Raw genomic sequence first — 57,671 nt, forward strand, 5'->3', positions numbered from 1 at the left:
AACGACGGCCCGGTCTGCGGCAGCGCCGGCTCGCCTGGCGACTACCCGAACTCGTACGCGGTCGGGGCGTACGACGTCAACAACAACATCGCCAACTTCTCCGGTCGTGGCTCCGGCACCGATCCACTGAACCCGAACATCGCCGCGCCCGGCAGCGGCATCCGCTCCAGCGTCCGCAACGGCGGGTACGCCTCGATGAGCGGCACCTCGATGGCCGCCCCACACGTCGCCGGCACGGTGGCGCTGCTCTGGTCGGCGGCACCCGGACTGCGCGGCGACCTCGACGCCACGGAGGAGTTGCTGGACCGGACCGCCCGCGACGTCGACGCCACCACCTGCGGTGGCACCCCGGCCGACAACAACGTCTTCGGCGAGGGCCGCCTCGACGCGTACGCGGCGGTGCGGGAAGCGCCCCGCAACGGGGCCGGCCGGGTCACCGGCGTGGTCAGTGACGCGCGCACCGGCGACCCGGTGGCCGGCGCGACGGTGACCGCCGGCACCCGCAGCACCACCACCGGGCCCGACGGCAAGTACGCGTTGACCACGTCGACCGGCGAGACCACCCTGGCCGTACGCGCCTACGGCTACGCCGGTCAGTCGGCTACCGTCACCGTTCCCGAGGGCGATGCCGTCACCCGACACTTCGCCCTGGTCGCGGCAGCGACGGTGACGGTACGCGGCCGGGTCACCGACGGCTCCGGCCACGGCTGGCCGCTGTACGCGAAGATCGAAGTGGCCGGGCGGCCAGGAACGGTCTTCACCGACCCGGTCACCGGCCGCTACTCCTTCACCGTGCCGAGCGACTCGTCGTACCGGCTCACCGTCACCGCCCGGTACCCCGGCTACCGCACAGTCGTCCGCGAGGTGCCGGTGGGCGACGACAGCACCACGGTCGACGTGACCGTGCCGGTCGAGGCGGCCTGCACCGCCGCCGGTTACACCGGCAGCTTCGGCGAGCCGCTGCTGCGCGAGACGTTCGACGAGGCGAGCACCCCGGCGGGCTGGACGGTGACCAACCGCACCGCCTCCGGCGGGTGGGTCTTCAACGACCCGCGCTCCCGGGGCAACCTGACCGGCGGTTCCGGTCGCTTCGCCATCATCGACAGCGACGGCCTGGGCAGCGGCAACACCCAGGACACCGACCTGATCACCCCGCCGCTGGACCTGACCGGTGCCGCCGCGCCGGTACTGCGGTTCCGCAGCGACTGGCGGGCGGTCGGGATCAGCGACACCGCCGACATCGACGTCTCCACCGACGCCGGTGCCAGCTGGACCAACGTCTGGCACCAGACGGCCAGCCGGCGCGGCCCCCGGGTCGAGGAGGTGCCGCTGACCGAGGCGGCGAACGCCTCAGCCGCCCTGGTCCGCTTCCGGTTCAAGGGCACCTTCGCCTGGTGGTGGCAGGTTGACGACGTGGAGGTGGTCAACCGCGAGTGCACGCCGGTACCCGGCGGCCTGGTGGTCGGCACCACCACCGACCGCACCACGGGTGCCGCTTTCAACGGGGTGACCGTCATCAGCGACGACCGGCCGCAGGACCGGGCGGTGTCGGCGGCCACGCCAGACGACGCGGGCGAACCGGACGGCTTCTACTGGCTCTTCTCCGGCCTGACCGGCACCCGTCCGTTCACCGCCAGCCGGACGCCGTACCAGCCGACGACGAAGGACGTCGCGGTGACCGCCGACGGGGTGCGCCGGGCCGATTTCGCGCTCGCCGCCGGCCGGTTGACCGTCAGCCCGGCCAGCATCGAGTCGCATCAGCCGTACGGCAGCACCCGTACCACCCGGGTGACCGTGCGCAACACCGGAACCGCGCCGGCCGAGGTGGAGTTGCTGGACCGCTCCGGCCGGTTCGAACTGCTCAACCAGGGTGGCGCGCCGCTGCGCGAGCAGAAGCTGAAGGGCATCAGCAAGACCCGGACCGGCACCGCCTACGGCGGGGCGGCACCCGAGGCCGGTCCGGCCGCCGAGGACACCTGGGACGAGATCGCCCGGCTACCGGCAGCGGTCTACGACAACGCGGCGGCCTGGCTGGACGGGAAGGTCTACTCGATCGGCGGTGGCGGTAGCACCGGCACCGAGCGCAAGGCATGGGCGTACGACCCCGGGGCGAACGCCTGGAGCGCCCTGCCCGACCTGCCGACGGCGCGCTCGAAACCGGCGGTGGTGGCGATCGGCGGCAAGCTCTACGTGATCGGTGGTTGGGCGAGCAGCGGCGTCAACGCCACCGTCGACGTCTTCGACCCGGTCGCCGGCACCTGGCGCACCCTGCCGGGGGTGACCAACCCGGCACCGACGGCGGCGGCCGGCAAGGCCGTGGTCGGCGGGAAGGTGTACCTGGTGGGCGGTTGCGCCGACGCCGAGTGCACCGATTCCGACCAGCTGGTGGTCTTCGACCCGGCGACCGGCTCGTTCGCCACCCGCGCCGCGTACCCGCACCCGGTCTCCTGGCTCTCCTGCGGGGGGATCGGGGCTGCGGTCTACTGTGCTGGCGGCACCGGCAGCACCGAGTACACCGACGCCTACCGGTACGACCCGGCGGCCGACAGCTGGAGCCCGCTGCCACAGTTGCCGCTGGAGCTGTGGGGCTCGCAGTATGCGGCGGCCGGCGGCATGCTGGTGCTGGCCGGCGGCGTGACGGCGGCGTCGACCACGGTCACCAACCGCACCGTCGGCTTCGATCCGGCCACCAACGCCTGGCGTGACCTGCCGAACGCCCGGTTCGGCAGGTACCGGGGCGCCGCCGCCTGCGGCGCGTACAAGATCGGCGGTTCGCCCAGCTCCTTCGTGGGCAGCGCGGACAGCGAATGGCTCGGCGGTCTGGAACTCTGCGCGGCCGACGCCGACCTGCCCTGGCTCAGCGGCGCACCTACCACCTTCACCCTGGCCCCGGGCGCCTCCCGGACGGTCACCGTCACGCTCACCGCCACCGCCGAGGCCGGCGTCGCTCAACCGGGTCGGTACGCCGGTGAGCTGGCCGTCGTCTCGGACACCCCGTACCCGGTCACCCCGGTGTCGGTGGAGATGAACGTGTCACCGCCGGGCAGCTGGGGCAAGATCCAGGGCACCGTCACCGGCACCACCTGTGGTGGCGTGACCGTCGGCATCCCGGCGACCGTCCGAGTCAACCTGATCTCGGCCGGCACCGGCACCACGCTGACCGCGGGCGGCAACGGCCGGTACGCCTGGTGGCTGCCAAGGGGCCGGTACGAGGTGATCGTGGCCAAGGACGGCTGGGTGCCGCAGGTGCAGCGCCACCAGATCGAGGCGGGCATCGTCGGCACCCTCGACTTCGCCCTGGAACCGTCCGCCACCTGCACCAGAGCAACCGGCATCTGATCCCGTCAACACAACTGGTGGCCGTCGACCCGTCCCGGGCCGGCGGCCACCTTCGCCGTATCACCCACCTGAACGAATGTCGCCAAGGCGACAGGACCGCACCCGTACGGCCCACTCAATCGATCACTGTTAGTGGCAAGACTTATGCGGTCTGTCGAATTCGGCGCAGGAAGGCGATAAGGTGGCACTGACAGCGACTTCGCCGCCAGCGAGAGGAGCAACGATGGGCACGGCCATCGTGAAGACTCCCGAAGAGCTGCGAGCATGGCGCGACCGTCTCCTGGAGCGCGTTCATATGTCCAAGGAGACGCTGTACGACCTGGGTCGGAATTTCGAGCTGCGCCCCGACGAGCGCAGCGTTTACGAGATGGTCCGATCGATCGACTATCTGCTCGACGATGACGAGAGCTGACAACAGCGTCTCCACCGATCTGATCAGACTCGCGAGCGAGTTCGCGGACAACATCACCACGCGCGTTCACGGTGTGGTGAAGACCGAGAAGGCGCTCTCAGCACTACTGCTGCCCGACCGCAACGGCAGCACTCGGGTCATGGTCGGCATCGTCGAGGGAGACGACTTCGGAACCTTCCCGCTGTTCATCGGCGACAAGCATCGCCTGGACCTGCTACTCAAGTTCAACTGTTGTCTCGATTCGGTGGGTAGGCACCTGGCGACGGATGCCTCCTGGTTCCATGTCACCGCAAAGGGAGACAAGGCTCCGCTGTTTCGTTACGAGTACGTGCGGCCCTACCAGCAAGGCGTGCCGTCCGCGCACCTACACGTACACGGCCACCGGGATGAGTTCGCCTTTGCGATGCAGGTCGGCGACCGCGGACGCGCCAAAGCGCGCAAGCGACGACACGAGGTGCCACGCCTGGCGAAGTTCCACTTCCCGCTCGGCGGGCACCGCTTTCGACCGTGTGTCGAGGATGTGCTCCAGGCCGTTGCCGAGGAATTCGGTGTCGACACCACCGAGGGATGGCGGGAGAAGGTAGCCGAGGGCCGCGAACAATGGCGCCAGCTTCAGCTGCTCTCGGCGGTCCGTGACGCGCCGGCGGTCGCCGCCAAGGCACTCGAAGATCTTGAGTACAAGGTTGTTCCGCCGGCCTCCGCGCCGGCGTCGAACGTGAGCCGGATGCGAGCGTACTGAGCGCCGCCCACCTGCCGATCGGCTGCTGACGCGCGCCGTCCAGCCGGCAGGTCCCCCCTGCTCGGGCGCGTCCCGGCCCGTCCGGCCGCGTCCTCGCTCGGCCGCAGCGGTAGTCGAAGGTCGGCCGAACGGATCAAACGGAAGATCACTCTTGGCGTAGCGCCAAATATCACTTAGCGTTACGGGCACACCTCAACGTGAGCAGCATTCACGTGCCCTTCTGCCTGCGGATATGGCCCATGCCGGAAGTTCTACTCACTGCCACCATCACTGTCGGTGCGCTCGTGCTGCTCCTCGTTGTCGGCTCCTTCGCGTACGGCTTCGTCCGCCCCGAGGCGACCAACCGCCCCCGGCACGCCATCGGACCGCCCCGCTACGGCCAGGTACGGCCGGATCAGGTGGCGATCCTGATCGCCTGCCGCAACGGTGCCGCGACCATCACCGAGACGATCCGGGCCGCCTGCGCCACGGGCAGCGACGTGTACCTGGTCTCCGACGCCTCCACCGATGACACCGCCCGGCTCGCCGAATCCGCAGGCGCCCGGGTGCTGCCCCTGGCTCGCAACGTCGGCAAGCCGGCCGCCCTGCACGCCGCGTACGCCGGCTTCGATCTCGGCACGCGCTACCGTGCGGTGGCCATCCTCGACGACGACGTGGTGATCGCACCGGATTTCGTCACCGCCGCGCTTGTCGAGTTGACCGCGGAGGTCGGGATCGTGGTGGGCCGCAACGTCACCTGGTGGCCGCCGGAGCGACGGTGGAATCCGTGGCTGGCCAAGCGGGCGTACAGCTACTGGATGTACCAGGCGGTGATCCGCCGCATCCAGAGCCACTTCAACGTGATGAACTGCATCTCCGGCTCCAACTCGATCTACCGGACCGAGTTGCTGGACGTGCTCCTGCCCCAGCAGCCGCCCTACATCGTGGACGACACCTACTGGGTGCTGGAGACCCACCGGCGCAACCTCGGACGGGTCGTCTACGCGCCCCGCGCGGTCGCCCAGTTGCAGGACCCGACCACGTTGCCCGACTGGTACCGGCAGAACCTGCGCTGGATGTGGGGGACCTTCCAGGGGATCATCGGCCATCGGGTCGGCCGGCACACCAGCCGCTTCGATTTCGCGTACGTCCTGCTGATGCTGCACTGGGTGCTCTACGTGGCCGGCGGCCCGCTGACCCTCTGGCTGCTCGCCACCGCCGGACCCGGGTTGCTGTTCGGGCTGCTGTTCATGCTCGCCGGCCACGGGATGTGGGTGCTTCTCGCGGCCTGGCGACTGCGCCATCCGCAGCTACCGCTCTTCCTCCCCATGATCATCATCGCCGACCTGCTGTACCGGGTGATCCTCGTACACGCACTGGTGAAGGCGCTCCGCCAACCGACCGTCGACCGCTGCGTCTGGGACTCCCCGGCCCGCATCGCCGTCGGTTCGACCCGGTGAGGGAGGTGAGAACATGTCCGCGAACCAGGACCTCCCCCTGACCGGGGCCTCGACAGCCGCCGTCGGTCTGATCGGCAGCATCCTGCTGGGGCTCGGCGCCCTGCTGGTGACCGTCGCCAGGTGGGGCGCCAAGACCCGCCGCAAGATCGGCTGATCCCCCCTGATCCATCCCGGTCGATCATGAAGTTATTGCTGCCCATCGCGGCGTGTCGTGACAACAACTTCATGATCAACGGGTTGATGACGGAGCCGGGGGTGAGACGGGCGTGGCCCGCATCCCCGGGTGGGGGATGCGGGCCACGGGGCCGATCAGAGCGTGGGTGGGTCAGTCGGTGACCGTGACGGCCACCTCGTGGACGCCGCGGCCGGCGGCCACGGCGGCGTCGCCGTTGCCGTGGCGGGAGAGCGCCCGCAGGGTCCAGTTGCCGGGCGCGGCGAAGAACCTGAACTGACCGGCCGGCGAGGTGACCACCTCGGCGGTGAACTCACCGGTCGAGTCGAGCAGCCGGACGTACGCACCGGGCACCACGTCGCCCTGGGCGGAGCGGACGACACCGGTGATGACGGTCTCCTTCTCCAGGTCGATGCCGGCGGGCAGCGGGGCGGCCTGGTCCGGGGCCGCGCAGCCGGCGGCGGTGGCAGCGCTTGCTGCGGTTGGTGCAGTCATCTCAGGCCTCCCCCGGCTCGTCGCCGAGCGCCACCGGCACGCCGACCAGCGAGCCGTACTCGGTCCAGGATCCGTCGTAGTTCTTCACGTTGCGGTGGCCGAGCAGCTCCTGGAGCACGAACCAGGTGTGCGAGGAACGCTCACCGATCCGGCAGTAGGCGATGGTCTCCTTGCTGTCGTCCAGCCCGGCCTCGCCGTAGATCTTGCGCAGCTCGTCGTCGGACTTGAAGGTGCCGTCCTCGTTGGCCGCCTTCGACCACGGCACGCTGATCGCGGTCGGGATGTGGCCACCACGCTGGGCCTGCTCCTGCGGCAGGTGGGCGGGGGCGAGCAGCCGGCCGGCGAACTCGTCGGGGCTGCGCACGTCGACCAGGTTCTTGTTACCGATCGCGGCGACAACCTCGTCGCGGAAGGCCCGGATGGAGTTGTCCGGCTCCTGCGCGACGTACTGGGTGGCCGGGCGGGTCACCGGGGCGCTGACCAGCGGCCGGGCGTCCAGCTCCCACTTCTTGCGACCGCCGTCGAGCAGCTTGACGTCGCGGTGGCCGTAGAGCTTGAAGTACCAGTACGCGTACGCGGCGAACCAGTTGTTGTTGCCGCCGTAGAGGATGACGGTGTCGTCGTTGCTGATGCCCCGCTCGGAGAGGAGCGCCTCGAACTGGGTCTTGTTGACGAAGTCCCGGCGGACCGGGTCCTGGAGGTCGGTCTTCCAGTCGAGCTTGATGGCACCGGCGATGTGGCTGTTGTCGTAGGCCGAGGTGTCCTCGTCGACCTCGACGAAGACGACGCCCGGGGCGTCGAGGTTCTTCTCGGCCCACTCGGCCGAGACGAGTGCGGTGTCGCGACTCATCAGATCACTCCCTGGTGAGGATGGATGGTGAGCCAGCGCGCGGAGGTGGTCGGATGTGGTTGTGTCGCACCACGCGCGGGACCCATAGCTAGGAACGGATCACGGGTTTGTGCGACGGCGCCGCTGCCGGGCGTCCGGTGGGGTGCACCGGGATTTAGGTTCGCGTACCCCGAGTGCCGATGGCCGCTAGGCGGCCCGAGACAGCCCCGCCGTCAGATGACGGGGCGACACAGGCAGGTGGCCACGCGGCACAGGTCGACCGCGCGCCGTTTGGTGAGGAGCGTCCCCATGAGCAGGGAGCCTACCAGCGATCTCAGATATCTCCACCGGGCCGACCAGCATCCGAGACACCGGCGACGGGGTCAGCCGGCCGCGTTGATCGGTACGTCCCGTGCGTCGGCGGTCACCGTGAGCCCCTCGGGTCGCGGGACGACCTCGCGGACGGTGAGCCCGAACGGCAGGTCCGGCAGGGGCACGTCCACCGAGATGCTGCGGGCGAAGTTGTTCACCAGGGTGCGGGCCAGTGGCGCGTTCGGCAGCCCTTCGGCGTCCAGGTTGTCGAACTTCAGCGCGATCGCCCCCTGCTCGCCGACGACGATGTCGGCGGTACCGGCGACCGTCAACTGCTGGCCGAGGATGTCCACCGGCGCGGTGACGGCGAGCTTGCCATCCTGTTCGCCGAGGGTCAGGCCCTCCCGGTTCAGCAGGGCGGCCAGGCTCTGGTAGCTGATGGTGCCGGTGCCGTTCACGGTCTCGGCCACCACGTCGCCCTGGCCGGAGCGGAGCGTGTCCAGCGAGGCGCGGACGTTCCGGGCGTCCACGTTCAGGCTGGGCAGCGCGACCGCGTCGCCCTGCACCGAGCCCTGCACGTCACGCAGTCTGATCGAGATGCGTTCGTACCGGCCGTCGAGGACCTGGGTGAGGAAGGGGAAGCCGCCGACCTCCACCTCCGGTGGGGCGGACTGGGCACCCTGCTGGGTCACCTGCTGGCTGACCTCGTCGGCGATGGTGCGCTCGGCCACGTTCACCGCCACCCGGTCGGCGATGGCGACCAGGCCGACGAGGAGGAGCAGCAGGACGACGAATCCGATCAGTATCTTGCGCCCACGCCGCCGCGGTCGCCGTCCGTACGTCTGCTCGTGCTCCACGCCGCCTCCGTCGTGCCGTACGTCTCTTCGTCCTGCGTCGATGCCGCGATGCGCTCGCTACGCCTGGTCGCCAGCTCTGCGGCGCACCGGTGGTACCCGCCGCCCGGATCGCTCAATCGCCTAAGGGACGTCTCGTAACTGGGTGAAGGCGTTGCCCGGCACCGGACCGGTGGTCAGCCGGCGAGGATGATGTTGTGGAGGTTGGCGATGCCAGAAGCGGCATCGGTCAATGTGTGGGCGGCGCGGCGGTAGTCGCGCAGGATCTTGAAGCACTTCATCCTGGCCAGGGCATGTTCGACCCCGGCTCGAACGGTGCGGTGCTCGACGTTCAAGGCCTCCTTCCACTCCGGCAGCAAGCCGCCGTCGGTGGGCTTGCGGTACGGCATGATCACCTCCGGGTTGCCGCGGTAGCCGCCGTCGGCCATGACCGGCCTGCCTGCGAGTTTCTGGTCGATGCCCGAGGTACGGTAGACGATGGTGTCGTTGCGGTTGCCGGGTTGTGGGTCGCCGACGGCGATGACCAGTCGGGTGCTGGCGTCAATGGCGACCTGCAGGTTCGTGGAGTAGCGGTAGTTCTTGCTCCGGGCGGCCAGGCGGTGATCGCGGGTTGGGATGAGCGTCCCGTCGACGATCGCGATCTGCTCGACCGGCCGTTTGCGCACCGGCGCCAGGGCCAGCAGCGGCGCGAGGGTGTCGATGACCCGGTGCGCGGAGGAGTGCGACACCCCGAACAGCGGGCCGATCTGCCGCATCGTCAGATTCGTCCGCCAGTACGCCGCGACCAGCAGCACCCGGTCGGCGAGGCCCAGGGCCCACTGCCGGCCCGGCCGGCCGTCGGCGATGCCGTCACCGCCACGCTCGGCGACCAGTCGGACCAGCGTGCGGAACTGGGCGGGCTGCAACCCGGTGAACGGAAAGATCCACTCCGGGCGGGCTGCCGTGATCACCTGCACCTGGGCATCCTGCCCGATCATCCTTAAGGGACAGACGCCAGGGTTACGAGACGTCCCTTAGGGTCTGTATCGAAGTCCTCGGTCGAGCCGAGGCGGAGTCCAGGCGGCGGTCCGGCAAGGCGGGAATTGGTCCGGATACCGGTGTTGTATCCGGACCAATTCCCAACGCGGCCGGTCGTCGCTTGGGCCCGCCGCAGGCCGGCCAGGGACTTCGACACAGGCACTAGAGCAGCAACCGGCACATCAGGTACGCGACCGGAGCGGCCAACGCGACCGCGCCGAGCGGACCCTGTACGTGCCGGGTCGCCCAACCGCTCTGCGCCTCGCCCGCCATCCGCCGGCCCGCCTCGGCGTACCCGACGGCGAGATCGGTCAGGACGGCGACGACCGCCGCGACCAGGCCGATGATCGCGGCCCGGGGCGGCGTGAACGGGGTGACCAGATAGCTGCCGAAAACGGCGCTCACCAGTGTGCCGATCATGGCTCCGCCGACCACGCCCGCCGCGCCTCTGGGCACCTGGGGGGCGAGTCGTGGCCAGGCCGCGACGGCGTCGGCCGCCCGGGCGACGCCGAGCGCGACCGCGGCGGCGGCGAGACTCACGGTGATCGCCTGGGTGCCGGCGGGAATCCGGCTGAGCACGATGAGCGTGGCGAGGGCGACCACCCCGAACGAGATGGTGGCGGTGGTCCGGAACGACTCGGCCACCCGGGCCCGGTCCACCCGGCGGATCAGCTGACCGAGCAGTGCGGCGAGCAGCGCGGCGATCGCGATCAGCCAGAGCGGGCCCAGCCGGGGTTCGGTGCTGCGTACCGCCACGACGTCGGCCACCACCGCGGCCACCACGTTGACTCCGAGCACCACCGCCAGCGCCGGCGGTCGGGTCACCATCGTCCAGGCGAGCACGAACAGCAGCTGGACGGCGAGCACCACGACGGTGAAGGGCACCCGGTGCCCCGGACCGGAACTCTGCACCCCGAGGATCAGCCCGATGCCGAGCAGCAGGGCGAACCCGCCGATGGCGAGGGAGAGCTGCCGGCGTACCTCGACCGGTGGTTCTTCCTCGTCCTCGTCCTCACCGGCGTCGAGCGCGTCGTCGGGCCGGCGGGGCGAGCCGCCACGGCGCAGCCGTCGCGGACCCCGCGAGCGGCGCTTCTCGTCGGGCTCCGCGGCCGGGCCCGTCCGTGGCTCCGGGCCGCCCGCCGGCGGCGGGTCGTCGTCGGCCCACGGGTCGCGGCCGGTCTCGGGCGAGCTGGAGGGAAGCACCCACCGATCGTGCCAGACCCACCGCAATTCGCGAGTGCCCCGGTTTCCGCGACGTTAAAACCTGCGCCGCGATCAGGGGCAGAAAGGGCAAACAGGAAACCGCGACCGGGCTCGGCGTGGGCAATCGGTTACGCTCAAGGCGAAACCCGCCCGTCAGCGACGCCGGGACCCACGGAAGTTCCCAGCGCCACATCCGCAAGGAGTGCCGCTGGTCGCGCGGCCACACGGGCCGCCGGGACGGAGGTGATCGTGGAGATCCTGCTGCTGGTGACCGCACGGGCAGGCGAACCATCCGCAGTGCTACCGGCACTGGACCTGCTGCCGCACTCGGTCCGCACCGCACCTCGTGACGTACGCACGCTGGTCGCCGGTCCGAGCCCGGACGCCGTACTTGTCGACGCCCGCTCCGAGCTGAGCGAGGCCCGGGCCACCTGCCGGATGCTGCACGCCACCGGGCTCGGCGTACCGCTGGTAGCGGTGGTCACCGAGGCCGGGCTGATCGCCCTGAACGCGGACTGGGGCGTCGACGACGTCATCCTCGCCTCTGCCGGCCCGGCCGAGGTGGAGGCGCGACTGCGACTTGCGGTCGGCCGGCTGAGCAACGCGACGGCGGGGGCCGGCGGCTCCATCCGGGCCGGCGAGCTGATGATCGATCCGGACACCTACGCCGCGAAGCTCAAGGGCCGTCCGCTCGACCTGACCTACAAGGAGTTCGAGCTGCTGAAGTTCCTGGCCCAGCACCCGGGCCGGGTGTTCACCCGGGACCAGCTGCTCCGCGAGGTCTGGGGCTATGACTACTTCGGCGGCACCCGGACGGTCGACGTGCACGTGCGTCGACTGCGGGCCAAGCTCGGCTCGGAGTACGAGTCGATGATCGGCACCGTCCGCCAGGTGGGCTACAAGTTCGTCGTACCGTCCTCGCGCACGACGCTGCCCGAGGCCGCCGAGCACGCACCGCTCTCGGCTCGCCCCCTCACCGTCGAGGGCTAATAATCCGAGATGCCCCTTTTGGTCGACTTGAGCGTCTTATTGTGACTCTCAGGTTGTCCAACGGGAGGGGCGGCGGTGGGCGGTTACCACCGGGGCGCGGGACGCGCGATCGGGATCATCACGCTCGTGGTGTCGGCGGTACTCGGTTCGGTGTACCTGCTCGGCCGGAGCCTGACACCCGACCCCTCGCACACCGACTCCACGGTCACCTCGACAGGTGCCGACCATCCCGAGTACGCCGACCAGTCCGCGCCCTCGCCGACCGCCTCCGGCGCCGCGCCCACCCGGGCACCCGACGCCGGGCCGAACGCGCCTGACCGCTCCGCCGCACCGGAGCACGACGACGACCCGAACTTCGGCCCGATGGGCACCCGGGTGAGCACCGGCACCGACACCGTCGCCCTCACCTTCGACGACGGGCCACACCCCGACTACACCCCACAGGTCCTCTCGATTCTGCGGGAGCACCACGTCACGGCCACCTTCTGCGTGGTCGGCCAGAACGCCGAGGCGTACCCCTGGCTGATCCAGCAGATCGCCGCCGAGGGCCACACGCTCTGCAACCACAGCTGGAACCATGACGTGACCCTGGGCTCACGCTCGCCGGAGCGGATCCGCTCCGACCTGATCCGGACCAGTGCCGCGATCCGGGCCGCGGTCCCGGACGCGCCGATCGGCTGGTACCGGCAGCCCGGTGGCGCCTGGACCTACTCGGTCATCTCCGTCGCCCGCGACCTGGGCATGATGCCGCTGCACTGGACGGTGGACCCGGGCGACTGGCGGGCGCCCGGCGCCACCAAGATCGCCGCTTCGGTGGTCGCCGGGGTGGGACCCGGGTCGATCGTCCTGCTGCACGACGCGGGCGGCGACCGGCAGGGCACCGTGAACGCGCTCTACCGCATCCTGCCCACGTTGACCACCAGGTACGCCGTCCTGGCGCTGCCGAAGCGGGGTACCTGACGTCGCCGCCACCCGGCCGCCGCGCCGTCGATCCCCCGTGTCGCCACTCCGACCAACCGCCGCTGCGCCCGCTAGCGTGGCCGGCATGAGCGAGCAAATGATCAGGCTCAACAGCTCCGACCGGCTCAATCCGACCGAGATCGCCGAGGTGCTGGCGCTGGCCCGGGCGGCGGGCGACGCGGACGGCGCGGACCCGCTCGACGAACACGTCCTGCTCCGACTCCGCGACGACCGCGCCCCGGCGGTCCACCTGACCGCCCGCACCACCGACGGGACACTCACCGGGTACGCCCACCTCGACACCGGCGATCCGGCGGCCGGCGTCGAGGTCGGGCTGGTGGTGCATCCGGGGTACCGGCGGCGGGGCACCGGCCGGGCGCTGGCCCGGAAGGTGCTGGGCCAGGAAGTACCGGCCGGCGGCAGCGGAACGCTGCGGACCTGGGCGCACGGCGACCACCCGTCGGCCGCCGCGCTCGCCGTGGATCTCGGCTTCCGCCGTGCGCGCGTGCTCTGGCAACTGCGCCGGCCGCTCACCGCACCGCTTACCGAGCCGCGGCTGCCCGACGGGGTGACGCTGCGTGCCTTCCGTCCCGGCGCCGACGACGAGGCGTGGCTGACGCTGAACGCGCGGGCTTTCGCCGACCACCCGGAGCAGGGCCGGTGGGCCGCCGACGACCTGCGGGTACGCCTCGCCGAGCCGTGGTTCGATCCGGCCGGCTTCCTACTCGCGGAGGAGTCGGCGACCGGCCGACTGCTCGGCTTCCACTGGACCAAGGTGCACGAGCGGCCCGGTTCGGCCCGGATCGGCGAGGTGTACGTGCTCGGGGTCGAACCGACCGCGCACGGCGGCGGGCTCGGTCGGGCCCTGACCACGGCCGGGTTGGCGTACCTGCGCGAGCGACGCGGCCTGGACCGGGTCATGCTCTACGTGGACGAGTCGAACACCGGCGCGGTCGCCCTCTACGAGCGGCTCGGCTTCGCCCGCTGGTCGGCGCACGTCAACTACCAGCGCGACTGAGCCCCCACGACCCGGCGTGGACCGGCGATCCGCCGCATCCCGGCCGGGACCGGCGATCCGCGCGACCCGGTCGCGGGGCGGCAAGGTCCGCGGCGTCACGGCAGGTAGAACCGGGGCCCGTCCGGGCCGGTCAGGTCCAGCCGGGGCGTGATCGGGGTGGCCGCGTCCCGGTTCGCCGCCGCTTGAACCACCGCGGCGAGGTCGGCGCAGGCCGCGACCTCGCCGAGGGTGATCAGCGTCGGCGGCAGCATGGTCAGCTCGCCGGCCTCGGCCCGGTCACCGGCGTCGCCGGGACGGATCCAGAGGGTGTGGTCGGCCTCACCGGAAACGTCCCGGGTGCGCTGTCCCTCCGGCAGCAACGCCACGAAGAAGTACGTGTCGAACCGGCGCGGCTCGAACTCCGGAGTGACCCACCGGCTCCATGGCAGCAGCAGATCCGACCGGAGGGTGAGCCCGCGCCCCGCGAGCAACTCGGCGAAGCCGCTGCGCCGCTGCTCCAGCTCGACCCGGGCGGCCTCCCAGCCGTCGTCGCTGACATCCCCGACGATCCGCTCCGGATCGGGGCCGGCGAGTAGCACCCCCGCCTCCTCAAAGACCTCGCGGGCCGCCGCGCAGACGACCGCCTGCGCGGCCTGCGGCGCCAGCCCGAGCCGGGTACCCCAACCCGCCGGGTCCGGTCCGGCCCAGTCCAGGTGGGCGGTGGAGTCCGAGGGGTCGACCCCGCCGCCGGGGAAGGCGTACATGCCGCCGAAGGCCATCGCCGCGACCCGGCGGATCAGGTACACCTCGAACCCCTCGCCGGCCGGGCGCAGCAGCAGCACGGTGGCCGCCATCCGGGGCACTGCCGGCGCGGCACCCGAGGCGTGGAACCGGCGGGCGTGCTCGACCAGCGTGGGTGGCGCCGGATAGCCGCGGTCGGTGGTCATGTCGGGAGCCTAGTTCCCGCCCCGTGGATCGCAGGTACAGCCCTCAGGTGATCTTCGGTAGCGTCACCCGCATGACTCGTTGGGGCATCCTCGCCACCGGCCACATCGCCGCCCGTTTCGCCGAGGACCTCCGGCTGGTGCCGGGGGCCGAACTGGTCGCGGTCGGCTCGCGTACGGCCGAGACCGCGCAGCGCTTCGCCGAGCGGCACGGCGCACCCCGGGCGTACGCCTCCTGGTCGGAACTGGCCGCGGACGCCGACGTGGACGTCATCTACGTCGCCACCCCGCACGCCGCGCACTACGAGGCGGCCCGGACCTGCCTCGCCGCTGGCCGGCCGGTGCTGCTGGAGAAGCCGTTCACCCTGGATCTGACCACCAGCACGGAGCTGGTAGACACCGCACGCGCCGCCGGGGTGTTCCTCATGGAGGCGATGTGGATGCGCTGCAATCCGCTCGTCCTGCGGGTTCGCGAGCTGATCGCCGACGGCGCGATCGGCACCGTCACCAGCGTACGGGCCGACTTCGGCGTCGCCGGGCCGTTCCCGCCTGAGCACCGGATGCGGGCCCGTGCCCTCGGCGGCGGCGCGCTGCTCGACCTCGGCATCTACCCGGTGAGCCTGGCTCATCTGCTGCTCGGTGTGCCACAGCAGGTGCGCTCGTGGGCGAAGCTGGGGCCGGAGGGCACGGACGAGAACACCGGTCTGGTCTTCGGGTACGACTCCGGGGCGGTCGCCACGCTGAGCTGCGGCATGGTGGGTGCGACCGGGCTCACCGCCTCGATCACCGGTACGGCCGGCCGGATCGACCTGCCCGAGCCGTTCTTCCGGCCGGGCGGGTTCACCCTGCACCGGGCCGATGCCGAGCCGGAGACCGTCACGGCGGAGCTGGTCGGTTCGGGCTACCAGTACGAGGCCATCGAGGTGCAACGCTGCCTGGCCGAGGGGCTGACCGAGAGCCCGCTGGTGCCGCACTCCGCCACCCTGGAGATCATGGCGCTGCTCGACGACATCCGTGCCCAGATCGGCGTCTCGTACCTCTGAGCCTGTTAATAGGGGCCCCTTGTACTACGCCAGGCGTTAACAAGGGGCCCTTCCTTACATCTCAGCTGAAGAGCGGTCGGACGACGAAGTACATGATCGCGCCGATGGAGCCGGCGGCCGGGAAGGTCAGGATCCAGGCGCCGACGATGTTGCCGGCCACCCCCCAGCGCACGGCGGAGAGCCGCTTGGTGGCGCCCACACCCATGATCGCCGAAGTGATCGTGTGGGTGGTCGAGATCGGCGCACCGAGCACCAGCGCGTTGAAGTAGAGCACGCCACTGGCCACGGTCTCGGCCGCGAAGCCCTCCGGCGGGCGCAGGTCGATGATCTTCCGACCGAGGGTCCGGATGATCCGCCAGCCACCGGCGTAAGTACCCGCGGCCAGTACGGCGGCCGAGGTCCAGAAGGCCCACTCCGGGATGTAGGTGGCGTCCTCCTGGTAGCCGCCGACGAAGAGGGCGAGCACCACGATGCCGATGGTCTTGGCCGCGTCCTGCATGCCGTGACCGACCGACATGGCCGCCGCCGAGGCGGTCTGGGCCCAGCGGAAGCCGCGGTTCAGCTTGCCCGGGTGCCCGTTCCGGAAGATCCACTGCACCGCGATCATCACGATGTAGCCGAGGACGAAGCCGACCATCGGCGACAGGATCATCGGGATGATCACGCTCTCGCCGATGCCGGTCCAGAGCACGGTGCCGGAGGCGGCCACGGTCGAGCCGACCAGGCCACCGATCAGGGCGTGCGAGGAGGACGAGGGCAACCCGAAGTACCAGGTGATGATGTTCCAGGTGATCGCGCCGATCACCCCGGCGAAGACGATGCCGAGGCTGGAGACACCGGGCGGCAGCTCGACCAGGCCGCTACCGACGGTCTTGGCGACCTCGGCACCGAAGTGCGCGCCGATGAAGTTGCCGATCGCCGCCATGCCCAGGGCCACCCGGGGGGTGAGCGCCCGGGTGGAGATGCTTGTCGCGATCGCGTTGGCAGCGTCGTGGAAGCCGTTGGTGTAGTCGAACACCAGGGCCACCCCGATCACCGCCAACACCGCGATGAGCTCGGGACTCACAGGCTCAGGACTCCTTGACCGCGATGGTCTCGACGGTGTTGGCCACGTGCTCGAAGGCGTCGCAGGCGGCCTCCAGCTCGTCGGCGACCTCCTTCATCTTCAGCACGGTCAACGCGTCGTACTCGCCGGAGAAGAGGCGGACCAGCAGCATCCGGTACGCCTGGTCGCCGTCGTTCTCCAGGCGGTTGATCTCGATCCAGTAGTCCTCAAGGTCCTTCATCGACTTCAGCCGGGGCATCGCCTCGGCGGTCAGCTTCGCCTGCTGGTCGAGCACGTGCACCAGCTCGTGCATCTCCCGGGGCAGCGACGGCAGCTTGGTCAGCCCGTAGAGGTAGAGCAGGTTGCCTACCGCCTCCAGGTGGTCCATCACGTCGTCCAGCAGCGAGCCGAGACGGTAGATGTCCTCCCGGTCGAAGGGGGTGACGAAGGTGGAGTTGATCTTCTTGTACAGCTCGTGGGTGATCTGGTCGCTGTCGTGCTCGACCTCGGTGAGCCGCTCGCTGACCGACTGCACCTCGACGTCGGGCAGGGCGAGCTCGTTCAGCAGCTCGGTACCCCGGACCAGGTTCTGCGCGGCCCTGGTGAAGAGCTCGTAGAAGGCGCCCTCGTTGGGGCGGAATGAAAACCTCACAGCACGGACCTCGTCGTGTTGGTGGTAGGGGTGGCAGCCGCCGGCCGGCGCCCTGCTGAGGGAATGCTAGGGAACCCGCGGAGGGGCAATTCGGCGGCCCACCCCTGGCCAGGTGTCATTCACTGGTCGTTCACCTTCCGTTCACCTGCGCCGCCTCGTGATCCCCAGCAGCCGCTCGCGTTTCGCCTCGATCGGCGACCGAGCGAGCCAATACCCCGAGGGCGCGAGTGACGAACGCCGCAATCCGAAGGTGCCGCGCCGGGCCGGAGCGCGGGAGAACGGACCGGGCGGAGCGCGGGAGAACAGACCGGGCCGGAGTCCGGGAGGCCGGCCTCAGATGACCAGGGCGAGCCACTTCCGGTACGAGGTGGCGAAGGGTTCCGTGCCGTCACCGAGCGCACCGAACAGCCAGCCGGCCGCCGCCTCGGCCGCCACGACCAGTTCGTCCGGGTAGCCGAAGCGGGCCCGGTGCTCGGCGAACTCGTCCTCGTCGCGCAGCTCGACCAGGCGCGTTTCCCGTCGGCGGACCACGTCCAGATCGAGGTCGATCAGGTGCACGGTGTCGTCGCCCTCCCAGCGGGCCGGGGTGGTGATGTCGCAGTAGACCTCGCTGGTCCGGGGCGGCGGGTTGAACATGCCGGTCCACCAGGCGTGGTGCGGCACAAGCACGACGAACGGGATCTGCTCGACCGAGGGCCGGCCGTGGTAGACCGAGCTGGTCCCCGCCGGCACGCCGAGCCAGACGCCCAGGTCGTCCTCGGCCAGGCGACGGGCCGGGTAGTCGCGGTGGGCGCTGCCGTCGTACTTGCGGTAGATCACGCGGACCACGTCGCTCGGCATGAGTCGCACCCTAGCCGATTCCGCCCACGCCACGCCGTCGGGAAATTATCGGACAACGAGTAGGTATCCCGTCCCGTGACGCCGCAACACGGCCGATCGGTACGACACGCCGTCGGCCCCGGCCGGTACCGTGCCACCGTGACCCCGCCCCGCGCCACCACCGGCTTCGCCTCGACCAGCGCCAAGGCCCGTCGCCGGGGTGACCGGCCGGGCGGTGCCGACCTACTGGCCGCCGCCGTCGGCGCGGTGCCCGGTGGCGCGGCCCGCCCCGGCCAGCAGCAGATGGCGACGGCGATCGAGGAGTGCGTGGCCAGCGGTGAGCACCTGCTGGTGCAGGCCGGCACCGGCACCGGCAAGTCGCTGGCGTACCTCGCCCCGGCACTCACGGTCGACGGGCCGGTGGTGGTCTCCACCGCCACCCTCGCGTTGCAGTCCCAGCTCGTCGAGCACGACCTGCCCCGGCTGGCCGACGCGGTCGAGCCACTGCTCAAGCGGCGGCCCACCTTCGCGGTGCTCAAGGGCCGGCACCATTACCTCTGCCTGGCCCGGTTGGAGAACTCCTCGGAGGACGAGCCGGCGGACACCCTCTTCGACGCGCCGGCCGAGCGGCCGGCTGGCGGCACCCGCTGGCTCGGCGAGGCGGGTCGGCTCGGCAAGCAGATCCAGCGGCTGCGGGACTGGGCGCTGGAGACCGACACCGGCGATCGGGACGAGTTGGATCCCGGCGTCGACGACCAGGCGTGGCGGCTGGTCTCCATGCCGGCGCGGGAGTGCGTCGGTGCGTCCCGCTGCCCGTACGGCGCGGAGTGCTTCGCGGAGGCGTCCCGGGCCCGGGCGCGTGAGGCCGACATCGTGGTCACCAACCACAGCCTGCTCGCGGTCGACATGCTCGCCGGCCGGCACATCGTCCCACCGCACAAGCTGCTCGTCGTGGACGAGGCCCACGAACTGTCCGACCGGGTCTCCTCGGCGGCCCAGGCGGAGCTGACCCCGGAGCTGATCGACCGGTCCGCCCGCCGGGCCCGCCCGTTGCTGCGTCCGGAGACGGCCGAGGCGCTGACCGCGGCCGGCGACGCCCTCGCGGTCGGGCTGGCCGAGGCGCCGGTCGGGCGGATCACCAGCGGTCTGCCGGGCCCGCTGCGCGAGGCCTGCACCCTGCTGGACGCCGCGACCCGCGCCGCCCTGGACAGCATCGGCGACATCAAGGCCGACGATCCCGACCCGGTTCGCAAGCAGCAGGCCAAGGCCGTCCTCGACGAGCTGTCCGGCACCGCCCAGCGGCTGCTGGAGGAGGCGGAACACGACGTGGCCTGGGTGGAGCGCAACGACGCCACCGGCCGTCGGGCGCTGGTGGTGGCGCCCCTCTCGGTCGCCGGCACGCTCGCCACCCACCTCTACGACGAGCGGACCGTGGTGGCCACCTCGGCCACGCTGGCGCTCGGCGGCCGGTTCGACACGGTGGCCCGGGCCCTGGGCCTCGAAGCGCCCCCACCCGGCCCGCCGTCACCGGCCGCCGCCGCCCTCGCCGAGGCCACCCGGCGACCGGCCGGCGGTACGGCCACGGGCGACGACCGGACGGACCGCGCGGCTGGTACCGAGGCCGGAACGGTCGACGCCCGGGCGGGCGCGAGCGGCGGGGCCGCCGACTCCGGGCCGGGCTGGCGGTCGCTGGATGTCGGCTCGCCGTTCGACTACGCCCGGCAGGGGATCCTCTACGTGGCCGCGCACCTGCCCCGCCCCGGTGCCTCCGGGTTGCCCGACGCGGCCGGGGAGGAGTTGCTTTCGCTGGTCGGCGCGCTGGGTGGGCGTACGCTCGGGCTCTTCTCCTCCCGACGGGCCGCCCAGCAGGCGGCGGAGCTGTTGCGGGCGCGCACCGACCTGCCCGTGCTGTTGCAGGGCGAGGAGGCGTTGCCGCTGCTGGTCCGCCGGTTCCGGGAGGAGCGGTCGAGCTGCCTGTTCGGGGTGATGTCGCTCTGGCAGGGGGTGGATGTGCCGGGTGACTCGTGCCAGCTCGTCGTGATCGACCGGCTGCCCTTCCCCCGGCCCGACGAGCCGTTGGCCGCCGCCCGGGCGGCGGCGGTCGACGCCCAGGGCAATTCCGGCTTCGCCGCGGTCAGCGTCCCGATCGCGGCGGTCCGGCTGGCCCAGGGCGTGGGCCGGTTGATCCGGGCCACCGGCGACCGGGGCGTGGTGGCCGTGCTCGACTCCCGGCTGGAAACCGCCCGGGGCTACGGGGCGTTCCTGCGCCGCTCGCTGCCGCCGTTCTGGTACACCACCCGCCCCGAGGTGGTGCGGGGCGCGCTGACCCGGCTCGCCGACGACTGACGCCGGGTCGCGGCCCGACCGGACCGACGACAGGCCGGCTCAGGGTGCCCGGGAGGCGACGACGACCGCGTCGGGTGGGGTGTCGGGGACGGTACGCGCGGCGAGCCGGCGCACCGCCGTGTTGAGCACCGCGATCACCGGCACCGCGACCACCGCGCCGGTGATCCCGGCGAGCACCACACCGGCGGCCAGACCGATGATCACCGCGAGCGGATGGATGGCGACCGCCCGGCCCATGATCAGCGGCTGGAGGATGTGCCCCTCCACCTGCTGCACGCCGATCACCACGCCGAGGATGATCAGCGCGGTCACCGGCCCGCTGTCGACAAGCGCCACAAGCACCGCCACCCCGCCGGAGAGCGTCGCACCGACGATCGGGATGAACGCGCCGAGGAAGACCAGGGCGGCCAGCGGGAAGGCGAACGGGATGTCGAAGATGACCAGGAAGACGCCGATGCCGACGGCGTCGATGAAGGCGACAAGCACGGTTGCCCGGACGTAGGCGACCAGGGTGGCCCAGGAGGCCCGGCCGGCGTCGTCGACCTTCCACCGCGCCGCCACCGGAAGCAGCCGGACCAGGAAGCGCCAGATGATGTTGCCGTCGCGCAGGAAGAAGAAGGTGGCGAAGAGCACAAGCACCGTACCGGTCAGCACCTCGGCCAGCGTCGCGGCGGTGGAGAGGGCCCCGCTGGTGAAGCGTTCGGTGTTGTTGTTCACCCACTGCTGGAGTTCGGTGAGATAGCGGTCGAGGTCGTTGTCCGACAGGTGCAGCGGACCGGTCTTGAGCCAGTCCTGGATCTGCTGCAACCCCTGGGTCGACTTCGCGGCCAACTCCGGGACACCCTTGATGAACTCGTTCACCACCAGGGTCAGCGTGCCGATCACCGCAGCCAGCCCGGCGACCAGCACCACGGCGGTCGCCAACGACCTCGGCAGTCGCGCCCGCAACAGCCAGCCGACCGCGGGCGCGAGCAGGGCCGACAGCAGCATCGCCACCGCGAGCGGGATGATCACGATGCTGATCGTGCCGACCAGTTTCAGCAGCGCCCAGAAGACGACGCCGACGACGATCAGCCGCCACGACCAGGCGGCGGCGATCCGCAGCGCGTGCGGCACGTCCGCGTCGTCACGGCTGGAGGTGGAGTTGTGCAGGGCCGCCGGCGGAGTGTCGGTGCCGACCACGGTGGCGGCCGGTGGTGCCGCCGGGCCAGGGTGCGACGGCGAGGCCGTCCGGGCCGGTTCGGGTATGTCGGGTGGCCGGCTCCGCGCGGCCCGAACCGATTCCCGTCCCGACTCGTACGCGCGACGCAGCCGCCCCCGAATCCGCTCGAACCGGCTCAAGCGAACCTCCCCGAATGGTCGTGCCCTGCGCACAGCGTCAGGTCGGACAGGATACGCCCGAGCGCTTCACGGTAGGGCAATTCCGCCATACCTTGCCCCTACCGGTGCCCGTCCAACCCGGTGACCACCGGCGGCCGGCCGGGGACGACACGGTAGCGTCTGCGACGTGACAGCCGACCAGAACCTCGATTCCGGCCTGCCCATCCGGCTGCTGCACGACCGCGTGCTGGTGCGGGTGGAGGGGGGCGACGGCGAGCGGCGGTCCACCGCCGGCATCGTGATCCCGGCCACCGCCGCCGTGGGCAAGCGCCTGGCCTGGGCCACCGCCGTGGGAGTCGGGCCGCACGTCCGTTCCATCGTCTCCGGCGATCGGGTGCTCTTCGACCCCGACGACCGCTCCGAGGTCGAGCTGCACGGCCGTGGCTACGTGCTGCTCCGCGAGCGCGACGTGCACGCGGTGGCCGCCGAACGGGTCGAGGAGGACGCCACCGGGCTCTACCTGTGAGCCCGTCGGCGCCGTAGCGAGGTCACTCATGCCGTTGGTCGGCGTGCCAGCCGCCGGCCACGCCCAGTTGCGCGTCCCGAAGCCCGCGTCGTTTGCCGCGCTCCCCGGCGGGAAGCCAGCCGCACCACCGGCCCTGGGGAGGGACGATGCCGGTATTAGTGAAGAAGGTGCTGGCTTGGGGAAGTCTCGCGTTCCTGATCTACTTCATGGCGTTCCGGCCCGAAGGCGCCGCGGAGATGTTCCGGGCGATCGGCGCCGCCCTGCTGATGATGGCGCAGGGCCTCGGCGACTTCCTGACCAGGCTGATGGCCTGAGCGCGGTTCAGTGCTGCTGCGGCGGCCAGGGCGGCGCGGGAGGCCGCTGGCCGTACCAGCCGGGCGGGCCGTAACCGGCGGCGAACGCCGGTGGTGGCGGCGGTGGGGCGAGCACCACCGGAATCGGGACCACCGGCTCCTCGGGTGCCTCCACCGACCGCTGCGAACCGTCCGGGAACCGCAGGTGGTACCGGCGCCCGTCCCAGACGCCGACCGGCGACTGCGGGTCCCGGCCCACGAAGTACGACCGGTAGGTGCTGATCAGTTCCAGCAGCTGCTGTTCCTCCCGCGCCGTACGCTCGCGGTCGCCGGGCCGGCGATCCAGGCCCCGCAGCGAGCCGTCGCGCAGCAGCGCCAGCCGGGTCGCCGCGAACTGGTAACCGCGCATGGCGCGCAGCCCGGCGTCGCCGGCCACCCGCCGGGCCCACGTCCGGGCCGCGTGCCGCCGCCCGAGGCTGCTCAGCGCCGCGACCTCGGGCGGGGTGAGCCAGCCGGCCCGGACATAGTCCGGCAGGGTCCGCTCGGTGAGCCGCCCTTCCCAGGCACGTAGCCACACCGCCAGGCCGACCATGCCGAAGAAGATCGGCACCATCACACCGACCATGCCGACGAGCGTGATCAACACCTCGCCGGTGGCCTCGGTCAGGGTCGGCAGCAGGTTCCAGGCGCCGTGCAGCATCATCGCCAGCAGCAGGCCGGCGAGCGGAGCGAGCACCCGGACCCGGCGGTCCGCCGTACGGGCCGCGATGCCGAGGCCGACACCGGTCATCGAGGTGAACAACGGATGGGCGAACCCGAACAGCAGGATCCGGCCGATGAAGATGGCGATCACCTGTTGGGCGCCGGTGGCCGGCCCGTACTGCTCGACACCGGCGGCGTACCCGCGCCCGCCCAGGTAGAGGATGTTCTCCACCATCGCGAAGCCGATCGCGGAGAGCCCGCAGTACACCAGCCCGTCGGTGATGCCCGACCACTCCCGGCGCCGGAACAGCAGCAGCAGAATCGGACCGAGCGCCTTGGTCAACTCCTCGATGAAGGGCGCGACCAGTACCGCGGTGAGCGCGATCGGCAGCCCCCGCTTCTCGAACCAGCTGGCGGAGGCCTCGTTGACCAGCAACGACGCGGCGGTGGAGACGAACGCACCCCAGGCGAAGCAGAAGATCAGGTACTTGAGCGGCTCGGGCTCGTACCGGTCCAACCAGAGAAAACAGGCCACCAGAACCGGGACCGGCAGAATCGCGGCGGCCGTGCCGATCAGGAGCGCCTCGACGCCGAGATTGGTGCCGAGGGTGACCAGCATGAAGATCGCGCAGGCGGCGATCAGCAGGATCACCCCGGCCAGCACCAGGGCCCGCCGCCAGTTGAGCTGGCGACGTGGCAAGCCGGGTACGCCGCTGACCGTCGACGGGACAGCGGGCACGGACGGCGACGGCGGCAGCGATCCGCCGGACGGGGTGTCGGCCATGCGGCCAGCGTAGTCATCTCCGGCCCGTCGGGCCGGGCGCATCGACCGCACCGCCCGTGACCAGCGACTCAGCCCACTGGCGGTGCGGTCGGTGGCTTCGCCGTTGGTTCCGGCCCGGCCGGCGCACCGGGCCGTTCCAACGCGCCGAAACGCTGCCGTACCAGCCGGTTGGCCTCTTCCTGGCTGATCCCCGAGGCGACCATCAGGTCACTTGCGGTGGTACGCACCTGGGCGACCACGACGCTGCCGGAGAACCCGACCCCCTCGGCGTACGCCTGGCCTGCCTCGGTGACCGCGCGTAGTGACCGCTCCCGTGCCTGTTCGGGCTCCTCGCCCCGGGCGAACTCGTGCTTCAGCACGCGTACCGCCTCGGCGAGATGGCTGATTGCCGCCGGCATCGACTCCGGGATCGGCTCGCCGTCCTCGATCAGGGTCACCGCGCGCCGGATCAGCGTTCCGCTGTTACGCATCGCCCGGTCGATCGGATCGGCCGCCTCCGCGTAGTGGGTGAGTTCGCTGCGCCGGTGCCAGCGCGCCGGGGAGAGCAGGGCGGTCTCCTTGGCGCCCTCGATCGCCTCGCTCAGGGTGCTCAGCTCCTGCTTGTTGTCCCGCAACCGGTCCAACGCCTGCTGAACCTTCTCCCGGTCGCCGTCGCGCAGGCCCTCGGCGGCGTTGTCCAACTGCTCGGCGAGCAGGTCCAGGGCCGGCCGGGCGGCCCGGTTCAGCACCCGCAGCGGGTTGAGCGGTAACAGGATCGCGGTGACCAGTAGCGCGATGGTGCCCCCGACGAGCGCGTCGATGAAGCGCGGGATCTCCAGATGCTCGACCGACGGGCTGAGCGTCACGATCAGCACCGCGGTCGCGGCGGCCTGGATGACGATCGCGACGCTGCCCCCGGCGAAGATGGTAAGCACGATGGCGGCGGTGACGACCAGCCCGAGCTGCCACGGACCGGTGCCGAGGAGATAGATCAACAGGTCACCGACCGCCACGCCGACCGCCACGCCGACGATCAACTCCACGGTCCGGCGGAACCGCTGGCCCACCGAGACGGCGAGGGTGCCGACGGCGGAGATCGGGGCGAAGACCGGCTGCGGGTTGCCCAGCAGGTCGTGCGCGGCCACCCAGGACAGCCCGGCCGCCAGGCCAGCCTGCCCGGCCAGACCGAGCGACATCCGTACCCGGTGCAGCCTGTCGCGCAGGGTCGCCTTGCCCCGGTGATGCAACTGGGCCACGGTCTCGGCGATCCGGGCCGTGTCCACCTCAGACAGGCTCTCGGGCATGCGGTCGCGGCGCAGCAGCGAAAATCGTCGATTCCGGGGCACCGCCATGTCCGCGACTACCCACCCCACGCCCGGACATTCCTCCCTGCGGAGTAAGGAAGGGCCCCTTATTAACGCCTCCGGTAGAGGAAGGGCCCCCTATTAACATCACGCCGTCCGTGCGCACTCAACACGCACTCAACATCACGCCGTCCATGCGCACTCAACGCGCACTCAACATCACGCCGTCCGCGCGCACCCGCTTGGTGATCACCACTTACCGGTCGTAGCCTCGGCGCATGGCCGCCACCGCCCTCCTCGACGACCTGCGCGCCGCCCTCGGACCGGAGGCGGTGCTCACCGATCCGGACCTGCTCCGTGGGTACGAGCGGGACGAGGCTGACCTCTGCGCCGCCGGTACGCCGCTGGCCGTCACCCGGCCGCGCAGCACCGAGGAGGTGGCCGCCGTGGTCCGGGCGGCCGGACGGTACGGCGTACCCGTGGTGCCGCAGGGGGCGCGGACCGGGCTGGCCGGCGCGGCGAACGCGATCGACGGCGCGGTGCTGCTCAGCACCGTGGCGATGGACGCGGTCCTGGAGATCGACCCGGTGAGCCGGATCGCGGTGGTCCAACCCGGCGTGGTCAACGCGACGCTAAGTGCCGCAGTGGCCAAGCAGGGGCTCTGGTACCCGCCGGATCCGGGCTCCTGGGAGTCGTCCACCATCGGCGGCAACGTGGCCACCAACGCGGGCGGCATGTGCTGCGTGAAGTACGGCGTGACCAGCGAGTACGTGCTCGGCTTGGAGGTGGTGCTCGCCTCCGGTGAGGTGCTGCGCACCGGCCGGCGTACGGCGAAGGGGGTGGCCGGGTACGACCTCACCCGGCTCTTCGTGGGCTCCGAGGGCACCCTCGGCGTGATCACCGAGGTGACCGTGGCGCTGCGTCCCGCCCCGGCGGAGTCGCTGACCCTGGTGGCCGTCTTCGGCTCCACGGCGGCGGCCGGCGAGGCGGTGGCCCGGATCGCCGCCCAGGGCCTCTCCCCCAGCCTGCTCGAACTACTCGATCGCACCCATCTGGGGGCAATCGAGGCGTACCGGCCGATGGGGTTGCGCACCGACGCCGAGGCGCTGCTGCTGGCCGCGGCGGACACCGGCCCGCGAGCCGCCGCGGACCTCGCCGACCTGGCCGCCGTCTGCGAGGCCGTAGGCGCCGCGGAGGTCTACGCGGCCACCGACGCGGTGGAGGCCGCGGCGCTGTTGCAGGCCCGCCGGCTGGCGCATCCGGCGATGGAGAGGTACGCCGCCGAGGCGTACCCGGGCGGCAATGGTGGCCTGATCATCGACGACCTGGCGGTGCCCCGGGGCGCGCTGGCCGCCCTGCTCGACGGGGTGGCCCGGATCGCCGCCGAGTGCCAGGTGCCGATCGGTGTGGTCGGTCACGCCGGTGACGGCAACATGCACCCGAACATCGTGGTCGACCGGGCGGATCCGGTCAGCCTGGCACGCGGCCGGCGGGCCTTCGACGAAATCATGCGGCTCGGTCTGGACCTCGGCGGCACCTGCACCGGCGAGCACGGTGTCGGCCTGCTCAAGCGGGACTGGCTCGCCCGCGAGATCGGGCCGGTGGGCGTACGGGTGCATCAGGCGATCAAGGCGGCGCTCGACCCGACCGGATTGTTCAACCCGGGCAAGGTGCTCTGAACCAGCCCGGTCGCCCACCTGCCGCGTTGTTAAGAAGGGGCCCTTCCTATACACGAGGCGTTAATAGGGGGCCCTTCCTTGCACTACGGCGTGGTCAGTTGGGCGGGGGTGTTCTGGGTGAGGAGCAGCAGGATCTCCTCGGCCACCAGGGGACGTTCCTCGCCGGGGCAGTCCTGCGAGGTGATCAGGCCGGCCTGGGTGAGCAGGCTGGAGGTCAGGGCACCGACACAGACGACCTTGTAGCCGCGTGCCTCGTCGGTCTCCCGCGCCAGCGTCGGGTTCGCGAGCAACTCCTGCAACCGTTCCTGATGTTCCTCGCTGAGCACGCCGGTCGAGGTCACCCCGTCGCCGGCGCAGTTGACGCACTCCCACCGGCCGTCGGGCTCCACGTTGAGGGTGCGCAGCGGCCCCTCCGTGCCCTCGTTCTGCAGCAGGCTGACCCGGTGCTTCCCGGCGTTCGCGGCACCGCCGGCACCCGGCTGGGCCGAGTCCGGTGTGCCCGGCCGTGTCGCTGCTTCGTCCTGGCCCCGGAACGGGGCGCACCCGCCGAGCGCAACCGCCAGCAGTGTGGCAGCGAACAGGGAGACAAACCGTGACCTGGAGAGCGCCATCACGGGCGGAACTTACCCCACCGTAGGTAGCGAGCGTAACCCGCCGGACGGGCATCCATTGCGTGCTATCTCCAGAGTGGATCGCTCAGCGGGGCAGCCCGGCGTCGTCAGCGCCCCGATCCGCGGCGTAACCGCGCACGTCGGGCGCGCCGAGGCGCGCCGCGTCGGCGGTGGCGTCGTCCGGCATCAGCTGGGACTGCCGTTCGGCCTCCACCCGCGCCCGGTAGTGGGTCACCTCGCGGGCCCGCCGCGCGTCGTTCCAGCCAAGCACCGCGCCCATCAGCTCGGCCGCGTGCTCGACCGAATCCAGGCCGCGGTGTGTCGTCTCGAAGGAGATCCGGGTACGCCGGGTGAGCACGTCCTCCAGGTGCAACGCCCCCTCGGCCCGGGCCGCGTACGTCACCTCGGCGGCAAGGTACTCCGGCGCGCCGGCCAGCGGGGAGGCCAGCAGCGGGTCGGCGTCGATCAGCGCCAGCAGGTCGAGCGTCAGGCTGCCGTAGCGCTCCAGCAGGTGCTCCACCACCCCGACCGGCACCCCGTGCCGGCGGGCCAGGTCCGCCCGGTCACGCCACATCGACGGGTAGCCGTCCGCGCCGAGCAACGGCAGGTCGGCGGTACGCGACGGCCGCTGCCCGCCGAGCCGGTGCGCGGCCCGGTCGACCACGTCGGCGGCCATCACCCGGTACGTCGTGTACTTGCCCCCGGCGACCAGCAGCAGCCCGAGCATCGGCTCAATGACCGCGTGTTCCCGGGAGAGCTTGGAGGTGGAATCCGCCTCGCCGGCCAGCAGCGGCCGCAGCCCGGCGTAGACGCCCTCGATGTCGGCGGTGGTGAGCGGCCGGTCCAGCACCGTGTTGACCTGCCGGAGCAGGTAGTCGATGTCGCTGGCGGAGGCCGCCGGGTGGGAGCGGTCCAGCCGCCAGTCGGTGTCCGTGGTGCCGATGATCCAGTGCCCGCCCCACGGGATGACGAAGAGCACGCTGGTTGCCGTCCGCAGGATCAGCCCGGTCTCGCCGGTGATCGCCGAGCGGGGCACCACCAGGTGCACCCCCTTGGAGGCCCGGACCCGGACGCCGGGGCGCAGCCCGACGTCGTTGAGCATCCGGGACATGTCGTCGGTCCAGACGCCGGTGGCGGCGATCACGGTGCGGGCGCGTACCTCGAACTCGGCCTCCGGCGAACCGGCGGGCGCCTCCAGGTCGCGGACCCGGACCCCGGTGACCTCCCGGGCCTGCCGGATCAGCCCGACCGCGCGGGTGCTGCTCACCACGGCCGCGCCCAGGCTGGCGGCGGTACGGGCCAGCGTGACGACCAGCCGGGCGTCGTCCACCTGCCCGTCGTAGTAGCGGATGGCACCGGCCAGCGCGTCGGCGCGCAGGCTCGGGAAGATCCGCCGGGCACCCTCCCGGCTCAGGTGCCGGTGCAACGGCATCCCCCGACCGCCGCCAAAGAGACCGGCGAAGGCGTCGTACGCGGCCACTCCGGCGCCGTAGTAGGCGCGCCGGGCCAGGCGGGCGGGCAGGTCACGGAGACTTCGCCCAGCCGGCAGCGGCACCAGAAACGGCACCGGACGCACCAGGTGCGGCGCCAGCCGGGTGGCCAGCAACCCGCGCTCGGTCAGCGCCTCGTGCACCAGGCCGAATTCGAGCTGCTCCAGGTAGCGCAGGCCGCCGTGGATCAACTTGCTGGACCGGCTGGAGGTGCCGGCCGCGAAGTCGCGGGCCTCCACCAGGGCAACCTTCAGCCCACGTGAGGCCGCGTCGACCGCCGCACCGGCACCGGTCACGCCGCCGCCGATGACCAGCACGTCGAAGCGTTCGGACCGCAGCCGACGCAGATCGGCGGCGCGGCGGATGGGCGAGAGCTGCCCGGCGACGGACCGGGACACGTGTGGATCGCGCACCCGTCCACGGTAACCCCAGCGCCCCACGCCCCAACAACCCGTGGATCTTGCACTTCTGGTCGCTGGAATCTCACGTTTCGCGGCATATTTCCGGACCAGAGGTGCATGATCGACGGGTGCCGGTGCACCGGCAGTGGCGCTCGGGTTTTCGTAGGGTGTGCGGATGCGGGCGGAGTACTCGACATCCGGCGGTGCCGGCAGTCCCTGGGCGGTCGTCGCGGCGGTGCTGGTCGGCTGCTGGGCGGTCGCGGTCACCGTGCTGGCGCAGGGCGGCGGGTGGCTGGTCGACCAGGTGCTGCTGCTCAGTGGGCTGGACCGGCTGGTACCGCTCTGGCCGGCGCTCGGCCTGCTCACCGTGCTCGGCATCGGTACCGCCGCGCTGCCGCTGGCGATGGTGCCCCGGTCGCCGGTGATCCGGGCCACCGGCCGGTTCTGGTTGGCCGGCGCGTTCGCCCTGGGCGGGCTCGGGCTGCTGCGTGCGATTCCCCCGGTGCACCACGAGACATACCTGGCCGCGCTGGCCGCCACGGCCACGCTGCTGGCGCTTGTCGCGAAGCGGGTGCTGGCCCGCTTCGCCGGCACCGCGAGTCACCCGGCGGCGACGACCGAGCCGGTGGCGGCGACCGCGACGCCCGCGACCGGCCCACACCCGGCGACGACGACCGAGCCACCCGCGACCGACTCCCTCCCGGCGACGGCGACCGCGACGCCCGCGACCGGCCCACACCCGGCGGCGGCGATCGAGCCGCCCGCGACCGACTCCCACCCGCCGGGTGGGGCCGAGGGCCGCCGGGCGCGGCCGGGGGTCGGGACGCTGCTCGCGATGGCTGCCGGGCTGGTCCTGCTGCTGCCCTGGGTCTGGGTCGGCGCGCTCGGCGGGTTGTTGGAGACCCTCCTCGCCGGGTTGGCCGCAGCGGCCGTCGGGATACTGGCCGGGACCCTGCTGGACGCCCGGTTCTGGGGTCACTTCGAGTCCGGCGAGCCACCTCGACCGGCCCGGTTGGTGCTGGTCGGCGGCCTGGTCGCGGGGGTGGTGCTGCTGCTTGTCGGCGCCGGTGTGGGCCAGTCCGGTGCCCAGTTGCCACTGCTGGTGACGCTGCCGCCGACCGGCTTCGCGCTTGCCGCGTTGCACGTCCTCGGCCAGCGCACCGGCCAGGAGCGTGCCCACGACCCGGTCAGCGGGCGAACGCCGGTCGCCTGGCTGGTCGGGCTCGGCGTGTTCGGCCCGCTGGCCTTCACCGATCCCGAAGAGATCAGCCTGTTGCTGGCCACCACCCGGGACGTGCCGTTCTGGGTGGCGGTCGCCGCCGGTGCCGGGCTCGTCGTCGCGATCCTGCTGGCCATCGCGTACGGCCTGTGGCTGGGCCGTCGTACGGCGCGGCCACCCCGTCGGGCGGTGGCCGGGGCGACCGCCGTGGCCCTGCTGATCGCGGTCGGCACGATCGCCGTCACCGCCGGCCAGCCCGGTCTGCACGGCGAACGGCTCTTCGTGGTGCTGCGGGAGCAGGCGGACCTCAGCGGCCTGCCCATCGGGCCCGGAAAGGACGGCCGGGACGCCCGCGCCGCACAGGTCTACCAGCGGCTGGTCACGACCGCCGAGCGGAGCCAGGCCGACCTGCGGCGGGAACTGCGCCGGCTGCGGTTGGCCCACACCCCGTACTACCTGGTGAACGCGATCGAGGTGAACGGCGGCCCAGCGGTACGCGCCTGGCTGACCAGCCGACCGGAGGTGGACCGGGTCCTGGTCAGCCAGCGGCTCCGCCCGTTGCCGGCGCTGGCCGGTGCGGCCGGCGGCAGTGCGCCCGCACCGGGCGGTCCAGCCTGGAACATCACCCTGATCGGCGCGGACCGGGTCTGGTCCGAGCTCGGCGTCAACGGCACCGGGGTCACCGTGGGCAGCTCCGATTCCGGTGCGGACGGCGGACATCCGGCGCTGGCCGAGGGCTTCCGGGGCGGCGACGACTCGTGGTTCGACCCCTGGAACGGCACCCGGACGCCGACGGACCGCAGCGGGCACGGCACCCACACGGCGGGCAGCGCGGTCGGCCGGGGCGGCATCGGCGTGGCACCGGCCGCGGACTGGGTGGGCTGCGTCAACCTCGACCGCAACCTGGGCAACCCGGCGGCCTACCTCGACTGCCTCCAGTTCATGCTGGCACCCTTTCCACCGGACGGCGATCCGTTCACCGACGGACGGCCGGACCGGGCACCGGAGATCCTGACCAACTCGTGGGGTTGCCCACCGATCGAGGGCTGCGACCCCCGGGCGCTCCGGCCGGCCGCGGACGCGCTGGAGGCCGCAGGCATCCTCGTCGTCGCGGCGGCCGGCAACACCGGTCCCTTCTGCGGCTCGGTGCAGGACCCACCTGCGGCGTACCCGGACGTGCTGACCGTCGGGGCGGTGGACGAGCAACGTCGGGTGACCGACTTCTCCAGCCGGGGGCCGGCGGCCGGGCTGGCCAAGCCGGATCTGATGGCGCCGGGGGCCGACGTCCTCTCCGCGATGCCGGGTGGTGGCTACGCCCGGCTCGACGGCACCTCGATGGCCACCCCGCAGGTGGCCGGGGTGGTGGCGCTGATGTGGTCGGCCAATCCGGAACTCGTCGGCGACCTGGACCGGACCCGGCAGATCCTGCTCTCCACGGCCACCCCGATTCAGCCGGGCGACGGGAACTGTGGTGACGCGCGGAACGTGGTCGGTGCCGGGCTGGTCGACGCGTACGCGGCCGTCGAAGCCGCCATGGACTGAGCAAGAATAGCGGCGCACTGAACAAAAAGGGGCGAATGCCCTATAGACCCCGATAATGCCGTTCACCCGTTCCGGCCATCGACGGCCCCCTACCGTTTGCGTAAGGAGGCAGCCATGACCACGGACGACGATCAGACCAAGGACGTCCCGCCCGTCACCTGGGCCCACGAGCTCCCGGGCCAACTGCCGATCGACCGGCTCGACTACGGCGACGCCGAGCAGTTGGCGGAGATGACCGGGGCCGCCGAACCGCCCGAGGAACCACTCATCCTGGTGGACGAGCCGGTTCCGCACCGCCCGCCGTACGGCCGAGCACAGAAGCGGCGCAACCAGCGTCCGCTACCGACATAGCAGAAAGGGCGGACCGCTGACGCGGTCCGCCCTTTCTCGGCGTTGGAGCTGGACTCAGAAGTCCATGTCCCCGCCACCCGGGCCAGCCGGGGCGGCCGGGGCCTTCTCCGGCTTGTCCGCCACCACGGCCTCGGTGGTGAGGAACAGCGCGGCGATCGACGAGGCGTTCTGCAGCGCCGACCGGGTCACCTTGGCCGGGTCGATGATGCCTGCGGCCAGCAGGTCCACGTACTCGCCGGTCGCGGCGTTGAGGCCGTGACCCGGGTCGAGGTTGCGAACCCGCTCGACCACGACGCCGCCCTCAAGGCCGGCGTTGACGGCGATCTGCCGCAGCGGGGCGTCCAGCGCGATCTTGACGATCTGCGCGCCGGTCGCCTCGTCGCCGGCCAGGTCCAGCTTGTCGAAGGCGGTCTTGCCGGCCTGCACCAGCGCGACACCACCACCGGGGACGATGCCCTCCTCGACGGCGGCCTTGGCGTTGCGGACGGCGTCCTCGATGCGGTGCTTGCGCTCCTTGAGCTCGACCTCGGTGGCCGCGCCGACCTTGATCACCGCAACACCGCCGGCCAGCTTGGCCAGGCGCTCCTGCAGCTTCTCGCGGTCGTAGTCGGAGTCGCTCTTGTCGATCTCGGCCCGGATCTGGTTGACCCGGCCCTGGATCTGCTCGGCGTCGCCGGCACCGTCGACGATGGTGGTCTCGTCCTTGGTCACCACGACCTTGCGGGCGCGGCCCAGCATCTCGAGGCCGACGGCGTCCAGCTTGAGGCCGACCTCCTCGCTGATGACCTGGCCACCGGTGAGGATGGCGATGTCGGTAAGCATGGCCTTGCGGCGGTCACCGAAGCCCGGCGCCTTGACGGCGACCGACTTGAAGGTGCCACGGACCTTGTTGACCACCAGGGTGGCCAGGGCCTCGCCCTCCAGGTCCTCGGCGATGATCAGCAGCGGCTTGCCCGACTGCATGACCTTCTCCAGGATCGGGAGCAGGTCCTTGACCGACGAGATCTTGCTGTTGGCGATCAGGATGTACGGGTCGTCGAAGACGGCCTCCATACGCTCCGGGTCGGTCATGAAGTACGCGGAGATGTACCCCTTGTCGAAGCGCATGCCCTCGGTGAGCTCCAGCTCCAGCCCGAAGGTGTTGCTCTCCTCGACGGTGATGACGCCTTCCTTGCCGACCTTGTCCATCGCCTCGGCGATGATCTCGCCGACGCTGCTGTCACCAGCGGAGATGGAGGCGGTGGAGGCGATCTGCTCCTTGGTCTCGACGTCCTTGGCGAGCTTCAGCAGCTCCTCCGAGACGTTCGCGACCGCAGCCTCGATGCCCCGCTTCAGGGCCATCGGGTTGGCGCCGGCGGCCACGTTGCGCAGGCCCTCGCGAACGAGAGCCTGAGCCAGGACGGTCGCCGTCGTCGTGCCGTCACCGGCCACGTCGTCGGTCTTCTTGGCGACCTCCTTGACCAGCTCAGCGCCGATCTTCTCGTACGGGTCCTCGAGCTCGATCTCCTTGGCGATGCTCACACCATCGTTGGTGATGGTGGGGGCACCCCACTTCTTCTCGAGCACGACGTTGCGGCCCTTCGGGCCGAGGGTCACCTTCACGGCGTCGGCGAGCTGGTTCATGCCCCGCTCGAGGCCGCGGCGCGCCTCTTCGTCGAACGCGATCATCTTGGCCATACGGCGTTGTCCTCCTGGACACTCACGGGCCACCCGAGTGTGTGCCCCGGATGGGCCGCCTGGTGTACGCACCTTGGGACGTCGCCACCTGGCGACGACGACGTCTCCTCGGCCGGGCCGGATAGCCCGCGACGACCGGCCACGTGCCCCACCCGTGGCCTTTGCCACGAGCGCGACCGCGACCCCACCGCCCCGACCATTGGCACTCACGCCATGCGAGTGCCAATGACTTGTTTAGCACTCTGCCCTGCCGAGTGCAAGCACGACCGCCCGGATCGGCCGAGTCCGGCCGCCCGGATCAGCCGAGTTCGGCCGCCCGGATCAGCCGAGTTCGGCCGCCAGTTGGGCGCTGTTCACCGGCCCCTCGTGGGCCCGCTGCTCGGCGTACGTGACGACCAGTCCGACCAGCTGGGCGACGTGGGCCGGCAACGACAGCAGGGCCGCCGCGCTGATCACCAGCACGACGCCGACGGTCGCGCCCGGGGAGTCGTACGGCGTCACGCCGAACGGCAGCAGCCCGAGCGACTCCACCGCGCCAGCGAGGAACGAGACCGCCACCACGGCCGCAAGCACCAGCGCCACCCGGCCGAGCAGCAGACCGAGCCGATCGCGCAGCATCCGGTGCGACCGGCCGATCGGGTCACGCCGCTCGAACAGGTAGACCGGACCGGCCATGGCCAGCGCGAACCCCGCGTACACGCCGGGCAGGAAGCAGAGGCAGAAGCCGACGGCCATGATCAGCATGAAGACGAGCGTCCAACCCCAGAGGCCCGGAGCGCGGCGCAGGCCGTAACGCAGGGCGGCACCGAACTCGACCGGCTGACCGGCCGCCTGCCGGGTGATCACCCAGGTGCCGGCGGCCCAACCGACGCACTGCACCAGCCCGATGAGCAGGCTGCCGCCGATCAGCACGCTCATGAAGGTGGCCAGGTCGACCAGGAAGGTGGGCGGCAACGCGTCGGAGTCACCGGCCAGCTGGGTCTCCCAGCGGGCCGAGGGGTCCACCGCCAGCCCGAAGACCGACAGCACCACCGCCGGCAGCACCTGGGTGAGCAGCATGATCGGTAGCAGCAGTGCCCAGCCCCGGCGGACCGCCCCCGCGCAGCGGGCGAACCAGCCGCCGATGCCGACGGCCGGCGGGGTGACCAGCGGATCCGCCGGATCGAGACCGTACCCGGCCGGCTGGTACCAGCCATAGGGCGGATAACCGGGATAGCCGCCCGCTGCCTGATAACCGCCCGGTGCCGGAGAACCGCCCGGCGGCTGATAACCGCCCGGCGCTGGATAGCCGCCCGGCGGCTGATAACCGCTCGGCGCCGGAGAACCGCCCGCGCCGGGATGACCGCCCCAGGCGGGTGGGACGGCCGGCGTTCCCCAATTGCCACCGGGGGCGGGCGTGCCCGGAGGCGGTGCACCGGGAGCGGTTGGGTCAGCCGGCAGTGGATCGGGTCGACCGGTGGCGGGGTCCGGCTCGCCGGGTGACGGCGACAGCGGCGGACCCGCCGGGGGTGACTGGTCGGACATGGGCCTCCTCAGCAACGGCTGGATCGACCCATGATCTTCCCTTGTGAGGTACCCGGACCGCAGCCCCCTCCGGCCGCGATCACGTCACCCGCACCGACGGTCGGCCGATGGGGTGGGTGAGGTGTGCACTCAGGCGATGACGCGCACCCGCTCGGCCTGGGGGCCCTTCTGGCCCTGGGCGATCTCGAACTCCACCCGCTGGCCGTCGTCCAGTGCCTTGTAGCCGTCCATCTCGATCGCCGAGAAGTGAACGAAGACGTCCTGTCCGCCGTCGACGGCGATGAAGCCGTAGCCCTTTTCGGCGTTGAACCACTTCACGGTGCCCTGTGCCACGGTGTTTTCCTCACTCTGCACGGCGTTCCACTACCTCGGAGAGCCGGCTCGCCGGCAATCCGAATGCACCGTCACGGCGATCGGAGGCGACCGCTGAAACGGTGACCGAAATCGCACGGTACACGAGGAGTGACGATGGCGCACGACCACAAAACGGGCGCATTCCGTCGGGCGACATCGTCGTACGTCATTGTGATAGGTATGCGGGCATGAAAAGGGTGGCGGACGCGGCGAGCCTGCCGTGCGCAAACATCCGGCGCATCCGGCCCACGGACACCGGCCGGATGCGCGCGCTGCGACTGGAGATGCTCGCCGACACCCCGCTGGCCTTCCTGGAGACGCTCGCCGAGGCGGCGGCCCGACCGCACGCCGAGTACGCCGCCCGGATCGCCCAGGTCTCGACCGGCACCGCGAACGCCCAGTTCATCGCGGACGCGGGCGGCCGGCTGGTCGGCCACATCGGGGGCATCGTGCACCCCACCGAGCCCGGGGTCACCCTGCTCTACGCGATCTACATAACCCCGGCCTGGCGGGGCAGCGGCCTGCTCGCGGACCTGGTCGCGGCGGCGGCGACCTGGTCCCGGGAGTGCCGGCGCGACGAGCTGATGCTCGAGGTGGTGGTGGGCAACGACCGCGCCTACCGGGCCTACCAGCGGGTGGGCTTCACCGACACCGGCGTCCGCGTCCCGCACCCGACCGTGCCCGCCCTCCGCGAACTCCAGATGCGCCGCGCCGCCTGAGCGGAGCAGGGGGTTCCGGGGCCGACCCCGAAACCCCCGACCGCGACGATCAGACGTGCCGGCGGCTCTGCACGATGCGGAACCGGTTCGCCACGTACGCCCCGTCGGTCAACGCCGAGTTGGCCGCCGCGTTCGCCCCGCTGCCGTGGAAGTCGGAGAAGGCCGCCGACTGGTTCACGAAGACCCCGCCGGTGAGGTTGGCCGACAGGTGCACCCCGGCCTCGATCGCGGCATCCTCGGTGGCGTCCAGCACCGCCTCGTCGGTGGAGTAGACGCCAGCGGTGAGCGCCCCCTTCTCCCCCACCGTCGAGCGGAGGATCTCCAGGCTGTGCGCGGTGGAGTCGGTGGCGATGGCGAAGGAGATCGGCCCGAACCACTCCCGCGAGTAGGTCGCGGTGTCGCCGGCGTCCAGCTTGACGATGGTCGGCGTACGCACGACCGCGCCGGGGAAGGCCGGGTGCTCGACGGTACGCGACTCCAGCACCGGCTCGCCGACCTTGGTGACCTCGTCCAGCCGTTCCAACACCCCGTCGTTGACGATCGCGCCGGTCAGCTCGACGCCCCGAGCCGGGTCGGCGGTGAGCTTGCCGACCGCGGCGGCGATCCCGGCGGCCACCTCGTCGAAGCTCTTGTGCCCCTGGTCGGTGTCGATCCCCTCCCGGGGGATCAGGATGTTCTGCGAGGTAGTGCACATCTGGCCGCTGTAGAGCGTGAGCGTGAAGCCCAGGTTGCGGCACATCCCGGCGAAGTCGTCGGTGGAGTCCACCACCACCGTGTTCAGGCCGGCCTTCTCGGTGTAGACCGCCGCCTGCCGGGCGTTGGCCTCCAGCCAGTCGCCGTACTCGGTGGAACCGGTGAAGTCGACGATCTTCACGGTCGGGTGCAGGGCCAGGGTCGAGGCCAGCTTCTCGTCGGGCGCCTCGGGGGCGAGCAGCACCAGGTTCGGGTCGAAGCCGGCCTCGGCGAGCACCTCCCGGGCGTACCGCACGGTGATGGCCAGCGGCAGCACGGCGCGCGGGTGCGGCTTGACCACCACCGGGTTACCGGTGACCAGCGAGGCGAAGAGACCCGGGTACGAGTTCCAGGTCGGGAACGTGTTGCAGCCGATGACCAGGGCGACACCCCGGGGCACCACGTGGAAGGTCTTGGTCATCCGCAGCGGATCGCCCTTGCCGGCGGCCTTCTCCCAGCTCGCGGTCCCCGGGTGCCGGGTCATCTCCGCGTACCCGTAGGCGAGCGCCTCCAGGGCTCGGTCGAGTGCGTGTGCGCCGCCGGCCTGGAAGGCCATCACGAAGGCCTGGCCGCTTGTGAACTGCACCGCGTTGGCCAGCTCGAAGACGTTCTTGTGCAGCCGGTCGAGGATCTCCAGGCAGACGCCGACCCGGGTCTGCGGGCCGGCGTCGCGCCAGGCCGGTAGGGCTGCGGACGCGGCGGCGACGAGTTGGTCGGCGGTGGCGTGCGGGTAGCGGACGCTCAGCGCGACGCCGAACGGGCTGGTCTCGGTGGCGACCCGGTCACCGTCGGCCGGCTGGTCGAGGGGGAAGTCTCCGCCCAGGTACGCCTCGAAGGCCGCCTTGCCGTCGGCGGCGGCGGTCTCGCCGTACACCCGGGGGCTGGGTGATTCCGGGTAGGCGGACCAGTACCCGCGCTCCGTGATCGCGGTCAGCGCGCGGTTGAGGGTCTCGGCGTGCCTGTCGTACAGGGGGTGCGGGGTGTCCGTCATGCCCGCCATCATGCAACAGAAACCCTCAGGATCAGTAGGGGCCTGTCACAACTCAGATGGTGAGCTGCCAGTCCGCGCAGCTCTCGGTCACCCGATAGCCGAGCTGCTCGTTGATGCTGACCATGTGATCGTTGACCGCCGCGTTCCAGGTGTCGATCACCCGCAGCTCCGGCTCGTGCGCCAGCACCTGCCGCAGATTCTCGATCTTCACCAGCAGGCCGAGCCGGTGTCCGCGGTGCCCCGGGTCGACGATTGTGATCTCCTGTAGGGCGTACCAGTTCGTGATCGGGCCCAACTGGATCAACGTCCAGGCGACCAGCCGGCCGCTCTGCTCGTGCACCGCCCCCAGGTGGTAGCGCCGCCGGCCGCGCAACGCGTGGGACCGCTCGGACTCCCGGAGCCGCACGACGTCGATCTTCTCCGCCTCGATCGTCAGGTCACCGACCGGCGCGTCGATGTTCAGCCGGCTACCCAACCGGGCGACGTCGGCCGCGTACTCCTCGGGGACCGCGCCCTGCCACGTCACCGTGCGGTAGCCGGCCGCCCGCGACCGGGCCTGCTCGTGCAGCGCGGCCAGCGCCGCCTCGTCGAGGCGGGCGGTCTCCAGCCGGCGGCGCACCACCGGCAACGCTGCCTGCGCGCCGACCGCCGCCGCGAAGGCCGCGCCGGGCGTCGGCCGGTCGGGCTCACCCGGTGGCACCCCGCCGACCTCCGCGATCAGCCGCTTGCGGCCATGCTCGCTGGCCACCCGGCGGGCGTACCCGAGCAGTGCCTGACCCACCCCGCGCCGCCGGTGCGCCGGGTCGACGAACAACTCGACGCTGGCGTTGTCGGTGTTGTCCAGTTGCCCCAGCCGTAGCCACAGGTAACCGACGGCCTCGCCGCCGCGCCGGGCCAGCGCGCGGTGGATCAGGCTGCCGTAGGGCGGATGGGCGGCGATCAGGCCGAACTCCACGCGTTCGCCAGCCGGGACGTCGGGCGCGTCGACCTGCTGGGCCGCCGCGAAGATCCGGTACGCGTCGTCCAGCGCCGCCTCGTCTGACGGCTCGAAGGGGGTGACGGCGATGTCCATGGCCGCGAGCCTGCCCGCCACCTCCCGGCCATCGCCACCGGTTTTTCCGCCAGCGGTTCCTCCGCCTCGAAGAGCCAGCGGTTCCTTCGCCCCGGACCGTCGGCGGTCTCTTCGCCTCGGACAGCGGAACGGGCCAGCGAATATTCGCTGGCCCGTTCCGGACGTTGGTCGGGAGGGTCGATCGCACAACGCCTCCGGCGTTGGGTCGTACAGACTAAAAGTCTCCGGCGAAACGCCCTCCCGCACGGAGCATCTTGCGCCGTCCGGTTCCTGCCGTCAAGTCCCTGCCCGCGCGTTTCGCAAAATGCAAGGAAGGGCCCCTTGTTAACGCCTCGAGTATAGGAAGGGTCCCTTATTAACCGACGAGTCAGCTGAGCAAGCCGGCATCGCGGGCGGCCCGCAGCGAGGGCTTGATCCGGTGGGTCGGGCCGACCTCGCCGGCCACCGCGTCCAGGGTCTTGAGGCCCTCGCCGGTGTTGAACACCACCGTCTCAGCGGCCGGGTCGAGCCGGCCGGACTCGACAAGCTTGCGCAGCACCGCGACGGTCACCCCACCCGCGGTCTCCGCGAAGACCCCGGTGGTACGCGCCAACAGCCGCACCCCGGCGCGGATCTCGTCGTCGTCGGCGTACTCCATCCAGCCGCCGGTGCGGCGCACCGCCTCCAGTGCGTACAACCCGGCGGCCGGGTCGCCGATGTTCAGCGACTTCGCGATCCCGGTCGGCTTGACCGGGGTGATCACGTCGCTGCCCGCGTGCAGGGCGGTGGCGATCGGGTTGCAGCCGGCCGACTGCGCCCCGAAGACCCTCCAGCCACCGGCCGGCGCCTCGACCAGCCCGATCTCGACCAGCTCGCTGAACGCCTTGTCGATCTTGGTGAGCAGCTCACCGGAGGCCATCGGAATGACCACCTGGGCGGGGATGCGCCAGCCAAGCTGCTCGGCCACCTCGTAGCCGAGCGTCTTCGAGCCCTCCGCGTAGTACGGCCGGACGTTGACGTTCACGAACGCGGTGTCCTCGAACTCGTCGGTCTCCACCAGTTCGCCGCAGAGCCGGTTCACGTCGTCGTACGACCCGTCGATGGCGACCAGTTCACCGCCGTAGACCGCAGTGGTCACCACCTTGCCCTGCTCCAGGTCGCTGGGGATGAAGACCACCGACGGGGCACCCACCCGGGCCGCGTGCGCGGCGACCGAGTTGGCCAGGTTGCCGGTGGAGGCACAGGCGAAGCGGGAGAAACCGAGCGTACGGGCGGCGGTCAGCGCCACCGAGACCACCCGGTCCTTGAACGAGTGGGTCGGGTTGGCGCTGTCGTCCTTGACCCAGAGTGGGGCGGTGAGGCCCAACTCGGCGGCGAGCCGGTCGGCGGCCACCAACGGGGTGAACCCGGGGTCCAGGGTGACCCGGGTGGCCGGGTCCTGGCCGGCGGGCAGCAGGGCGGCGTAACGCCAGAGATTGCGCGGGCCGGCCTCGATCTGCTCGCGCGTGACGGTGGCGAGCGCGGCCAGGTCGTAGTCGACCTCCAGCGGGCCGAAACACTCGTAACAGGCGTGCTGCGCGGCGAGCGGGTAACGGGCCGAACAGGCGCGGCAGACCAGGGCACGGGCGGGGCTGGCGGTGGTGTCGATACCGGGAGCGGCGAGCGTCGACGTCATGTCGAAGTCCTCTCATCTTTCCCCGCATCGCACGGTACGGCGGGGACGGAATTGGCACCTGCCCCGCCGAACGCGCAACGGTGAGCGCGCGGGGTGGTTGCCGGGGCGTCGTCGGGCCGTATCCCTCAGCCCCTCTGGATGAGGTATGCAGTTGTGTCGCCGAGTCTAGGCAATCCGGCGGCGCTCGTCGCCCGTCAATCCCAGCCTGTGAGCGATTCCTCAGCGGCACCGTCACGTGCCCCGGTGCCGCTGAGCACCGCCGTCAGGCCGGCACCGACCGCCGCTCGCCGGTGTCGAGCGCCACCGCTTCGGCCGTTCGCTGCCGCAGCAGCGTGTCCAGCGCCCAGTTGCCCGGGCCGAGCACCGCGATCAGGAAGAACGACCAGCAGAACAGCACGGACAACTCGCCGTGGTTACTTAGCGGCAGCAACGCCTCGGGCTGGTGGACCACGAAGTACGCGTACGCCATCGAGCCCGACGCCAGCAGCGCGGCCGGGCGGGTGAAGAGGCCGACGAGCACCAGCGCGCCACAGAGCGCCTGGATCAGGGCGGCCCACCAGCCGGGCCACTGCCCGAGTGGGACTGGATCGCCGCTACCACGGTTGCCGCCGAAGACGCCGAACAGGGACGCCAGTCCGTGGCAGAGGAAGAGCAGGCCGATGACCATGCGGAACAGGGACAGGGCCGGCCCGCCGAACCGGTCAGTACGCATTCCGGTACCTCCAATGGAGATGGGTGGTGGGCACCCAGAATGCGAGAAGCTATAGATAGTTGTCGATGCAATCTCTTCCTTTGGGAACGCTCCCATGCTCATCCTACCGCCTGGAACTTCCGAAATCCGCTCCGCTCGGAGGTAGCCCGCCCGCATCGCCAGCCAAATCGCCTGGCCAGCGCATCCAGCGGGCCTACAACATCGACGCCCGCCATCCCCCGAGATCGACTGCCCACCATGGCCGCCGCCCCCACTCGACCACCCCGACCGCCGGCCCCGCCGCCCACTCAGTAGATCTTGGAAAGTCCCGTCCGCGACGAGCGGAACCTTTCCAGGAATTCATCCGTTCGAGGCTGCGACGACTCCTACTGCACCCGATCTGCCACGAAGACGCCCAGCCCCTGATGGCCGTACAACTCGCCAGTCTCGATCAGGATCGTGATCGCCTGCCGGACGGTCGACATGCTCCCCACCTCGTACAGGTCGGCCAGTTCCTTCGTGGACGGCAGCTTGTGACCCGGAGGCCATTCACCTTCGGCAACCCGCCTCCTGATGTCGGCGATGATCCGTCGATAGTGCGGCTCGAACTTCCGAGATGTGGACATGCGAAGACTCCCAGCTAGGCATGTCCATCTGACCACGGGCACCAGACCAACTTCAACCGCATCGTTGACTTTACCGACATTATCGGTAAAGTCGTCGCCGGAGCGCCCAGCTAGGCACTGGTCGACTCCCGGCCGGGGCAGCGAAAGAGGCTCGGATCCCCCATTGGGTCGATGCCGGCTGCCCCGGCACCCAACTCATGGCGAGGAGGTTCGGTGTGCGGCCTGCCGGCGTACCGCAGTGGGTCGACCGGAGCCGGCAACACGACGGCCTGATGTCACCACGGAAGCAGGACCGGGGCGGGTGCCGGGCTCCGGCGGCAGTCACCCGGGTGACTGCCGCACGACCCCGCCCGTCTCGGTGCCGTTCCCATTGAGCCCCAGGGAGGCGACCACATGTCCGAGGAACGTTGGATCATCCACCTACCCACGACCGCCATCAGCCGGAAGGCTGCGTTTGCGCTGGCGGTGACCTTGCGCGAATCGCTGGGGCACGTCACCACCATCGACTTCGGCGAGACCACGATCAGCGAGGAGGACCGGCAGTTCCTGCACCTGCGCGTCTGGTGCGACCACCTCCTGCCCACCGGTCGCTGCGTCCGCCGCGCCTACCACGGCGGCGAGTGCACGGCACGCTGACCACCTCTTGGGTGCGGCTGACTTTGACTGGGACCACCAGCGGCGGCGAACGGTGCGACGATGACGCGATGCGGGGGACAGCTCAGGATTCGATGCCGAGGACGACGTACCGCGCCGGAACGGTCGGCGGGCGTGACGGCAGGCCCGACAGCCTCGGCGGCAGGCTCGGCGGTCGCGGCGGCAGGCTCGGCGGTCGCGGCGGTAGAGCCGGGCGGCATCGGAGGTTCGTCGCGTTGCTCGCCACGGTTGCGCTGCTCGCCGGCTGCGCGCCGGTCGACAGGCCGGGTGACACCGGGGCGGGCGCACTCGACGTGAATCCGGGCCTGGTGTCGCCGTGGCCCACCGAGCCGGGCGGCTCGCCGGACCGTACGGAATCGCTGGCCAGCCCGGAGTCGACCGCCTGCCCCGAAGCCGGCGTACGGATCCGATACCTGGGCGTCAGCGCCGCCATGGGACTGCGTGCCATGGGGCTGGAACTGGTCAACTGCGGGACGGAACGGTATCGAGTGGACGGCTATCCGGTGCTGCGGCTGCTGGACGGCGAGGGGAAGCCGATCACGGTCCGGGTGATCCCGGGGGCGAAGGGAATCACGTCGGGCTTCGACGACCCGCCCCGACCGCTGGTGCTGGCACCCGGCGAGGCGGCGGGCGCGGCCGTGCTCTGGCGCAACCTGGTCGACGACCCGACCGTGGTCGCGACAAACGCCGAACGGCTGGAGGTCGCCCCGGCGGAGGGTCAGCCGACACAGGACATCGGCATGGAGGGGCCGATCGACCTCGGCAACACCAACCGTGTCGGCGTCAGCGCCTGGAAAAAGCGTCCCCCGACCACTCCCACCCCCACCCCGGCACCCCCCACCCCCACACCACCGCCCTCCCCCGCCCCACTCCCATAGGCGCCGATCATGCACTTGCCGTCCCCGCTAATCGGACTTAGCGGGCGCATTGCCGACCACAAGTGCATGATCGCGGCAGGTAGTGGGGGTTGCGGGGCGAGGCGGTGTCAGGAGACGACGTCTTTGCGGGTGAAGCGCCAGAAGGCCAGGCCCCAGAAGAGGGTGGCGTAGGAGATCGCGGAGATGGTGCCGCGGACGATGTCGTCGGTCTGTACGGGCGTGGAGAGCAGTCCCAGCCAGGCGTTGCTGTAGTGGGTGGGCAGGAACGAGCGGATCGCGCCGAGCGCGGTGATCTGGTCCAGGATGCTGGAGAGGATCCAGAGCAACACCGCGCCACCCACCGCACCGAGCGCCGCGTCCGTGATCACCGAGAGCAGGAACGCCAGACCGGCGACGACCAGGAGCACCACCGCCAGATAGCCGAGCACCGCGAGCAGCCGCAGCAGCCCCTCGCCCGGCTCAAGTTGGGCGGCGACCGTGCTACGCAGCGGTGACCAGCCGTACCGGAGGGTGCCGATCAGCAGGGCCGTGCCGGCGAGCAGCAGCAACGCCAACGCCGAATAGGTGAGCGCGACCAGCAGCTTGATCGCGAGCAGGCGGGCCCGGGGCACCGGCACCGCCAGCAGGTAGCGCAGGCTGCCCCAGCTCGCCTCACTGGCCACGGTGTCGCCGCAGAAGAGCGCGACCACCACGACCAGCAGGAACGAGGCGGAGACGAAAATGCTGAAGAGGGTGAAGTTCAGCCCGCCCGAGGTGGCGAACGAGACGAGGCTGCCGAACTCGCCCCGATCGTTGTCGTCGTCGCCCGAGTCGAACTGGAAGGCGATCAGGATGATCAGTGGCAGCAGCACCATGAAACCGAGCGCCAACTGGGTACGCCGCCGCGCCGCCTGCCGGCGGAACTCGGCACCGAACGGCAGCGTCCTCGACGGCCGGTAGCCGGCCGCCGCCCCCGAGGGCGCGACTCCGGTCGCCACCCCGGCCGTCCCGGACGACGGCGTCGGCTCGTCGCCGCCCCGCGTGGGTTCGACAGTCGATCCCGCCATCACCGATCCCCGCTTCCCCGAGAGTTCTCGCCGACCAGGGCGAGGAAGGCGTCCTCCAGGCGGCGCCGGGGCACCACCCGGTTCACTCCGACACCGGCCCGGACCAGCTCGGCCACCACCTCGCTGCGGGCGGTGCCGTTGGTGTCGACCACCAACTGCCCGTCGGTGTCGTCAAGCACCCGTACGCCGCCGAGACCGTCGAGCACGGTCCGGGCCGCGGTCGGGTCGCTAACCTCGAAGAGCACGCTTGGCGAGTCGCCGACGATCTCCTCGACCGGCCCGGAGGCCACGATCCGGCCCTTGTTGACCACCACGGCGTGGGTGCAGGTCTGCTCCACCTCGGCGAGCAGGTGGCTGGAGACCAGCACCGCCCGGCCGTCGGTGGCGTAACGCTGGAGCACCCGGCGCATCTCGGCGATCTGCGGCGGGTCCAGCCCGTCGGTCGGTTCGTCGAGCACCAGCAGCTCCGGCAGGCCGAGCATGGCCTGGGCGATGGCCAACCGTTGCTTCATGCCGTGGCTGTACTTGCGTACCTTCCGGTGCACCGACGAGCCCAGGCCGGCGATCTCCAGCGCCTGCTCGAAGTGGGCGTCATCCGCCGGCCGACCGGTCGCCCGCCAGTACGCCTTCAGGTTCTCCAGGCCGGACAGGTGCGGCAGGAAGCCGGGGCCCTCGACCAGTGCGCCGATCCGGGACAGCACCGGCGAGCCGGGGACCAGCCGGTGCCCGAAGACGTAGATCTCCCCGGCGGTCGGCTGGGTCAGCCCCATCAGCACCCGCAGGGTGGTGGTCTTGCCGGCACCGTTCGGCCCGAGCAGGCCGACCACCTGACCGGGGTGCACCTCGAAGTCCACCTCGGAGACGGCGACGAAGCCGTCCGCGTACTCCTTGCGCAGGTGGCGCACGGCCAGCGGGGTGTCCGCGTACTCCGGGTGGATGCTGGTGTCCTGGCGGCGGTGCCGCCAGCGGACCACGGCGACGAGCACCACGAGCCCGACCACGATCGTGGCGAGCAGCCCGACCAGCACCCAGCGCCAGAGCGCCGCCTCGGTCGGGATCGGCTCGGCGTCGACCGTCGGCAGGCTCACCGGCGCGTCGCCGACCGCCACCGTGTGGACGGTCGGCTCGATCGGGGTGGCGTACGCCTGGTCCGAGGTGGCCACGACGAGCCGGAGCCGGTGCCCGGCCTCGACCCGGTGGACGATCGCCGGCAGGGTCACGGTGACCGGCTGCGCGGCGTCGATGTTCTCCGGCAGGCCGGTCAGCCGGACCGGGGCGATCAACCCGCTGGGCAGGGTGGCCGCGCCCTCCTGGTCGACGGCGTAGAGCTTGACGAAGAGGACCGCCTCGCCGCTGGCCGAGGCGGCGCGGAGCTGCACGGTCGGCGAACCGACGATGTCGACGGCCTCGGCCAGCGGCTCCGACTCGAACCGGGCGTGCTGCCCGGGGATGTCGCCGGCCACCCCGCTCAGCAAGGAACTCAGCGAGCCGGCGAAGGGCACCGACGAGATGGCGGCCGGGTTCCGGCCGGGCGGGTTGGCCACCGGCTGCGGCGGCCCGGCCACCGCGATCTCCCGCCGGGACTCGCCGGCCAGGCCGGGGTAGTCGGCGGTGCGGTAACCGGTGGCGACCAGCCCCCGGTCCATCGCGTCGAAGCCGGCGATCCGGGAGAAGGTGAAGGTGTCGGGCGGGGTGTCCCCGGTCTGCGCGACGTAGCGGTCGAGCCACTGCACGGTCAGGAACTTCACCCGGTCGGAGTCGGTGGTCGGGCCGGCGCCGCCGTCGTGCCCGCCGGTGAACCAGGCCACCCGCACCTGGGTGCCGTTCGCGGCGATGCCCCGGGCGTTGGCGTCGGCCTCGGAGAGCGGAAAGAGGGTGTCCGCGCCGCCCTGCACCAGCAGGGTGGGTGCGGTGATCCGGTCCAGCACCTCGGACGGGCTGGAGCGCCGCAGCAGGTCGACGGCGGCCTGGTCGGCCCGGCCGGTGGCGGCGATGCGCAGGTACGTCGCGCAGACGTCGGCGGCGAACCGGCCGCACGCCGGATCGGGGCCACCGCCGGTGCTCGGCGCGCCCGGGGCGGTACCCGGACCGGTGCCCGGCGCCGGGCTGGGCGGGCCGGGGGCGGGCGCCCCCTCCGGCGCCTCGGCGGCGTTGCCGGAGATCCCGACCGGCCCGGAGCCGGCGTTGCCGCCACCGCCGAAGAAGAGACCGGCCCAGCCGGACTTGAACACGCCGTCGGTGGGCGCGGCACCGGTGTTCTCCGGCAGGAAGGAGCGGGCCAGGTCGTTCCAGGTGATCATGGGGACGATCGCGTCCACCCGCTGGTCCTGAGCGGCGAGCAGGAGCGCCAGGGCGCCGCCGTAGGAACCGCCGACCACGCCCACCCGCGGATCGCCCGCCGCGTCGGTCCGGATCTCCGGGCGCTCCGCCAGCCAGTCGAGCAACCGCTGGGCGTCGCGTACCTCGTAGTCCGGGTTGTCCAGGTGGATCTGCCCGCCGCTGCGGCCGAAGCCCCGCGCGGTCCAGGTCAGCACCGCGTAGCCCCGGTCGGCGAACTCCTCGGCGTCGCTGCGGACCGAGTCCTTGGTGCCGCCGAAGCCGTGCGCGAGCAGCACCGCCGGCACCTCGCGGCCGGCGGCGGCGTCGCGCGGCAGGTAGAGCGTGGTGTCCAGGTCGACCGGCTCGTCGCCGGCCGGTCCGGAACGGACGGTGAGCATCGCGGACTCGGTACGGAACCCGGGCCGGTCCGGCCAGACGATCCAGACCACGGCCGCCGCCAGCAGGACGAGAGCCGCCGACACGGCGACGGCCCGGCGACCGGTGGGCAGGGCACGGCGGATCCGCGCGGCCGAAAACGGCGATCTCATCTGGCACACGGTACGGCCCGAAGTCTGAGCGTTAGCTGAGATCCGCCGTACGTCCGTTCTGCTCGGCCGATCGTCATCCGGGAGGGGTCATCCGCACAACATCCACTGGGCGAATCTTGGGACGGCTTCGCATCGTGGAAATTCCTGCTTTTCGGGGGTTAGCCCTTCAAGCACGGCTAATCCCCTTCAATGAAACCACTCTCGGTAACTGCGCTGTCGGCCACCCGTCACATCGCTCGAAGTGACGCAAATCTGACCCCGCAGACTGGCACCCGACGATCCTGGTTCAGTTAGTTTTCCGGTCCGGCGCACGGGACCGGCTCGTCGACGCCGCCCGCAGAACCTGCGTCACCGCCGGAGGAGACAACCATGACCGTTCCCGCGTCGCGGGTCCGTCGCCGGCCCCGCACACCGGGTCGGCTGTTGCCGCTGCTACTCGCCACCGTGCTGCTCTTGCCGGTGGCGTTCCTCGTCATACAGGCCCACCGCTCCGTCGACGCCGACCGCGACGTACTGACGCGCGAACAGCTCGGCGTCGAGTATCTCCGGGCCCTCGGTCCGGTCACCGAGGCGCTTGTGAACGCGCAGAGCGCCGCCGTCGCCCGGCGCCCGCTGCCCAGGGAGGGCCTGGACCAGGCGGTCGAGCAGGCCGCCGCGGTGGACGCCCGGATCGGCGGCGAGTTGCGCACCAGCGAACGGTGGGCCGGGATACGCGCGAAGCTGGAGGCGCTGCCCGAGCGGTCGCTGACCGACCCGGAGGCCGCCTTCGCCGCGTACGGCGAGGTCACCGACCTGCTGCTGGCCCTGTACGGCAAGGCCCGGGAGAGCTCAGGGCTGATCCGGGACGCCGATGCCGACTCGTACTACCTCCAGGACGGCGTCGGTGAGGAGATGCCGGAGGCGTTGATCGCGGCCGGGCGACTCACCGACCTGGCCGTACTGATCGAGCGGCGTCCCGCCGCCGAGCAGGTCCGCTCCCTGATGGAGCTGGCCGCCCTCCGGTTCGCCGCGCTGCAACCGGCCCGGGACCTGGTCAACAACCTGCGGGCGGTGGTGGAGAGTTCGGAGAACGCGGAGCTGGGCGCGAACGTGCTCAACCCCTTCGACGCCTATCAGCGGGCGGTCGAGACGATGGCGCTGCTCGCACTGCCGAACCGGAGTGGCGCGGTGGACAGCGCCGCACTCACCGACGCCCGGAACCAGGCCCAGCAGGCAGCCAAGCAGCTCCAGCCGGTCCTGCTCGACGAGATCGACAGGTTGCTGGCGGACCGAATCGACCGGCTGAACCGGGATGCGCTGCTGATCCTGGGCGCGGGCGTCCTCGCGGTGCTGCTACTAATCGTCCTGGCCATGAGCAATTTGCTGTCTCGGCCACGGGACACCCCGGCCGTCGACGACCCGACCGGCCCGGAAGCCGGGCGCCCGGAGCCGGACCGGCCGGCCGGCGACCGGTGGGAACCGGCGACCCTCCGGCCGCCGGGCGAGCAGCTGCCGACGCTCCAGCCGGCCGGGCAGGTTCGCGAACCGGAGCGGTGGAGGCCCTTCGATGCTGCTCGGTAGGCTCCGGATCCGGGGCAAGCTCGCCCTGCTGGTACTCATTCCGCTGCTCTGCATGCTCGGGCTGACGCTTCCGGTGGTGGTCGAGCGCATCGGCGTGGCGCAGCGGGCCGCCGACACCGCCGACACCGTGCAGGTCGCCAGCCGGGTCGGCACCCTGTTGCAGCATCTGCAGCGCGAACGGATGCTCACCGTCGGTCTGCTCCTCGGCCAGGTCGACCGCAGCGAGCTGACCCAGGAGATCGCGGAGGTGGACGACCGGATCGTCGACCTCCGGGCCGAGTTCGGCGCCGACCTGCCGGCCGAGGTGGACAAGGCCCTCAACGAGGTCAAGCAGCTGGCCGGGCTCCGGACGGCGGCCCTGGCCGGCCGGGTCGATCCAGAACGGATCATCGGCAGCTACGGTCCGGTCCACCTCGCTCTGATCAATTCGTTGCGCCTGCCCTACGACGTGGACACCCGTACCTCGGCCGGTCGCCAGGTGCTGGCGTTGGACCGGATCCTGCGCAAGAGCGAGGGGCTGTCCAGCGGTGCCGCCCTGCTCGTCCTGCTCGCGGCGGAGCCGAACCAGCAGCTCGCCAGCGCCTTCGTGGCCAACATGGCCACCCTGCTCTCCGAGAGTGACCAGGTGCTCGGGCTGATCACCCCGGCACAGCTGGCCCTGATGGACATCGAGCAGATCGCGCTGGACGCCCGGACCGGACCCGGGTTCCTGGACCAGAGCGCCCTGGACCCGGTCACCGCCCTTGCCGACGTACCCCTCGAAGCGCTCTTCCCGAGCATCTCCTCGCTGATCACCCTGGGCCAGTTCGTGGAGAAGAAGCTGGTCGCCGACGTCACCGCCGAAGTACGCGACGAACGGCGGGCCGCCCTCGTCGCGGCGTACTGGGTGACCGGACTGGTCCTGCTCATCCTGATCGCCGTCATCCTGCTGACGGTGGTCATCGGCCGGACGGTGGCCCGACCGCTGACCCGGCTCACCCGCTCCGCCGACCGGGTCGCCCGGGTCGCCGAATCCGAGCTGGTCCGGGTCGCCGACGACGAGACGGAGAGCGCCCAACCGATCCGCCTCGACCGGGTCGACGTGCGTGCCCGGGACGAGATCGGCGACCTGGCCCGGGCCTTCGAACGGGTGCAGAACACCGCCGCCCGGCTGGTGGAACGGCAGGTGGCGAGCCGGCGCAACGTGGCGCAGATGTTCGGCCACGTCGGTCGGCGTACCCAGAACCTGGTCGGCCGGCAGATCGCCCTGATCGACCGGCTGGAGCAGCAGGAGACCGACCCGGGCCTGTTGGAGAGCCTGTACCGGCTCGACCACATCTCCAGCCGGTTGCGCCGCAACGCCGGCAACCTGGTGGTGCTCTCCGGCGCGGCCGGCGACGTCGCGCACGTCGCGCCGGTCTCGCTTACCGACGTGGTCCGGCTCGCCCTCGGTGAGATCGAGGACTACACCCGGGTCGACGTACGGGTGCCGACCGACGTCGCCGCCATGCCGGCGATCATCGGTGACCTGGTGCTGGCGCTGGCCGAGCTGATGGAGAACGCCACAGTCTTCTCGCCGCCACACACCCGGGTCGTGGTCGGCGGCGAACTCACCGACGACGGCGTCGAGTTGACAGTTGTGGACCACGGCATCGGCATGACCGAGGCGCGGCTGGCCGACGAGAACGCCCGGCTCACCCGCCGGGAACGGCTCGACCTCGCCCCGACCGAGGTGCTCGGCCTCTTCGTGGTGGGCCGGCTGGCCCGCCGGCACGGCTGGGCGGTCTCCCTACAGGCGACTCCCGGTGGCGGCGTCACCGCCACCCTGCTGATTGCCCGGTCGTCCCTGGTGATCGGGGTGCCCGGTCGGGGCGGCGCCGTGCTCGCCCCGCCCGTACCCCAGCCCGCCCTGCCGCACCGGAGCCAACCCGCGCCGGTCATCGAGCACGGCCCGGCCGTCCCGGCCCAACCGGGACCCGAGGCCGCCACCGGGGTCACCGGCGCACCGCTTGTGGTCGGCGGCCCGGCCCGGCCGGTCGCCGACCCGTCGGAACAGCCCGGCTTCGACCCCAGGCTGCTGACCCGGGCCACCGCGAGCATGGAGCTGGCCGAGTCCTGGGACGCCTTCGCCACTGCGGCGGGTACCGCTCCGCCGGCCGAGGAGAAACCGGCGGGCGGAACCCACTCGGCCCGGGCCCGGGTCCCGCAACCCCCGCCGACGCCGACCGACCCGCCGGTCCCGGTGCCCGGGATCCGGCAGCGGGTTCCCGGTGCCAGCCTGCCCAGGAACGCGCCGCCGGTGGCCCCGGTCGACGCCACGGGCGCCGACCCGATGGCCGCCCGGGCGCTCGTCGAGCAGTTCGAGTCCGGGGTACGCCGGGCCGAGCAGCGCCAGGGCGGTGCCGTCCCGCAGCCGGTCGAGCCGGCACCGTCCGGAGCGCCGGCCCAGCTGACCCGGCGGGTGCCCGGCGCGAACCTGGTCACCGCGCCGTCCCGGCAGACGATCGCGCCCAACCCCGGCGACCCCACCGAGGTACGCGATCTCATGAACGCGTTCGAGACGGGTGTCGCCCGGGCTCTGCGCGATGTCCGTCCCGACCACAGCGACGAAGAAGGAACGCCACGTTGACCAGCCCGCACGTTCACGAGAACCTCGACCACCAGGGCCACCCGGCCGGCGACCTCAGCCCCGAGGCCCGCACCTTCAACTGGCTGCTGGACTCCTTCACGTCAAGCACGGCAGGGGTCCTGGAGGCGATCGCCGTGTCCTCGGACGGCCTGCTGATGGCCATGTCCGCGATCAAGGACCGGTCCAACGCCGAGCGGCTCGCTGCGGTCGTCTCCGGCATGACGAGCCTGGCCGGCGGCGCCGCCAGCTGGTACGCGCTGGGCGGGCTGAACCGGGTCGTGGTGGACATGGCCGAGGGGTATCTGCTGATCAGCGCGATCAGCAGTGGCTCGGTGCTCGGCGTGGTAGCCGACCGGTCGGCCAACCTGGGCACCGTCGCCTACGAGATGACGCTCTTCGCTGGTCGCGCCGGTAGTGCGCTCACCCCGCGCCTGATCGCCGAACTCAAGAATTCAGTACAGCAATGAATCCCGACGCCGCCGGTGCGGAACAGGAGCCGGTGGTCCGGATCCGGCCCTACCTGCGCGAGTCCGCTCCGACCGGCACCGCCGGTCCGGCGGACGCACCGGCGGCGGCGGTCGATTCGGAGCCCGAGACGGCCGGGCCGACCGGACCGCGCCCGTTCGTGCTCACCGCCGGCCGGGTGGCCGGCGCCGACCCGACGATCGGCCTGGAAACCCAGGTGACCGCCCGGCCGACCACCGAACCGTGGCACCTCACGGCGGCCCGGCTCGCCCCGGAACTCCAGGCCATCGTGGCGCTCTGCGGTGAGCCCATCTCGGTCGCCGAGATCTCCGCCAAGACCCGGTTGCAGTTCGGTGTGACCCGGGTTCTGGTGGGCGACCTGCGCGCCGCCGGCCACCTGGACGTGCACGTCACGGACACCGACGACGCCCTCGATCCCGACATCATCCTGCGAGTGATTGATGGACTCCGTGCAATCTCCTGACTGGCCGGTCGCCCCGGCGGGCGCGCTCGCCGGCAACAGCGCCGCGGCCCGCTACGGCGGCCCGGTACCGCCCCCGCCGCCCCAGTACCCGGCGGCCCCGCCGCCGTACCGGCCGCCGGCCACCACGCCCGCCGGAACCCACCCGCCGCGCGTCAAGCCGCCGATCCCGGTCAAGATCCTGATTGCCGGCGGCTTCGGCGTCGGCAAGACGACCACCGTCGCCTCGATCTCGGAGATCGTGCCGCTGACCACCGAGGCGGAGATGACGATCGCCGGAATCGGCGTCGACGATCCGGGACAACGCTCGGACAAGACCACCACCACTGTCGCGATGGACTTCGGCTGCGTCACCATCGACCGCAGCCTGAAGCTGTACCTGTTCGGCACGCCGGGCCAGTCCCGGTTCGGCTTCATGTGGGACGACCTGGCCCGGGGCGCGCTCGGCGCGCTGGTGGTGGTCGACAGCGCCCGGCTGGACGACTGCTACGCCGCGATCGACTTCTTCGAACGCGCGGGACTTCCCTTCGTGGTCGGCGTGAACGCCTTCGACGGACGGTTGGCGCACGACCTCGGTGCGATCCGATGGGCGCTGGCCATCGGCGACCATGTACCTCTGGTGCAGTTCGACGCCCGGGACCGGCTCTCGGTGCGGGACGCCCTGTTGGTCGTCCTGGACCGCGCGCTGGACCGGGCCACCCGGGACAAACGGGCCTGAGCCGACCGGCTCACGGCCCTCGTGGGAAGGGGTGGGGCGGATGAGGGGTGGACTGGACGAGACTCTGGCCAGGATGCGCCGGCGCGAGGAGGCGCTGCGCCGGCGGGCCGGGGAGTCGACCGGGGCGACCGACGACCGGAGCGACGCGCCGACGGACCAGCTCGGTATGCCGGTGAGCCAGTTCGGCGACCCGGGCCGGGGCGACGGCACGAGCCGGGCCGATGCCGGTTTGGGCCGGGCCGATGCCGAGCTCAGCCGGACCGACGCCGGGTCGGGTCGGGTAGACAGCCGTAACGCGGGACCCGGTTGGGTTCGCGAGTCGGGCTACGACGCACCGCAGCGCCACGTACTGGAGGAGGCCGCCGAAGCGCTGCGGGCCATCGTCGCGGCGCACCCCGGGACCACCGTCGCCGCCCGGATCGATCACGACGGACAGGCGTACGACCTGCGGGTGGCCTGGTCCGGCGGTGAGGTCACGGTCAGCGGGCAGCCCGCTGCGCCGCCTCCGTCCTGGCCGATGTCGGCGAACACCGTGCCGGGCTGGCCGGCCAGCCAGGACAGCCTGGACGCGGACCCGGCGGCCCGGCTGGCCGAGCTGATCCGACGCGACCCGTCCCTGCTCACCGGCGAGCAGCCGGCGGGCTGACCACGCGCCGGATGACCGGGCCGTTTAGGGTCGGGCGGTGGGCGAACCCGAGCTGACCCTGACCGCGACCCTGCGGCCCGCCGCGCTCGACGCGCGGCGCGGCATCGTCCGGATGCACCCGGAGGCGCTCACCGCGCTCGGGCTACGGCCCGGCGATCCCGTCCGGCTCACCGGCAGGCGGACGACCGCCGGCATCGTCGCCCCGGCCGAGCCGAGCGCGGGCGCCGGGCTGCTGCACGCCGATGATCTGATCCTCGGCAACCTCGGCGTACGCGACGGCGGGCAGGTGCAGGTCAGCCCCGCCCCGGTGACCGCCGCCAGCCGCGTGCTGCTCGCCGGGCCGGCGGAGATCGTCGCGGTGGTCTCCCCGGAGATGCTCCGGTTGGCGCTGCTCGGCAAGGTGGTCACCGCCGGTGACGACGTCTCGCTGCTGCCCCAGGACGTCCTGCCGGACGCCTCGACGCGCACCCTGGTCGAGGCGGCCCGGCGCAGCCTCGCCACCCGGGTCGGCTACGCCTGGACCAGCACGCTGCTGCGGGTGGTCGCCGTCGAGCCCGACCCGGGTGCGCTGGTCACCATGGACACCGTCGTCGGCTGGGAACACGGTGCGGCCACCCACGGCGCCGCCGGCCCGGTGCCCAACCGTGCCGCGGCCCTGGCCGGCGCTGCCCCGCCGGGTGGCGGGCCGACGGAGAGCTGGGCGGGCGGCAACGCCAGCCTGGCCGAGTCGGACCGGCTGACCGGTGACCAGGCCGGGACGGATCGACTGACCGGCGACCAGGCCGAGACGCTCGCCGGAGCAGGCGACGCCGTGGACGTCCCCTCGGTGGACGAGCTGCCCGGCCTACGCTCCCAGGCCGAGGAGTTGATCGAGCTGCTCGACCTCGGCTTCCACCATCGGGAGGTGCTGGGCCGGCTGGGCACCGAGGTAGCGCTCGGAGTCCTCGTCGGTGGACCGGCCGGCTCGGGCAAGTCCGCGCTGGTCCGCGCGGTGGCCGCCCAGGTCGGCGCCCGGGTGCACCCGCTCTGGGGGCCCGAGATCGCGGCCCTGACCAACTCCTCGGCCGCCGGACGGCTGCGCGCGGCGACCGCCGAGGTGATCGCCGGCGGGCCGGCCGTGCTGCTGGTCACCGACGTGGAGGCGCTGGCCCCGGCGGACACCCCCGGCCCGGTGTCGACCGTGTTCCGCCAGTGCCTGGCCCAGATCGTCCGGGCCGGGGCCGCGGTGGTCTGCACCACCAGCCGGTCGGAGGCGGTCGACCCGACGCTGCGCGCCCCGGACCTGCTCTCGTTGCGGATCGACGTGCCGCTGCCGGACGCGGCCCTGCGCCGGGAGCAGTTGACCGTGCTGACCCGTCCGGTCCCGCTCGCCGAGGACGTCCGCCTGGACGAGGTGGCCGGGCGTACCCCCGGGTTCGTCGCCGCCGACCTGGCCGCGCTGGTCCGCGAGGCCGGCGTCCGCGCGGCGCTGCGGCAGAAGTCGGCGGAAAATCCGACGGTACGCATGGACGACTTCACCGCCGCCCTGGAGGTGGTCCGGCCGACCAGCATGGCCGCCGCCACCCTCGAACTGGCCCGGGTGACCCTCGACGACGTGGGTGACCTGGTCGAGGTCAAGCAGACGCTCACCGAGTCGGTGCTCTGGCCGCTGACCTACCCGGACACGTTCGCCCGGCTCGGCGTACAGCCGCCGCGCGGGGTGCTGCTCTACGGACCACCGGGCTGCGGCAAGACCTACCTGGTGACCGCGCTGGCCGGCACCGGCCGGGCGAACGTGCTCTCGGTCAAGGGCGCCGAACTGCTCTCCAAATGGGTCGGCGAGAGCGAACGCGCGGTCCGCGAACTCTTCCGCCGGGCCCGGGAGGCCGCACCCACCCTGGTCTTCCTGGACGAGGTGGACGCGCTTGCCCCGGTCCGCGGCCAAGCCACCGACGGCGGCACCACCGACCGGGTGGTCGCCGCGCTGCTCACCGAGCTGGACGGGGTGGAGGCGCTACGCAACGTCGTGGTGATCGGCGCGACGAACCGTCCCGACCTGGTCGATCCGGCGCTGCTGCGCCCCGGCCGGCTGGAACGCCTGGTCTACGTGCCACCGCCGGACGAGCAGGCCCGGGCCGAGATCCTGCGCGCCTCGGCGCGCAACGTGCCACTCGCCGAGGACGTCGACCTCGCCACGCTCGGCGCGGAGCTGGACGGCTTCTCCGCCGCCGACTGCGCGGCCCTGATCCGGGAGGCGGCGCTGGCCGCGATGCGCGAGTCGCTGACCGCCACCACGGTCACCGCCGAGCACGTCGCCACGGCCCGCACCCGGGTCCGCCCCTCCCTGGACCCGGCCCAGGTCGCCTGGCTCGCCGCCTACGCCGACCAACGCAGCTGACCGATTGGCTTTGTGGTGCCGCTTGGCACAACAACGGCACCGGACCGATTTCAGCCTAAGTGCGACCGGCAATAGGCCGTCCGTGGTGTCTCGCCGCCGCCCCGCGTCGCTCACCGCCGCCCACAGCTCGGCCCACTGCCGGGCAGCCCGACGCCGGCACACCCTTCCGCGGTCCCTGTCGAGCTGAGCCGTCTACGCCATCACACGACGCAACGCCCACCGTCACCCCGCCGGCAAGCCGCGATCCGTCAATGCGCTCAGCTCGACAGGACCAACACCCGTACCCTGACCCGCCCTATTGCCGGTCACACTAAGGACGACGGGGCATAGGATTTATCCGAGTCAGCAGGTGGCAGATCGGGCTTCCGGCGGTAGAGCGTGCGCTTAGGCTGCGAGCGTGCCGGCCTTGATGCCCTCGATAAAGCCGATCCACTGGTCGGCGGTGAAGGACAGCACCGGACCCTGCCGGTCCTTGCTGTCGCGGACCTTGACGACCTGAGGCGGCGTGGCAACCTCAACACAG

At 71.7% G+C, this 57,671-nt stretch carries 51 protein-coding genes and 1 riboswitch (2 of these 52 cut by a window edge); of the genes, 25 read left to right on the top strand and 26 right to left on the bottom strand.

The window, feature by feature from the left end:
• The 5 genes from AC507J_RS14900 to AC507J_RS14920 form a co-directional block, all read left to right on the top strand.
• Positions 1–3,339, top strand: the 3' portion of a protein-coding gene (locus AC507J_RS14900; RefSeq protein WP_496289745.1) for a S8 family serine peptidase. The gene continues 1,023 nt to the left of window position 1, outside the view; the window shows 3,339 of its 4,362 coding nt (coding positions 1,024–4,362); its start codon lies beyond the left edge, outside the window; its stop codon occupies positions 3,337–3,339.
• A 223-nt stretch (positions 3,340–3,562) separates the two neighbouring features.
• Entirely contained in the window at positions 3,563–3,751 is a 189-nt protein-coding gene (locus tag AC507J_RS14905) for a hypothetical protein (protein ID WP_341717830.1), read from the top strand.
• Entirely contained in the window at positions 3,738–4,490 is a 753-nt protein-coding gene (locus AC507J_RS14910) for a hypothetical protein (protein WP_496289746.1), read from the top strand. Before AC507J_RS14905 ends, AC507J_RS14910 begins: the two co-directional genes overlap by 14 nt.
• A gap of 239 nt (positions 4,491–4,729) precedes the next feature.
• Positions 4,730–5,929 carry a glycosyltransferase family 2 protein gene (locus AC507J_RS14915; protein WP_496289747.1) on the top strand — a complete coding sequence of 400 codons (1,200 nt, stop codon included), beginning with the start codon at positions 4,730–4,732 and terminating at the stop codon, positions 5,927–5,929.
• A gap of 13 nt (positions 5,930–5,942) precedes the next feature.
• Positions 5,943–6,083, top strand: coding sequence for a hypothetical protein (locus AC507J_RS14920; protein WP_496289748.1), 141 nt, complete (start codon positions 5,943–5,945; stop codon positions 6,081–6,083).
• Positions 6,084–6,254: 171 nt separating this feature from the next.
• On the opposite strand, the gene AC507J_RS14925 is transcribed toward AC507J_RS14920, so the two are convergent.
• The 6 genes from AC507J_RS14925 to AC507J_RS14950 all read right to left on the bottom strand — a co-directional run bounded on the left by AC507J_RS14925 (position 6,255) and on the right by AC507J_RS14950 (position 10,811).
• The gene (locus tag AC507J_RS14925; protein WP_496289749.1) at positions 6,255–6,596 is read right to left on the bottom strand and encodes a DUF1416 domain-containing protein; all 342 of its coding nucleotides are present in this window, start codon (positions 6,594–6,596) and stop codon (positions 6,255–6,257) included.
• A gap of 1 nt (position 6,597) precedes the next feature.
• A complete protein-coding gene (locus AC507J_RS14930; protein WP_496289750.1) occupies positions 6,598–7,446 on the bottom strand; it encodes a sulfurtransferase in 849 nt (282 codons plus the stop codon).
• Positions 7,447–7,658: 212 nt separating this feature from the next.
• Positions 7,659–7,736, bottom strand: a complete 78-nt coding sequence (locus AC507J_RS14935; RefSeq protein WP_311202345.1) for an Ms5788A family Cys-rich leader peptide — start codon at positions 7,734–7,736, stop codon at positions 7,659–7,661.
• Positions 7,737–7,808: 72 nt separating this feature from the next.
• Entirely contained in the window at positions 7,809–8,594 is a 786-nt protein-coding gene (locus AC507J_RS14940) for an LmeA family phospholipid-binding protein (RefSeq protein ID WP_496289751.1), read from the bottom strand.
• Between the two features lie 173 nt (positions 8,595–8,767).
• Positions 8,768–9,547, bottom strand: a complete 780-nt coding sequence (locus tag AC507J_RS14945) for a transposase family protein (RefSeq protein ID WP_496289752.1) — start codon at positions 9,545–9,547, stop codon at positions 8,768–8,770.
• Between the two features lie 223 nt (positions 9,548–9,770).
• Positions 9,771–10,811: a hypothetical protein gene (locus AC507J_RS14950; protein ID WP_496289753.1), complete on the bottom strand. Its 1,041-nt coding sequence runs from the start codon at positions 10,809–10,811 to the stop codon at positions 9,771–9,773.
• A gap of 243 nt (positions 10,812–11,054) precedes the next feature.
• On the opposite strand from AC507J_RS14950, the gene AC507J_RS14955 reads away from it, so the two are divergent.
• From AC507J_RS14955 to mshD, 3 genes are all read left to right on the top strand, one after another.
• Entirely contained in the window at positions 11,055–11,801 is a 747-nt protein-coding gene (locus AC507J_RS14955; RefSeq protein WP_496289754.1) for a winged helix-turn-helix transcriptional regulator, read from the top strand.
• A 75-nt stretch (positions 11,802–11,876) separates the two neighbouring features.
• Positions 11,877–12,761: a polysaccharide deacetylase family protein gene (locus AC507J_RS14960; protein WP_496289755.1), complete on the top strand. Its 885-nt coding sequence runs from the start codon at positions 11,877–11,879 to the stop codon at positions 12,759–12,761.
• 85 nt (positions 12,762–12,846) lie between these two features.
• Positions 12,847–13,779: a mycothiol synthase gene (gene mshD / locus AC507J_RS14965; RefSeq protein WP_496289756.1), complete on the top strand. Its 933-nt coding sequence runs from the start codon at positions 12,847–12,849 to the stop codon at positions 13,777–13,779.
• Positions 13,780–13,874: 95 nt separating this feature from the next.
• Here the strand turns inward: mshD and AC507J_RS14970 are convergent, their stop codons facing one another.
• A complete protein-coding gene (locus AC507J_RS14970) occupies positions 13,875–14,705 on the bottom strand; it encodes an NUDIX hydrolase (RefSeq protein WP_496289757.1) in 831 nt (276 codons plus the stop codon).
• A 71-nt stretch (positions 14,706–14,776) separates the two neighbouring features.
• On the opposite strand from AC507J_RS14970, the gene AC507J_RS14975 reads away from it, so the two are divergent.
• The gene (locus AC507J_RS14975; RefSeq protein ID WP_496289758.1) at positions 14,777–15,745 is read left to right on the top strand and encodes a Gfo/Idh/MocA family protein; all 969 of its coding nucleotides are present in this window, start codon (positions 14,777–14,779) and stop codon (positions 15,743–15,745) included.
• Between the two features lie 61 nt (positions 15,746–15,806).
• Here the strand turns inward: AC507J_RS14975 and AC507J_RS14980 are convergent, their stop codons facing one another.
• The 3 genes from AC507J_RS14980 to AC507J_RS14990 all read right to left on the bottom strand — a co-directional run bounded on the left by AC507J_RS14980 (position 15,807) and on the right by AC507J_RS14990 (position 18,282).
• Positions 15,807–16,811, bottom strand: a complete 1,005-nt coding sequence (locus tag AC507J_RS14980) for an inorganic phosphate transporter (RefSeq protein WP_496289759.1) — start codon at positions 16,809–16,811, stop codon at positions 15,807–15,809.
• 4 nt (positions 16,812–16,815) lie between these two features.
• On the bottom strand, positions 16,816–17,442 hold the full coding sequence (locus tag AC507J_RS14985; protein WP_496289760.1) for a DUF47 domain-containing protein: 627 nt from the start codon (positions 17,440–17,442) through the stop codon (positions 16,816–16,818).
• Positions 17,443–17,775: 333 nt separating this feature from the next.
• Positions 17,776–18,282 carry a DUF402 domain-containing protein gene (locus tag AC507J_RS14990; protein ID WP_496289761.1) on the bottom strand — a complete coding sequence of 169 codons (507 nt, stop codon included), beginning with the start codon at positions 18,280–18,282 and terminating at the stop codon, positions 17,776–17,778.
• A gap of 75 nt (positions 18,283–18,357) precedes the next feature.
• Here AC507J_RS14990 and AC507J_RS14995 point away from each other — a divergent pair, with 75 nt between their 5' ends.
• Positions 18,358–20,607 (top strand): ATP-dependent DNA helicase, encoded by a 2,250-nt coding sequence (locus AC507J_RS14995; RefSeq protein WP_496289762.1) that lies wholly within the window; start codon positions 18,358–18,360, stop codon positions 20,605–20,607.
• A gap of 39 nt (positions 20,608–20,646) precedes the next feature.
• Here the strand turns inward: AC507J_RS14995 and AC507J_RS15000 are convergent, their stop codons facing one another.
• On the bottom strand, positions 20,647–21,948 hold the full coding sequence (locus tag AC507J_RS15000; protein WP_496289763.1) for an AI-2E family transporter: 1,302 nt from the start codon (positions 21,946–21,948) through the stop codon (positions 20,647–20,649).
• Between the two features lie 166 nt (positions 21,949–22,114).
• On the opposite strand from AC507J_RS15000, the gene AC507J_RS15005 reads away from it, so the two are divergent.
• The gene (locus AC507J_RS15005; RefSeq protein WP_496289764.1) at positions 22,115–22,453 is read left to right on the top strand and encodes a GroES family chaperonin; all 339 of its coding nucleotides are present in this window, start codon (positions 22,115–22,117) and stop codon (positions 22,451–22,453) included.
• A 146-nt stretch (positions 22,454–22,599) separates the two neighbouring features.
• Positions 22,600–22,767 carry a hypothetical protein gene (locus AC507J_RS15010; RefSeq protein ID WP_341717848.1) on the top strand — a complete coding sequence of 56 codons (168 nt, stop codon included), beginning with the start codon at positions 22,600–22,602 and terminating at the stop codon, positions 22,765–22,767.
• 7 nt (positions 22,768–22,774) lie between these two features.
• Here the strand turns inward: AC507J_RS15010 and AC507J_RS15015 are convergent, their stop codons facing one another.
• Positions 22,775–24,274 (bottom strand): PrsW family intramembrane metalloprotease, encoded by a 1,500-nt coding sequence (locus AC507J_RS15015; protein WP_496289765.1) that lies wholly within the window; start codon positions 24,272–24,274, stop codon positions 22,775–22,777.
• Between the two features lie 26 nt (positions 24,275–24,300).
• Positions 24,301–25,515, bottom strand: coding sequence for an FUSC family protein (locus tag AC507J_RS15020; protein WP_496289813.1), 1,215 nt, complete (start codon positions 25,513–25,515; stop codon positions 24,301–24,303).
• Positions 25,516–25,793: 278 nt separating this feature from the next.
• Between AC507J_RS15020 and AC507J_RS15025 the strand changes: the two genes are divergently transcribed.
• Complete coding sequence (locus AC507J_RS15025) at positions 25,794–27,194, top strand: FAD-binding oxidoreductase (protein WP_496289766.1); 1,401 nt, start codon at positions 25,794–25,796, stop codon at positions 27,192–27,194.
• Between the two features lie 83 nt (positions 27,195–27,277).
• Here AC507J_RS15025 and AC507J_RS15030 read toward each other — a convergent pair whose 3' ends face one another.
• Positions 27,278–27,805 carry a hypothetical protein gene (locus AC507J_RS15030; protein WP_496289814.1) on the bottom strand — a complete coding sequence of 176 codons (528 nt, stop codon included), beginning with the start codon at positions 27,803–27,805 and terminating at the stop codon, positions 27,278–27,280.
• An 85-nt stretch (positions 27,806–27,890) separates the two neighbouring features.
• Positions 27,891–29,693 carry a glycerol-3-phosphate dehydrogenase/oxidase gene (locus AC507J_RS15035; RefSeq protein WP_496289815.1) on the bottom strand — a complete coding sequence of 601 codons (1,803 nt, stop codon included), beginning with the start codon at positions 29,691–29,693 and terminating at the stop codon, positions 27,891–27,893.
• Positions 29,694–29,871: 178 nt separating this feature from the next.
• Between AC507J_RS15035 and AC507J_RS15040 the strand changes: the two genes are divergently transcribed.
• A complete protein-coding gene (locus tag AC507J_RS15040) occupies positions 29,872–32,457 on the top strand; it encodes a S8 family serine peptidase (RefSeq protein WP_496289767.1) in 2,586 nt (861 codons plus the stop codon).
• Positions 32,458–32,571: 114 nt separating this feature from the next.
• Positions 32,572–32,808 (top strand): hypothetical protein, encoded by a 237-nt coding sequence (locus tag AC507J_RS15045; protein ID WP_496289768.1) that lies wholly within the window; start codon positions 32,572–32,574, stop codon positions 32,806–32,808.
• Between the two features lie 54 nt (positions 32,809–32,862).
• On the opposite strand, the gene groL is transcribed toward AC507J_RS15045, so the two are convergent.
• The 3 genes from groL to AC507J_RS15060 form a co-directional block, all read right to left on the bottom strand.
• The gene (gene groL / locus AC507J_RS15050) at positions 32,863–34,485 is read right to left on the bottom strand and encodes a chaperonin GroEL (protein WP_496289769.1); all 1,623 of its coding nucleotides are present in this window, start codon (positions 34,483–34,485) and stop codon (positions 32,863–32,865) included.
• 321 nt (positions 34,486–34,806) lie between these two features.
• The gene (locus tag AC507J_RS15055; protein WP_496289770.1) at positions 34,807–36,009 is read right to left on the bottom strand and encodes a hypothetical protein; all 1,203 of its coding nucleotides are present in this window, start codon (positions 36,007–36,009) and stop codon (positions 34,807–34,809) included.
• A 129-nt stretch (positions 36,010–36,138) separates the two neighbouring features.
• Complete coding sequence (locus tag AC507J_RS15060; RefSeq protein ID WP_013288855.1) at positions 36,139–36,342, bottom strand: cold-shock protein; 204 nt, start codon at positions 36,340–36,342, stop codon at positions 36,139–36,141.
• A gap of 209 nt (positions 36,343–36,551) precedes the next feature.
• On the opposite strand from AC507J_RS15060, the gene AC507J_RS15065 reads away from it, so the two are divergent.
• Positions 36,552–37,082: a GNAT family N-acetyltransferase gene (locus AC507J_RS15065; RefSeq protein WP_496289771.1), complete on the top strand. Its 531-nt coding sequence runs from the start codon at positions 36,552–36,554 to the stop codon at positions 37,080–37,082.
• Between the two features lie 49 nt (positions 37,083–37,131).
• Here AC507J_RS15065 and paaN read toward each other — a convergent pair whose 3' ends face one another.
• The 5 genes from paaN to AC507J_RS15090 all read right to left on the bottom strand — a co-directional run bounded on the left by paaN (position 37,132) and on the right by AC507J_RS15090 (position 42,848).
• Entirely contained in the window at positions 37,132–38,805 is a 1,674-nt protein-coding gene (gene paaN / locus AC507J_RS15070; protein WP_496289772.1) for a phenylacetic acid degradation protein PaaN, read from the bottom strand.
• A gap of 52 nt (positions 38,806–38,857) precedes the next feature.
• Entirely contained in the window at positions 38,858–39,877 is a 1,020-nt protein-coding gene (locus tag AC507J_RS15075) for a GNAT family N-acetyltransferase (protein WP_496289773.1), read from the bottom strand.
• 367 nt (positions 39,878–40,244) lie between these two features.
• Positions 40,245–41,531: a threonine synthase gene (gene thrC, locus AC507J_RS15080; protein ID WP_496289774.1), complete on the bottom strand. Its 1,287-nt coding sequence runs from the start codon at positions 41,529–41,531 to the stop codon at positions 40,245–40,247.
• Between the two features lie 9 nt (positions 41,532–41,540).
• Positions 41,541–41,676, bottom strand: a riboswitch (SAM riboswitch).
• Between the two features lie 117 nt (positions 41,677–41,793).
• Positions 41,794–42,243: a DoxX family protein gene (locus AC507J_RS15085; RefSeq protein WP_496289775.1), complete on the bottom strand. Its 450-nt coding sequence runs from the start codon at positions 42,241–42,243 to the stop codon at positions 41,794–41,796.
• Positions 42,244–42,608: 365 nt separating this feature from the next.
• A complete protein-coding gene (locus tag AC507J_RS15090; RefSeq protein WP_496289776.1) occupies positions 42,609–42,848 on the bottom strand; it encodes a GntR family transcriptional regulator in 240 nt (79 codons plus the stop codon).
• Between the two features lie 393 nt (positions 42,849–43,241).
• On the opposite strand from AC507J_RS15090, the gene AC507J_RS15095 reads away from it, so the two are divergent.
• On the top strand, positions 43,242–43,484 hold the full coding sequence (locus AC507J_RS15095; protein ID WP_496289777.1) for a hypothetical protein: 243 nt from the start codon (positions 43,242–43,244) through the stop codon (positions 43,482–43,484).
• A gap of 233 nt (positions 43,485–43,717) precedes the next feature.
• Complete coding sequence (locus AC507J_RS15100; RefSeq protein ID WP_496289778.1) at positions 43,718–44,380, top strand: DUF4232 domain-containing protein; 663 nt, start codon at positions 43,718–43,720, stop codon at positions 44,378–44,380.
• Between the two features lie 107 nt (positions 44,381–44,487).
• On the opposite strand, the gene AC507J_RS15105 is transcribed toward AC507J_RS15100, so the two are convergent.
• The gene (locus tag AC507J_RS15105; RefSeq protein ID WP_496289779.1) at positions 44,488–45,426 is read right to left on the bottom strand and encodes an ABC transporter permease; all 939 of its coding nucleotides are present in this window, start codon (positions 45,424–45,426) and stop codon (positions 44,488–44,490) included.
• The gene (locus AC507J_RS15110; RefSeq protein ID WP_496289780.1) at positions 45,426–48,293 is read right to left on the bottom strand and encodes an alpha/beta fold hydrolase; all 2,868 of its coding nucleotides are present in this window, start codon (positions 48,291–48,293) and stop codon (positions 45,426–45,428) included. Before AC507J_RS15110 ends, AC507J_RS15105 begins: the two co-directional genes overlap by 1 nt.
• 369 nt (positions 48,294–48,662) lie before the next feature.
• Here AC507J_RS15110 and AC507J_RS15115 point away from each other — a divergent pair, with 369 nt between their 5' ends.
• The 7 genes from AC507J_RS15115 to AC507J_RS15145 are packed head-to-tail and all read left to right on the top strand — an operon-like array spanning position 48,663 to position 57,148.
• Entirely contained in the window at positions 48,663–49,853 is a 1,191-nt protein-coding gene (locus AC507J_RS15115; RefSeq protein WP_496289781.1) for a hypothetical protein, read from the top strand.
• Positions 49,840–52,461 carry a sensor histidine kinase gene (locus tag AC507J_RS15120; protein ID WP_496289782.1) on the top strand — a complete coding sequence of 874 codons (2,622 nt, stop codon included), beginning with the start codon at positions 49,840–49,842 and terminating at the stop codon, positions 52,459–52,461. The genes AC507J_RS15115 and AC507J_RS15120 overlap by 14 nt, the downstream gene beginning before the upstream one ends.
• On the top strand, positions 52,458–52,928 hold the full coding sequence (locus AC507J_RS15125; protein WP_496289783.1) for a roadblock/LC7 domain-containing protein: 471 nt from the start codon (positions 52,458–52,460) through the stop codon (positions 52,926–52,928). The genes AC507J_RS15120 and AC507J_RS15125 overlap by 4 nt, the downstream gene beginning before the upstream one ends.
• Entirely contained in the window at positions 52,925–53,410 is a 486-nt protein-coding gene (locus AC507J_RS15130) for a DUF742 domain-containing protein (protein ID WP_496289784.1), read from the top strand. The genes AC507J_RS15125 and AC507J_RS15130 overlap by 4 nt, the downstream gene beginning before the upstream one ends.
• Positions 53,388–54,125: a GTP-binding protein gene (locus AC507J_RS15135; protein ID WP_496289785.1), complete on the top strand. Its 738-nt coding sequence runs from the start codon at positions 53,388–53,390 to the stop codon at positions 54,123–54,125. Before AC507J_RS15130 ends, AC507J_RS15135 begins: the two co-directional genes overlap by 23 nt.
• Positions 54,126–54,165: 40 nt before the next feature.
• Positions 54,166–54,771: a hypothetical protein gene (locus tag AC507J_RS15140; protein ID WP_496289786.1), complete on the top strand. Its 606-nt coding sequence runs from the start codon at positions 54,166–54,168 to the stop codon at positions 54,769–54,771.
• Between the two features lie 37 nt (positions 54,772–54,808).
• Positions 54,809–57,148 (top strand): AAA family ATPase, encoded by a 2,340-nt coding sequence (locus tag AC507J_RS15145; protein WP_496289787.1) that lies wholly within the window; start codon positions 54,809–54,811, stop codon positions 57,146–57,148.
• A 384-nt stretch (positions 57,149–57,532) separates the two neighbouring features.
• Here the strand turns inward: AC507J_RS15145 and AC507J_RS15150 are convergent, their stop codons facing one another.
• A protein-coding gene (locus AC507J_RS15150) for a DUF397 domain-containing protein (RefSeq protein ID WP_496289788.1) crosses the window boundary here: on the bottom strand, positions 57,533–57,671 show its final stretch. The gene runs 275 nt beyond the window's last position; only the last 139 of its 414 coding nucleotides appear in the window; its start codon lies beyond the right edge, outside the window — the gene reads right to left on this strand; it ends in the stop codon at positions 57,533–57,535.

The organism is Micromonospora sp. PRAS1, assembly GCF_059553435.1.

Coding starts and splice junctions, on each gene's coding strand:
- AC507J_RS14905 (WP_341717830.1), top strand. CDS start 3,563: ATGGGCACGGCCATCGTGAAGACTCCCGAAGAGCTGCGAGCATGGCGC.
- AC507J_RS14910 (WP_496289746.1), top strand. CDS start 3,738: ATGACGAGAGCTGACAACAGCGTCTCCACCGATCTGATCAGACTCGCG.
- AC507J_RS14915 (WP_496289747.1), top strand. CDS start 4,730: ATGCCGGAAGTTCTACTCACTGCCACCATCACTGTCGGTGCGCTCGTG.
- AC507J_RS14920 (WP_496289748.1), top strand. CDS start 5,943: ATGTCCGCGAACCAGGACCTCCCCCTGACCGGGGCCTCGACAGCCGCC.
- AC507J_RS14925 (WP_496289749.1), bottom strand. CDS start 6,596: ATGACTGCACCAACCGCAGCAAGCGCTGCCACCGCCGCCGGCTGCGCG.
- AC507J_RS14930 (WP_496289750.1), bottom strand. CDS start 7,446: ATGAGTCGCGACACCGCACTCGTCTCGGCCGAGTGGGCCGAGAAGAAC.
- AC507J_RS14935 (WP_311202345.1), bottom strand. CDS start 7,736: ATGGGGACGCTCCTCACCAAACGGCGCGCGGTCGACCTGTGCCGCGTG.
- mshD (WP_496289756.1), top strand. CDS start 12,847: ATGAGCGAGCAAATGATCAGGCTCAACAGCTCCGACCGGCTCAATCCG.
- AC507J_RS14970 (WP_496289757.1), bottom strand. CDS start 14,705: ATGACCACCGACCGCGGCTATCCGGCGCCACCCACGCTGGTCGAGCAC.
- AC507J_RS14975 (WP_496289758.1), top strand. CDS start 14,777: ATGACTCGTTGGGGCATCCTCGCCACCGGCCACATCGCCGCCCGTTTC.
- AC507J_RS14990 (WP_496289761.1), bottom strand. CDS start 18,282: ATGCCGAGCGACGTGGTCCGCGTGATCTACCGCAAGTACGACGGCAGC.
- AC507J_RS15010 (WP_341717848.1), top strand. CDS start 22,600: ATGCCGGTATTAGTGAAGAAGGTGCTGGCTTGGGGAAGTCTCGCGTTC.
- AC507J_RS15015 (WP_496289765.1), bottom strand. CDS start 24,274: ATGCGCCCGGCCCGACGGGCCGGAGATGACTACGCTGGCCGCATGGCC.
- AC507J_RS15020 (WP_496289813.1), bottom strand. CDS start 25,515: ATGCCCGAGAGCCTGTCTGAGGTGGACACGGCCCGGATCGCCGAGACC.
- AC507J_RS15025 (WP_496289766.1), top strand. CDS start 25,794: ATGGCCGCCACCGCCCTCCTCGACGACCTGCGCGCCGCCCTCGGACCG.
- AC507J_RS15030 (WP_496289814.1), bottom strand. CDS start 27,805: ATGGCGCTCTCCAGGTCACGGTTTGTCTCCCTGTTCGCTGCCACACTG.
- AC507J_RS15040 (WP_496289767.1), top strand. CDS start 29,872: ATGCGGGCGGAGTACTCGACATCCGGCGGTGCCGGCAGTCCCTGGGCG.
- AC507J_RS15045 (WP_496289768.1), top strand. CDS start 32,572: ATGACCACGGACGACGATCAGACCAAGGACGTCCCGCCCGTCACCTGG.
- groL (WP_496289769.1), bottom strand. CDS start 34,485: ATGGCCAAGATGATCGCGTTCGACGAAGAGGCGCGCCGCGGCCTCGAG.
- AC507J_RS15055 (WP_496289770.1), bottom strand. CDS start 36,009: ATGTCCGACCAGTCACCCCCGGCGGGTCCGCCGCTGTCGCCGTCACCC.
- AC507J_RS15065 (WP_496289771.1), top strand. CDS start 36,552: ATGAAAAGGGTGGCGGACGCGGCGAGCCTGCCGTGCGCAAACATCCGG.
- paaN (WP_496289772.1), bottom strand. CDS start 38,805: ATGACGGACACCCCGCACCCCCTGTACGACAGGCACGCCGAGACCCTC.
- AC507J_RS15075 (WP_496289773.1), bottom strand. CDS start 39,877: ATGGACATCGCCGTCACCCCCTTCGAGCCGTCAGACGAGGCGGCGCTG.
- thrC (WP_496289774.1), bottom strand. CDS start 41,531: ATGACGTCGACGCTCGCCGCTCCCGGTATCGACACCACCGCCAGCCCC.
- AC507J_RS15085 (WP_496289775.1), bottom strand. CDS start 42,243: ATGCGTACTGACCGGTTCGGCGGGCCGGCCCTGTCCCTGTTCCGCATG.
- AC507J_RS15090 (WP_496289776.1), bottom strand. CDS start 42,848: ATGTCCACATCTCGGAAGTTCGAGCCGCACTATCGACGGATCATCGCC.
- AC507J_RS15095 (WP_496289777.1), top strand. CDS start 43,242: ATGTCCGAGGAACGTTGGATCATCCACCTACCCACGACCGCCATCAGC.
- AC507J_RS15105 (WP_496289779.1), bottom strand. CDS start 45,426: ATGGCGGGATCGACTGTCGAACCCACGCGGGGCGGCGACGAGCCGACG.
- AC507J_RS15110 (WP_496289780.1), bottom strand. CDS start 48,293: ATGAGATCGCCGTTTTCGGCCGCGCGGATCCGCCGTGCCCTGCCCACC.
- AC507J_RS15115 (WP_496289781.1), top strand. CDS start 48,663: ATGACCGTTCCCGCGTCGCGGGTCCGTCGCCGGCCCCGCACACCGGGT.
- AC507J_RS15120 (WP_496289782.1), top strand. CDS start 49,840: ATGCTGCTCGGTAGGCTCCGGATCCGGGGCAAGCTCGCCCTGCTGGTA.
- AC507J_RS15130 (WP_496289784.1), top strand. CDS start 52,925: ATGAATCCCGACGCCGCCGGTGCGGAACAGGAGCCGGTGGTCCGGATC.
- AC507J_RS15135 (WP_496289785.1), top strand. CDS start 53,388: ATGGACTCCGTGCAATCTCCTGACTGGCCGGTCGCCCCGGCGGGCGCG.
- AC507J_RS15140 (WP_496289786.1), top strand. CDS start 54,166: ATGAGGGGTGGACTGGACGAGACTCTGGCCAGGATGCGCCGGCGCGAG.